At 56.6% G+C, this 57,671-nt stretch carries 42 protein-coding genes (1 of these 42 cut by a window edge); 14 read left to right on the forward strand and 28 right to left on the reverse strand.

Annotation, left to right across the window (positions count from 1 at the left end):
* Nucleotides 1–14,789: the 5' portion of a LamG-like jellyroll fold domain-containing protein gene (locus Poly51_RS00920; protein WP_146453474.1), read on the reverse strand. It extends 13,837 nt beyond the left edge of the window; only the first 14,789 of its 28,626 coding nucleotides appear in the window; the start codon lies at nt 14,787–14,789; its stop codon lies beyond the left edge, outside the window.
* A 400-nt stretch (nt 14,790–15,189) separates the two neighbouring features.
* On the opposite strand from Poly51_RS00920, the gene Poly51_RS00925 reads away from it, so the two are divergent.
* From Poly51_RS00925 to Poly51_RS00940, 4 genes are read left to right on the forward strand one after another with little or no spacing between them, the layout of a single operon-like run.
* Nucleotides 15,190–16,917, forward strand: coding sequence for a TolC family protein (locus tag Poly51_RS00925; protein ID WP_186775263.1), 1,728 nt, complete (start codon nt 15,190–15,192; stop codon nt 16,915–16,917).
* Between the two features lie 2 nt (nt 16,918–16,919).
* Nucleotides 16,920–17,858 carry an efflux RND transporter periplasmic adaptor subunit gene (locus Poly51_RS00930; protein WP_146453476.1) on the forward strand — a complete coding sequence of 313 codons (939 nt, stop codon included), beginning with the start codon at nt 16,920–16,922 and terminating at the stop codon, nt 17,856–17,858.
* A complete protein-coding gene (locus Poly51_RS00935) occupies nt 17,855–19,306 on the forward strand; it encodes an efflux RND transporter periplasmic adaptor subunit (protein WP_146453477.1) in 1,452 nt (483 codons plus the stop codon). Before Poly51_RS00930 ends, Poly51_RS00935 begins: the two co-directional genes overlap by 4 nt.
* Nucleotides 19,306–21,441, forward strand: a complete 2,136-nt coding sequence (locus Poly51_RS00940) for a site-2 protease family protein (protein ID WP_146453478.1) — start codon at nt 19,306–19,308, stop codon at nt 21,439–21,441. The genes Poly51_RS00935 and Poly51_RS00940 overlap by 1 nt, the downstream gene beginning before the upstream one ends.
* 73 nt (nt 21,442–21,514) lie before the next feature.
* Here Poly51_RS00940 and Poly51_RS00945 read toward each other — a convergent pair whose 3' ends face one another.
* From Poly51_RS00945 to Poly51_RS00955, 3 genes are all read right to left on the reverse strand, one after another.
* Nucleotides 21,515–22,366: a hypothetical protein gene (locus tag Poly51_RS00945; RefSeq protein WP_146453479.1), complete on the reverse strand. Its 852-nt coding sequence runs from the start codon at nt 22,364–22,366 to the stop codon at nt 21,515–21,517.
* 219 nt (nt 22,367–22,585) lie between these two features.
* Complete coding sequence (locus tag Poly51_RS00950; RefSeq protein ID WP_146453480.1) at nt 22,586–23,791, reverse strand: S1 family peptidase; 1,206 nt, start codon at nt 23,789–23,791, stop codon at nt 22,586–22,588.
* A gap of 69 nt (nt 23,792–23,860) precedes the next feature.
* A complete protein-coding gene (locus tag Poly51_RS00955) occupies nt 23,861–24,826 on the reverse strand; it encodes a hypothetical protein (RefSeq protein ID WP_146453481.1) in 966 nt (321 codons plus the stop codon).
* Between the two features lie 231 nt (nt 24,827–25,057).
* Between Poly51_RS00955 and Poly51_RS00960 the strand changes: the two genes are divergently transcribed.
* Both Poly51_RS00960 and Poly51_RS00965 read left to right on the forward strand, forming a co-directional pair.
* Nucleotides 25,058–25,468 (forward strand): hypothetical protein, encoded by a 411-nt coding sequence (locus tag Poly51_RS00960; RefSeq protein WP_146453482.1) that lies wholly within the window; start codon nt 25,058–25,060, stop codon nt 25,466–25,468.
* A 123-nt stretch (nt 25,469–25,591) separates the two neighbouring features.
* The gene (locus Poly51_RS00965) at nt 25,592–26,452 is read left to right on the forward strand and encodes a hypothetical protein (protein ID WP_146453483.1); all 861 of its coding nucleotides are present in this window, start codon (nt 25,592–25,594) and stop codon (nt 26,450–26,452) included.
* A gap of 110 nt (nt 26,453–26,562) precedes the next feature.
* Here the strand turns inward: Poly51_RS00965 and Poly51_RS00970 are convergent, their stop codons facing one another.
* Nucleotides 26,563–28,785 carry a serine/threonine protein kinase gene (locus Poly51_RS00970; protein ID WP_146453484.1) on the reverse strand — a complete coding sequence of 741 codons (2,223 nt, stop codon included), beginning with the start codon at nt 28,783–28,785 and terminating at the stop codon, nt 26,563–26,565.
* A 144-nt stretch (nt 28,786–28,929) separates the two neighbouring features.
* On the opposite strand from Poly51_RS00970, the gene Poly51_RS00975 reads away from it, so the two are divergent.
* The 5 genes from Poly51_RS00975 (at nt 28,930) to Poly51_RS00995 (ending at nt 35,358) form a co-directional block, all read left to right on the forward strand.
* A complete protein-coding gene (locus Poly51_RS00975) occupies nt 28,930–29,586 on the forward strand; it encodes an RNA polymerase sigma factor (RefSeq protein ID WP_146453485.1) in 657 nt (218 codons plus the stop codon).
* Between the two features lie 185 nt (nt 29,587–29,771).
* The gene (locus Poly51_RS00980; protein ID WP_146453486.1) at nt 29,772–30,533 is read left to right on the forward strand and encodes an ABC transporter ATP-binding protein; all 762 of its coding nucleotides are present in this window, start codon (nt 29,772–29,774) and stop codon (nt 30,531–30,533) included.
* 31 nt (nt 30,534–30,564) lie between these two features.
* Nucleotides 30,565–31,884, forward strand: a complete 1,320-nt coding sequence (locus Poly51_RS00985; RefSeq protein ID WP_146453487.1) for an ABC transporter permease — start codon at nt 30,565–30,567, stop codon at nt 31,882–31,884.
* A 289-nt stretch (nt 31,885–32,173) separates the two neighbouring features.
* Nucleotides 32,174–33,808 (forward strand): solute:sodium symporter family transporter, encoded by a 1,635-nt coding sequence (locus Poly51_RS00990; protein WP_146453488.1) that lies wholly within the window; start codon nt 32,174–32,176, stop codon nt 33,806–33,808.
* A 65-nt stretch (nt 33,809–33,873) separates the two neighbouring features.
* Entirely contained in the window at nt 33,874–35,358 is a 1,485-nt protein-coding gene (locus Poly51_RS00995) for a sulfatase (RefSeq protein WP_146453489.1), read from the forward strand.
* A gap of 38 nt (nt 35,359–35,396) precedes the next feature.
* Here the strand turns inward: Poly51_RS00995 and Poly51_RS01000 are convergent, their stop codons facing one another.
* A complete protein-coding gene (locus Poly51_RS01000) occupies nt 35,397–36,035 on the reverse strand; it encodes a hypothetical protein (protein ID WP_146453490.1) in 639 nt (212 codons plus the stop codon).
* Nucleotides 36,036–36,824: 789 nt separating this feature from the next.
* Between Poly51_RS01000 and Poly51_RS01005 the strand changes: the two genes are divergently transcribed.
* Nucleotides 36,825–37,145: a hypothetical protein gene (locus tag Poly51_RS01005; RefSeq protein ID WP_222435763.1), complete on the forward strand. Its 321-nt coding sequence runs from the start codon at nt 36,825–36,827 to the stop codon at nt 37,143–37,145.
* On the opposite strand, the gene Poly51_RS01010 is transcribed toward Poly51_RS01005, so the two are convergent.
* The 17 genes from Poly51_RS01010 to Poly51_RS01090 form a co-directional block, all read right to left on the reverse strand.
* Complete coding sequence (locus Poly51_RS01010) at nt 37,142–37,588, reverse strand: hypothetical protein (RefSeq protein ID WP_146453492.1); 447 nt, start codon at nt 37,586–37,588, stop codon at nt 37,142–37,144. The two genes, Poly51_RS01005 and Poly51_RS01010, sit on opposite strands and share 4 nt — an antisense overlap.
* Before the next feature lie 77 nt (nt 37,589–37,665).
* Nucleotides 37,666–37,911, reverse strand: coding sequence for a hypothetical protein (locus Poly51_RS01015; protein WP_146453493.1), 246 nt, complete (start codon nt 37,909–37,911; stop codon nt 37,666–37,668).
* The gene (locus Poly51_RS01020; RefSeq protein ID WP_246114192.1) at nt 37,911–38,879 is read right to left on the reverse strand and encodes a hypothetical protein; all 969 of its coding nucleotides are present in this window, start codon (nt 38,877–38,879) and stop codon (nt 37,911–37,913) included. Before Poly51_RS01020 ends, Poly51_RS01015 begins: the two co-directional genes overlap by 1 nt.
* Nucleotides 38,880–39,017: 138 nt before the next feature.
* Nucleotides 39,018–39,461, reverse strand: coding sequence for a membrane or secreted protein (locus Poly51_RS01025; RefSeq protein WP_146453494.1), 444 nt, complete (start codon nt 39,459–39,461; stop codon nt 39,018–39,020).
* Between the two features lie 281 nt (nt 39,462–39,742).
* On the reverse strand, nt 39,743–41,227 hold the full coding sequence (locus Poly51_RS01030; protein WP_146453495.1) for an AAA family ATPase: 1,485 nt from the start codon (nt 41,225–41,227) through the stop codon (nt 39,743–39,745).
* 59 nt (nt 41,228–41,286) lie between these two features.
* A complete protein-coding gene (locus tag Poly51_RS01035; protein ID WP_146453496.1) occupies nt 41,287–41,481 on the reverse strand; it encodes a DUF2997 domain-containing protein in 195 nt (64 codons plus the stop codon).
* Nucleotides 41,478–41,846, reverse strand: coding sequence for a hypothetical protein (locus Poly51_RS01040; protein WP_146453497.1), 369 nt, complete (start codon nt 41,844–41,846; stop codon nt 41,478–41,480). Before Poly51_RS01040 ends, Poly51_RS01035 begins: the two co-directional genes overlap by 4 nt.
* 1,117 nt (nt 41,847–42,963) lie before the next feature.
* Nucleotides 42,964–43,326 carry a DUF2513 domain-containing protein gene (locus tag Poly51_RS01045; protein WP_146453498.1) on the reverse strand — a complete coding sequence of 121 codons (363 nt, stop codon included), beginning with the start codon at nt 43,324–43,326 and terminating at the stop codon, nt 42,964–42,966.
* 138 nt (nt 43,327–43,464) lie between these two features.
* The gene (locus tag Poly51_RS01050; RefSeq protein WP_146453499.1) at nt 43,465–44,361 is read right to left on the reverse strand and encodes a hypothetical protein; all 897 of its coding nucleotides are present in this window, start codon (nt 44,359–44,361) and stop codon (nt 43,465–43,467) included.
* Nucleotides 44,362–44,547: 186 nt separating this feature from the next.
* Nucleotides 44,548–44,850 (reverse strand): hydrolase, encoded by a 303-nt coding sequence (locus Poly51_RS01055; protein ID WP_146453500.1) that lies wholly within the window; start codon nt 44,848–44,850, stop codon nt 44,548–44,550.
* A 140-nt stretch (nt 44,851–44,990) separates the two neighbouring features.
* Nucleotides 44,991–45,557, reverse strand: coding sequence for a hypothetical protein (locus Poly51_RS01060; protein ID WP_146453501.1), 567 nt, complete (start codon nt 45,555–45,557; stop codon nt 44,991–44,993).
* A gap of 129 nt (nt 45,558–45,686) precedes the next feature.
* Entirely contained in the window at nt 45,687–45,947 is a 261-nt protein-coding gene (locus tag Poly51_RS01065; protein WP_146453502.1) for a hypothetical protein, read from the reverse strand.
* A 766-nt stretch (nt 45,948–46,713) separates the two neighbouring features.
* Nucleotides 46,714–47,085, reverse strand: a complete 372-nt coding sequence (locus tag Poly51_RS01070) for a hypothetical protein (RefSeq protein ID WP_146453503.1) — start codon at nt 47,083–47,085, stop codon at nt 46,714–46,716.
* Between the two features lie 203 nt (nt 47,086–47,288).
* The gene (locus tag Poly51_RS01075; protein WP_146453504.1) at nt 47,289–47,762 is read right to left on the reverse strand and encodes a hypothetical protein; all 474 of its coding nucleotides are present in this window, start codon (nt 47,760–47,762) and stop codon (nt 47,289–47,291) included.
* A 503-nt stretch (nt 47,763–48,265) separates the two neighbouring features.
* Nucleotides 48,266–48,796, reverse strand: a complete 531-nt coding sequence (locus Poly51_RS01080) for a hypothetical protein (protein WP_146453505.1) — start codon at nt 48,794–48,796, stop codon at nt 48,266–48,268.
* Between the two features lie 844 nt (nt 48,797–49,640).
* Entirely contained in the window at nt 49,641–50,345 is a 705-nt protein-coding gene (locus Poly51_RS01085) for a hypothetical protein (RefSeq protein WP_146453506.1), read from the reverse strand.
* Nucleotides 50,346–50,451: 106 nt separating this feature from the next.
* Nucleotides 50,452–50,778 (reverse strand): cupin domain-containing protein, encoded by a 327-nt coding sequence (locus Poly51_RS01090; RefSeq protein WP_146453507.1) that lies wholly within the window; start codon nt 50,776–50,778, stop codon nt 50,452–50,454.
* A gap of 72 nt (nt 50,779–50,850) precedes the next feature.
* On the opposite strand from Poly51_RS01090, the gene Poly51_RS01095 reads away from it, so the two are divergent.
* Nucleotides 50,851–51,426 carry a hypothetical protein gene (locus Poly51_RS01095; RefSeq protein ID WP_146453508.1) on the forward strand — a complete coding sequence of 192 codons (576 nt, stop codon included), beginning with the start codon at nt 50,851–50,853 and terminating at the stop codon, nt 51,424–51,426.
* 78 nt (nt 51,427–51,504) lie between these two features.
* Here Poly51_RS01095 and Poly51_RS01100 read toward each other — a convergent pair whose 3' ends face one another.
* The 3 genes from Poly51_RS01100 to Poly51_RS01115 all read right to left on the reverse strand — a co-directional run bounded on the left by Poly51_RS01100 (nt 51,505) and on the right by Poly51_RS01115 (nt 54,456).
* A complete protein-coding gene (locus Poly51_RS01100; RefSeq protein WP_146453509.1) occupies nt 51,505–51,906 on the reverse strand; it encodes a hypothetical protein in 402 nt (133 codons plus the stop codon).
* Between the two features lie 150 nt (nt 51,907–52,056).
* Complete coding sequence (locus tag Poly51_RS01105; RefSeq protein ID WP_186775264.1) at nt 52,057–52,635, reverse strand: hypothetical protein; 579 nt, start codon at nt 52,633–52,635, stop codon at nt 52,057–52,059.
* Between the two features lie 1,287 nt (nt 52,636–53,922).
* Nucleotides 53,923–54,456 carry a hypothetical protein gene (locus Poly51_RS01115; protein ID WP_146453512.1) on the reverse strand — a complete coding sequence of 178 codons (534 nt, stop codon included), beginning with the start codon at nt 54,454–54,456 and terminating at the stop codon, nt 53,923–53,925.
* A gap of 135 nt (nt 54,457–54,591) precedes the next feature.
* Between Poly51_RS01115 and Poly51_RS01120 the strand changes: the two genes are divergently transcribed.
* Entirely contained in the window at nt 54,592–54,792 is a 201-nt protein-coding gene (locus Poly51_RS01120; RefSeq protein ID WP_146453513.1) for a hypothetical protein, read from the forward strand.
* A gap of 555 nt (nt 54,793–55,347) precedes the next feature.
* Here Poly51_RS01120 and Poly51_RS01125 read toward each other — a convergent pair.
* Together Poly51_RS01125 and Poly51_RS01130 are read right to left on the reverse strand one after the other, a co-directional pair.
* Nucleotides 55,348–55,824 (reverse strand): hypothetical protein, encoded by a 477-nt coding sequence (locus Poly51_RS01125; protein ID WP_146453514.1) that lies wholly within the window; start codon nt 55,822–55,824, stop codon nt 55,348–55,350.
* 53 nt (nt 55,825–55,877) lie between these two features.
* Entirely contained in the window at nt 55,878–56,438 is a 561-nt protein-coding gene (locus tag Poly51_RS01130; RefSeq protein ID WP_146453515.1) for a hypothetical protein, read from the reverse strand.
* Nucleotides 56,439–57,671 lie beyond the last annotated feature (1,233 nt).

The raw sequence follows: 57,671 nt of genomic DNA on the forward strand, positions 1-57,671 counted from the left end.
TAGCCCGCGCCGCTCGCTCCCGAAACTGGCTGAAACTTCAACCGGCTGCTATCGATCGTAGTCACCGAAACGTTGTGGCTGCCCGTAATCGCTTCCCCGGCGTCAATCACTCCGTCATTGTCGGCGTCAATGAAAAGCGTTCCCGCCGAAACGGCTCCGCTGAACAGCACGCTTGCCAGACTGTCACCATCGGTATCGCTGAATCCGAAATCTGCGGCTGTGAACGTATAGTTGGTATCGCGAAGGGTGGTCACCGTGTTGTCGGTGCCCGAAGGTGCGTCGTTGACGGCCGTGACCGTTTGATCGGCGGTCTCGGTTGCCGATGAGAATGCGGATGTTCCGCCATTGGTACTCGCGTCCTGCAACGAACCATTGGTGCCTATCGATCGATCCCAGGCTCGGAAGGTGATCGCATCGGTTACCGTGCCGTTAAAGTCCGCGTTGGATTGGAAGTAAACTCTCGTGGTGCTATTGGCGTTCAGGACTCTTGCCGAGGAATCGCTGACACTTCCTAGGGCGTTCCAGTTCGTGCCGCCATCGGTGGTGTACCACCAAGTCCCGTTGGTGGTATCGGCTGCGGTGATGGCGACGCCGGTTTGAGAGCTCGCATCGACATCCGTGACGTTTCCGCCCGTCTGCACCAATGCGGTGACAACGGTTCCCACGGCACCAACCGGCGCGCCAGCGTCTTCGGCCTGTGCAGTGAGCGTCAAATTGGCCGAGTTATCCAGCACCGGCGCATCATTGACATCCGTGGTTGCGATGGAAACAGTCTCGATCGCGATGCTGAACGCGGTGGATCCGCCGTTGGCAGATGTGTCAACCTTCGTGCCGAAGGTACCGCTGGTTTGGTCCCAAGCACGGAATTCGAATGTCCGATCGGTCGTGTTACCGTTTTGTCCATCGGGGGCGAAACGAACCAAGTCGGTCGAACGCAGCAGTAGAGCTGATGTTTCAGCCACAGTGCCAAAGCTACTCCAGTTGGTGCCGCCGTCGATCGAGTATTCCCAAAGACCACGACCATTGATTTTGGTTGTGATGGCGATGCCTTCGAGTGATCCCAAATCGACATCCGAAATCGGCGTCCCCCCATCGCTGGCGAGAATTTGGGCGACCGTTCGACCGCCGTTATTCACTTCGTCTTCGGTAATCGTTGGCAATCGCAGGTCATCGGCCGTATCCAACACGGGCGCGTCGTTGGCACCGTTGACCGTGATCGTGACGGTCGCAATCTCGGAATCATTCGTCCCATCGTTCGCTCGATACGTGAACGTGTCGGTTCCGCTGAAGTTGGCGTTGCCGGTGTAGTTGAACGAACCGTCGGCGTTGAGCGTAAAGCTGGACGCGTTCGACGGACCCGTCACCAAAACAGCGGTCAGCGAGTCGCCCTCGATGTCGCTATCGTTGGCAAGGACTCCGTTTGCCGCCGAGACAGTGAGCGTTGTGTCTTCATTGACGCTGTAGTCAGCGGGCGTGAAGTCGGCCAGGGCAGCGATTTCGCTGGTTGACAGTTCGCGTTGCAGGATCGCGACTTCGTCGATTCGGCCATCAAAGGTGCGAACCGTGTCGGGCGATGAGGTCGTCGCCGCACCGATCCAGACTTCTTGCGCGTTGGTATCGACGGCACCGCCGACGCTGTGGGTCGCTTGTCCGACGATGTTTCCGTCGAGGTAAAGCGTCATCAAGCCGGTGGCGGCGTCGTAAGTTGCTGCCGTGTGGTGCCAAGTTCCGGTTTGCAGATCTCCCGTTGTCGCAATCAACGTGTCGACGTGACCGCCAGCCGAAATGCGAAGACGCAGGTGCGATTGCCCGCCGTCGTCAAACGTGCTGAGCATCCACGTGTGTTCGCTCTCTTGAATCCCGGATGCCTTGCTGACGATCCGTCCTTCATCCAAGCTGTCGGCGTTCACCCATGCCGCGATGGTCAGCCCGGTTCCCGAGACATTCAGTCCGCCAAGATTGACGTAGCTATCGTTTCCGTTGAAATCGGCTGCCGTGCCGCTGCCGCCGGGAACGCCCGTTGCGCCCAAAGTGACGTTATTGTACGTGCCGTTGTTGCTTCCCGAAGAATCCGTTGCGGTTGTGCCGGACGATTCGCCCAGGGAATAAACGCCGATCGAGTCCGCATCCGCATCAAGGTCAATCGCGGAACCCGGATCGTCGGCCGCCACAGGCGCGTCGTTAACGGAGTTGATCGTAACCACGAAATTCGCGATCGCATCGCCGGCACCGTTTTCATCGCCATCGGTGAGGATCAGCCGAATCGGATCGGAACCGCGTTCCGTCCCCGAATGCGTGTAGGTGACGCGGCCGTTGTCGATGTCGTCTTGAGTGAACGTGTCCCCGCCATCGAGCGCCGTTCCGCTCAGATAGACACGTCCGTACTTGGGCGATGGACTGACTCGGTAGGTCAGCCCCGTGCCCGAATCGTCCGGATCGCCTTCGTTGAGCATCGCGTTGGTGAACGTGAACGATCCACCTTCATTGATGGTGATTCCGGTATTGGTCGCAAACGTTGGTGCGTCGTTGACTTCGGTGGTATTCAGATTCAGCACGGCCGTGTCAGAGCTGTATGCCGTGGATCCACCATTGGTCGTCACATCTGTCAGTGAACCGACGGTGCCGGTGGTTTGATCCCAACCGCGATAGTTGATCGAAAGCGTGCCGCCGTTTGTGGTGCTGGGGGTGAATCGCACTAGATCTGTCAAACGCAGCAGTCGTGCGTCCGTGTCACTGACGCCAACGAAGGAGTTCCAAGTGCTTCCCCCATTGATGCTGTACTCGAACGTTCCGCTGGTCGTGGTGTATCCGGTCACGGCAACGCCCAAAACGGTATTGTCGACGTCGGTCAATCCACCGCCGGGAATGGCTGAGATCGCCGTGATGACAACCGCATCGCCCTCGGTGTAGGTGACGTCCGTGGGTGTGGTACTGACCGTCGGCGCGTCGTTGACCGCGTGGACTTTCACCACCAGCGTCTCCGTCGCTGAATCGACATCGCCGTCGTTAACGACGAACGTGATCGTGCGATCGGTTGTGTCGGGATCTTGGTTGTCGCTGTCGAACGTGATCGTCGCGATCGCGTCTTTGTAGTCTTGCAGCGTGACGGAGTTCGCCGTGTCGCTGGTCAGCGTCAGCGTAATGCTGCCGTCGGCGGTCAGGTTGCCGGCAGGGATGCCGGTAACCGAGATGCCGAGTGCGTTGATCGCGGTTTCATTGACATTCAAAATGTCGCCGATGCGTCCATTGGTCAGCGTGATCGTGACTGACTCGGTATGCGTATCGTCCGGATCGCTGATCGCAAAGTCCGCGTCACTGATCGCGATCGGGCCGCCGTCTTCGATGAAGACGGTTGTTCCTTGCGATGCCTGAATCGTGAAGTCGCTGATGTTCAGTTGGTTGCTGGTGCTGGTGAAGTTCGCCAGCGTCAACGGCGAGATAAACGCGGTACCGTGTCGGAACAGTGTTTGGCTGGTCGCGCCCGAGTCCAGACCGCCGCCGAGCGTGGTTGTGAAAGTGCCGCCAGTTTCGTTGACCGTAATTCCGGAGCCCAACGGATACTGATACGTTCCGCCGGTGGGTGACATGTTGCGAACGGCGTCGCCAGCCAAGATGGTCGGCCCCGCCCAGGCGGTCCGCAATGTGATAACGTTACCGACGATCGCGTTCTGGTCCCACAGGTCAGTCTCCGTATTGCGAGTGTACGTGTAATCGTCGTAAGTTTCTCCCAGGCTGTTCGTGTATCCGTACCAAGCCAACGACCGATTCTGTGAGCTTGTTCCGTTGTGCCAGCCGGTTGCGTCATTCAAAACGATCTGCGTCGCACCGGCGACCAAGTCCACGGCCAGTGTCGTGTCAACGGCTCCGGCGACCTTGCCCGTGTGCTGCGAGGTGATCAGATTTCCGTCGATGTCATAGCTAAAGAAACCGAAGTAGTGGATCTCGCCGGGAACGTAATTTCCGCCCGCTCCATCCCCTGAAAATGCGGTGACCGAAATGTCATACGTTTGACTGGGGTCGATCGCGATCCGGTTGTCCGAAGCAATGGTCGCTTTACCGTTGACGACCAACGAGCTGGATCCACCAAAGTCGCCCACAAAATCATCAAAGCCGGTCGAGATTGTCGCGGCATCGTTCACCGCCGTGATATTGACCGTGGTGCTGCCGGTCGCTTGGAGAGCCGAGCCGCCTTGAGTTTGAACCGTGTCGCCGCCATCGTTGAACGTCCAGTCAATTTGTACGTTTGGGTCTGGATTGTCGCTGCTGTTGCTGTACGCAATCGACTGGAGCGTCGAGTTGACCAGTGCGTTGGATGCGTTGCTATTGAACGTCAATACCAACGTGCCGCCCGAGTTGGTCGTTACCGTCCCAATCGTCGTTCCGCCGTAGGTTAGGCTGCCAGCCTGACTGAGTGCCGCGAGCAAACCGGTCGCACTAAACACATCGTCTGAGTTGGCGGCCAAATTCCGAGCCAGCGTCAACGTGGCTCCGTCGAAGTTGTCGAATTCGGAAAGTTCCGCGTCAAAGATTTCAACATCGGCATCCAGTACAACCGCCGCACCGTCTTCGATGAACGTTGGATTACCGTCGAGGGAACTCGCGATCGCGCCAAACTGCTGGTTCAGCGACCCATCGCTGTTGTACTTAACCAAAGCGAAATCTTCATCGGTGCCGTTGTTACTCCGTCCCGCCACAACAATCGTGCCGTCACTCCCAACACTGACGCTGTAGGCTAAATCGTTGCCCGATCCGACGGGTGTCGTTACGATCCCGCCGGTGCCAAACGTGTTGTCAAGCGAGCCGTTCGCGTTGTAGCGAACCAACGCGAAGTCGTTATCGGTGCCGTTGGAGCTGTATCCAGCCACAAGGACCTTGCCGTCGTCCTGCACCGTGATGGATTCAGCTGTATCGCTGGTCGAGCCAACGGTTGTCGTTACCAATCCCGTGCCACCGAAGGTGCTGTCCAGCGTGCCATCGGCGTCGTATCGCAGAACTGCAAAGTGGTTTCTTGATCCATCAAAGCTGGCTCCCGCCAACAGAATCTGGCCATTGGCTTGCAAAGTGACACTGTTCCCAATTCCGGCAGCTGCGCCACTGGGCGTCTCCACAATTCCGTCGCCACCACCAAAGCTAGTGTCGAGCGAACCGTCGGTGTTATAGCGAACCAAAGCGAACGGTTGCCCGCCAGTTGAACCGCTACCGCCCAGTAGAAGTTTGCCGTCAGCCTGCATTGTGACGCTATAAGCTTGGTCTGTCCCAGACCCAAGTGGCGTCGTGACGATTCCGCTAGCGCCAAAAGTACTATCGACTGTCCCGTCTTCGTTGTAGCGAATCAGGGCGAAATCTTGATTCGTGCCGTTGAAGTAATGTCCGGCGACCACGAACTTTCCATCTAGCTGAGTCGTGACGCCCCAACCTTGATCTTGCCCCGCCCCGATTGGCGTGGAGACGATCCCGTCGCCGCCACCAAAGGCAGTATCAAGCGTTCCGTCGGCGTTGAAACGAGTGACGACGAAGTCATCTGTACTGCCGTCGTTGCTGTATCCAGCGATAAGAATCTTGCCGTCTGCTTGCACAGCGATGCTGTTTGCGACTTCGTTGTTCGCCAAGATGCCCGAAGTAGCAATCCCGTCACCGCCGCCAAAGGTCATGTCGAGCGATCCATCGGCGTTGTAGCGAGTCAACGCAAAATCAGCACCCGAGCCGCTGTTGGTCGTTCCTGCGACAAGAATCTTACCATCAGGCAAAACAATCGTGCCCGCGCCGGCATCATAATTCGAGCCAACCGCCGTCGTCACGATCCCATCACCCACATCAAACGTCGGAGTATCGTTCACCGCGTTGACCGTGATCGCCACGCTGTCGGTTGTTTCGGTTTGGTCCGTCGCCAACGCCGCAATCTCGTCGCTCGACAAGGCACGCGTGTAAACTCGAGCGTCGTCGATCAGGCCGTCAAACGCGTGGCCTGTTCCGTTTCCGTTCTGCCCGATTCGAGTGACGGTTCCCTGATTGTATTGGATCGACTCGGTTGCTGTGTCAGTCAGGACAAGTTCGCCGTTGATGTAGATCGCGACATCACCGGTCGCGTCATCTATCGTCGCGGCAACATGTGTCCAGCCCGCATCGGAGATGTTGACGTTCGTGCGGACTTCTTGCCAGCTCGATGTGCCGCGAATGATGAAAGTCAGACCGTTGGTTCCGTCGATCGAGCGTAGTGCCACATTGTCGCCAAGTGATATGATCTCACCGGAGTACGTACCCGAGTTCACGTTGACCCAAGCAGCCAGCGTCACGTCAGCCGGATTGCCGAACATGCCGGGGATTTCAACATACTCGCTGTTGTTCAGCGACAAGACATTGCCGCGTTCCAGATCGCTTACGAACAAACCCGTCGTCGTTGGCGTACCGTCGTCAGCGGTCCCAGCCGAAACATCGTCGGCGTTGCCTTCAAAGGTGTAGTGCCCATTCAGATCGGCGGCCAGTTCGGTCGTCACGTTAAGCGAGACGCTGCCGTTGAAATCCGCATCCGGCGTGAACGTCATTCCGTCCAACGCCGCGTTGATGTCGGACTCGGTGCCGTCGATGACGAGGCTACCGATGCCATTGGCTCCTTCAATGAAGGTCAGACCTGTCGTTTGCGACAGATTCAACACGCCACCGCCCACCGACAACGTGACTCGCATGCGTGAGTCGGTACCGCCAACTGTATCGGTCACGCTGACTTCGGTTGCCGTGCCGCTGGTGAAGGTCAACGTGGTGTCTTCGTCGATCGACTGAGCCGCCGGAACGGTTTGAGTCGCTTCGATGCCGTTATCGACTGCGATCGCCATCGTTTCGCTGTAGCTGTTGCCGGCCGCATCGGTGGTCTGCACACCAATGTTGTGAGTCGTCGCGGTTTCGTAGTCAATCAACGAACCATCGGCGACGGTGATCTTGCCCGTGTTGCTGTCGATCGCAAAGCGTCCACCCGCGTCGTCGGTCAGGCTGAACGTGAAGCTGGACAGAACTTCGCTGGCGTCCCATTCGATGATGAAATTGTGGGTTTCACCGGCTGCGCCATCGGCCCAACCATCGGTGGTGTGCGAGATAAAGCCGTAGTCTTGGTCAGCGATGTCGTTGGGTTGCCCCGAAATCCAGTTTACATAATTGCCGTTTTGGGCGGACCCGCCGATAGCACCCTGCCAGAACAGATCGCTCGCTTGGTCGCCTTCGTACCAATACCAGTCGCCCTCGACGCCCTGGTCAGAAGCTCCGATCCACGCCTGAGTCCCCGAGCCCGCGATCAAGCCGCGCGCGACTTGTTGTTCGTAATCGCTTTCTATCACGATCAACTGGCCGCCAACACCGTTGACCTGGGCCGCGATCGCCGTGGTTTGTGCGGCGGTCCAGCTCACGCTGTCTTCGACTAATCGATAGAATTTGCCCGTCGCCGCGTCGTAGGACAGCGTCGGGTCGTTGTTCAGAATGGTCGTCACAGCAGCGGGAATCTCGATGACGCGAACGTCACTGATCACAGCGGCGTAAGGGTCGTCGACTCCGGCGGCAAAACGCAACACGGTGCTGGTATCGTTAGCCGTAAACGTCATTGAACGCGGCTCATATCCGGTTCCTGTGCCAAACGTGTCCGTGACCTGGAAATCCATTGACTGCCCCGCCGCCGAGGCCGTCAAGTGCTTCACCGCGTCGCCGCCGGAGAAGTTACCAGTCATATTGAAGATCAACTGATATTGGCGACCGATTTCGGTCGTGAGCGTCTGCGTGATTGAGGACGGGAAATCGCCCATCTCGCCCTGCAGTTCCAGCCCGACGCCGCCATCAGGTGAATCGAACATCGAAGTATGCGTGACGACTCCCGACTCGACGGTCCAGTCACCGATTGTTTGACCTTGGGAATAATCAGTCCACGATCCATTGTCTCCTTGAAGAAATTTCCCATCGGTGACAATGTCCTGCGGCGCATCCGGATCACTCGGCACGACATAGCCAACACTGGCTCCACCCGCTGCATTTTCGCTGATGTGCAGGTCTTCGACTGGCGTGCTGGCAGTGAAGCCTGTGCCCGTGGCATGACCAACGCTCAGATTGTTTGCCGAGACCACATCGACGACTTCGTTGGAACCGTTAAAGCCGTCCATCTGCCAGTTGGCAACCAAGCCGCTGGGCAAACTGCCGCTATCGAACTTGTGTTGATGGTTGAGCGAGATTTCGGCCGCGCTGCGGACTTCGTTCCAGATACGAACGTCGTGCAGCGTCCCGCTAAAGGCAGAATCCGAGTCGAAGGCGTCGGTTGTCGATAGCCGGTCTTGCCCCAACACGAGTTTGGCACCGGTTGTTACCGTGTAACTGTTCCATGCGGCACCTGAAACTCGTTCGACGAACTCGCCGTCAATGTAGAGGCTGGCATCGCCTTGCGAACCGTCCGACGAAAAAGCCAACGAATGGAAGTCGCCGTCGAATAGATCGGTGTACGTTCCCGTCGTCGTCAGTCCAGCCCATTCGATGGTCCCGTCCTGATTGATCGCGATTCGTTCGTGATAATTACCAGCACTCCCTTGAAAGGAATAGAGCGTCGCACGGGTCGTCGGTGTTGAGAGGTCACTGAACGTAAATTCAAACGTCAGCTCATCCAATCCATGCAGATAGTTTTCAGGGGAGTCTTGAATTAAATACGCATCGTTCCCGCCGTCAGTATTCAGCTCGATGCCGCTGGAGAGATTCGTCGGTGCGTTGTTCGACTCGGCCAGATCATTCAGCGAGACGGTGAACGTTTCGTCGTAGGTGTTGAGATCAACGTCGGTCGTGCGGATTGTGATCGAGTGCGTCGCATTGGTTTCATAATCGAGCAGCGAACCGTCGGCGACGATGATTTTTCCCGTGTCGGCGTCGATGGCGAATGCACCAGCGACCGTTTGCGAATTGATCGAGTAAGTCAACGCATCGGTGGCGTCCAAGACTTCGTCGGCATCCCACTCGACGACATAGCCGTAAAAGTTGTGGTTGTCGTGATCGGCGTCTAGCCACTGACCGGTCGCTCCATCCAGTCTGGCGACATCTTCATTGTTGCCCGCATCATTGGGCTGTCCGGATTGGAAATTCTGATACGCACCGTTTGCGTTGTATCCATTTTCGTCACCATTCCAGAACAGGTCCGCCTCAGAGCCTCCGTCGACCCAACGCCACTCACCTTCCGCGTTTGAGTCTGTCGCGCCAATCCAAACGTCAAAACCGACGTCATTCGCCGCGATCTGACGAACGAATTCGTTCTCTCCGTACGAACGTATCGTGACTAGTTGGCCGTTGACGCCATTGAGCCCTGTGCTTTCCGCTGCGGTCTGAGCGGCACTCCAAAGACCTGTGGTATCAACACCTTTGTAGAACTTGCCCGTTTCGGCGCTGTAGCGCAATGTCGGATCGGCGGCGAGTAACTGCGTGATGCGGGCTTCGCGGTCAACGTCGGTGCCGTTGATGGTGCCAACGACTGTGCCATCGACTGCGTTTTCATCGAGCGACAGGATCAGTGAGGGATCACTGCCGTTGAAACCAGACTGGCTGGTGTGTTTGACCGTCAGGTTGTTGCCTGAAACGGACTCGGTGACGACGCCGTTGGTGGAAAGATTGTCAAAGTTCCACTGGGCGATCATGCCAGTTTCGTCATGCGGCAACTCACTGCGGTAGCTTGCCGCCATGGCGGCGTCGGACCGGATGCCCGAAAACAGCCGTGCGTTGGAAAGCGTTCCCTGAAACCACTGCGCGGTCGAAAAGCCGCCTTCGACCGAATCTTGCTCTTGGCCAAACAGCAACGTTCCACCCGCTTCCAGAGAATAGTTGCCCGCCAGCCCGGTCCCGCTGCCCATCGAGACGCCGTCGAGGAACATTTCCCATGCGCCCAGGTTCCCTGCGCGTCCGTCCCAGGTCAGCCCGATCGTGTGCTCGCTGCCATCGCGAAGCGTTCGGAAATCGAACGTTGTGGGTTCGATAGCCACGGAGCTCCCGCCGAGAAACACACGCAGGTCACCGGTCGAGCCGATGATCAAAGTGAGTTCGTTGGAGTCGTCTGCCGTCGCGTACGAAATCAACGTTGTGTCGCCGATGTTGCGAGTGGTTGCAAAACGAACTTCATAGGTCAACATGTTGCGTCCACCAAGCAGCGTCCCGCCATTATCGGCCAGCAGGTACGCATCATTGCCGCCATCGTTGTTGAGCTGCAATCCGCTTTGCGAGTTGGAAATGGTGGTGAGGTCGCCCGGCGCGGTGTTGCCGGCGCTGGACGTCGCGACGACGGCTTGTGAGAGCTCGGACGTATTGTTGCTGATCGTCGCAGTGGCGGTGATCACTTCGCCCGCTGCGACGGTACCGGAATAGCCGGTTAGCGTGACGTTGGTAAACGTTGCATTGCCGCTGGCATTGGTGTTGACTGTGGTTGAACCGAGATATTTTTTCGCGTCACGTCGAGCGTAGTTGCCCGTCGACGGTGTGGCGTAAAAATGTACGACCACGCCGGTAACGCTGGCGAGTGTATTGATCGAACCGCTGACAAGAACGGTTGTTCCGGCACCGTTGACTGTCGTTGTGGAAATGACGGGAAAGTTTTGCAGGCTATTCGGGCCACTGTCGGGATCGAGCGTATCATTGGCCGTGACACCTCCGCTACCCAGGTCGATTCCCAGCCCGCCGCCAGAATAACCGCTTTGATTGTAGATCGAGTTGCCAATGATGGCGTTTCCGGTCGACGCATCGGCGGCTACCCTGACGCCGTCGTAACCCAAATTCGTCATGTCATAGTTAGTGATGACGTTGCCTTGGCCGGAGGCTGTACCACCCAGGGTGTTGTTGGTGGCACCGGCTGAAAACACGATGCCGTGAAGATTGTTGCCGCCCAATAACGTTTGCGTTGCATCGGTACCGATGTAGTTGCCGTAGATGAGCGTGCCCGATGACGCGCCCGCGATCGAGATCCCGTCGTTATTGGATCCTACAATCACGTTACCCAAGCCGACGCCGCCAATCGTCGTGTTATCCGCACCGCCGGAGATGAAAATGCCGATAGCACCATTGCCGAGCACGGTCAGTCCATCGCTGCCCACGCCGATGTAGTTATTCTGAATGAAGTTCCCGTCGGTTGCTTCGCCATCAATTTGCACGCCGTCTTGGTTGTTACCGGCGATGATGTTGCGTCGCGCCGTTCCCGTGCCACCGATATAGTTTGCCGTGGCTCCGTTCTCGATGCGAACGCCGTCTGTCGTGTTCCCTCGGTCGAGCAAGCCGGTGGAATCGGTTCCGATGTAGTTTCCGTACACCATGGTCCCTGTCGAACCAGCATCTTGGATATAGATACCGTACGTGTTTCCGGACGATACGTTGCGTTCGTTGGCATCGTTGGATCCGTCGGCGTTGGTTCCGATCAGTGTATTGGTCGAACCGCTAGCGACTTGCACGCCGGTCCAGCCGTTGCCGACAAGTGTCGTTCCGTCGGATCCGAGACCCAGATAATTTCCCTGAATGCTCACTCCCGACGACGCATTACCTACAAAAACTCCCGAACCCGTGTTGCCGGAGAGAACGTTTCTTGCACCGGACATACCCCCGCCCACCAAATTTCCAGTCCCCGCGCCCCAGAAAGTGATGCCGCTGCTGGAATTGCCAATCGCATTCAAGCCCGTGAAATCGGTGCCAATCAAGTTGCCTTGGATAGTATTGCTGATCGTCGTCGCGCCCAGGATTTCGATTCCGTTCCAGTTGTTACCGGAGATCAGATTGCCGGTCCCAGCGGTGGTGCCACCGACCACAACACCAGACGAGCCATTCGTGATCGTAATGCCCGACTTGTTACTTTCCTGTGCGGTCCCATTGACGTCCGCGGTGCCTGCCGCGTTGGTGCCGATGTAGTTGCCTTGGACCGTCGTGTTGTCAGCGTTATCAAGATAGATCCCTTGGTTAGTATTGCCCGAAATCACATTTCGCGAGCCGGCGGTGCTGCCGCCGATGATATTGCCTGAGCCATTGGCAATGAAGATTCCGTAGGCGTTTGCCAGTGACGCGTTCCCGGTTGCATCAACACCGACATAGTTGCCCAGAATCGTGTTCCCGGTCGCGGCCGCTCCGGTGATAAAAACTCCACCCACGCTGTTGCCGCTTAGCACGTTGCGATCGGCGGCCAGTATGCCTCCGATGGTCGTACCCGATCCGGCGACGTAGATGCCCGACCCCGCGTTGGCTTCGGTGGTGCCCGCCGTGAGCCCCGTCGCCAGGAAGCTGCCCAAGTAGTTGCCAGCGATCGTGTGATCGTCCGAACCAGCAAGAACGTGGATGCCGTGTCCGGTGAAGTCGCGAATAACGAGGCCGCGAATTTCGCTGCCATCGGCGGTCGCCCCGAGGGTCAGTCCGCTGGCGGAAACGTTGTTGCCGTCCAAGATGATGGCGGGGCGACTGCTGTTGGTTGCATAGCTGTCGTCGGTCGTTGCGTCTAAAATGACGGCATCAGTGATGGTCGGCAATGCGGCGCCGACGTTGATGGTGTGAACGCCGGTTCCGACAATGTTGAAATTGATGGTGTCGAGTGTGCCGGCGGTGGCGTTGGCCTGTGTGATTGCCCATCGCAGACTGCCCACACTGCCGTCGTCCAACGTATTGGTGACGGTGAACGTCTGTGGCTCGAGGCCGTCGTAATTGTATAGTCCCGCGACATCGCTACTGGTTAGCGAGCGATTGTAGACGCGTCCATCATCGATGAAACCATCGAAGGCCCGCGTTAAGCTCGTCCCGTCGTACTTGTCGATGCCCCAGCCGCCAAAATCAAGGTCCGCGACATCATCGAAGAACGCATTGGTATTCGATGAGCCAGTCGCATACGTCACCGATTGTTCCACGCCATTGACGTACAACCGGTTTCCGCTGCTGTCGACCGTGAGCGCGACGTGCGTCCAAGTGTTCTGTGCGATCAGTCCAGCGGAGGTACCGCCATCGAGCAAAACAGTGGTGCCTTCACGAATGAAAACATCAAACGAGCCATCTGCATCGGAGAACAATGCCAAACGCGAATTGGGATCTCCGCTGTCGGACAATTCAAAGATGACATCGCGGCTGGCGACATCGTGGTAGATCCAGGCCGAAATCGTCCCCTCGGTCAATCCGTTGAAGTTGGCTGCGACGTGGGGGCTGAAGTCGACGTAGTCGTTGCTACCATCCAGGCTGAGCTTTCCGTCACCGATCTGATTGGTACCGGTGGTCGTGTTGATGGTCGCCCCATTGGTCAGGGTCCCGTCATAGTTGTTACCACTGCTATCGCTTGTGTCGGTAACGCCTGCCTCAGAATCAAACCTGTTGTGCAAGATCAAGCCCGTTGTGATGTCGACTGGAGCGGTCGCGTCATACAAATCCGCAGCTTCAGTAGCTGTGAATTGGCGTGCATAAAGTCGCACGTCGTCAATTTGCCCCTCGAAGTCATGGGTAGTTGCCGAACTGGCACCGATCAAGAGATCCGTGTTGGCGGTCAAGTCGAGTGCACCAGCCGAATTGCTGCCAACCAAGTTGCCGTCAAGGTACGTTGCGATCGCGCCACCACTGCGAGTCACGGTTGCCTGATGCCACGTGCCATCGGCAATCGCTCCGAGACTACCCGTGCTGCTGCTTCCACCGGACTTCTGATGGAATCGAAGCGAGCCGCCCGCGTCGACGTACATGCGATAGCCGTTGGTGCCTTGGTGGCTGAGCACAGTTTGCTCGCTACCGTTGGCCGCATCGAGCTTGACCCAAACCGAAATCGTGAAGTCGCTGGTCGCAAAATCGAAGCTGGCATCATCGGACACCGTGATAAAGTTGTTGTCGCCCGCAGAGTCACCACTAAAGTCAGCCGCCTGCGTACCAACGACCCCTGCTGTCAGCGACTCGCCGTTGTCGTAGGTGCCCGTGTTGCTGTTGCTGGAAGAATCGTTGGCAATGCTGAGGGCATCGCTATCAAATTCGTAGTGAGCCACCAGGTTACTGGTGATGTCCAAGGTTCCCCGCCATGAAGCCTGGGCCATGAATCCAAACGCCACATCCGTCGATACATCACCGACGGTGTATTCCAGAATCCAGTCGCCGCCTAAGTCGGCATGCCCCGTCACGTCATCGCTTGCCGCTACATCGCAGTCACATACGATCGCCAAAATATCGATCAGGTCGCGGCCTTCTTCGGTCGACGCCAAATCGCAACCGTAGATCAGAAGGTCGGCATCGCTGTCGAGTGAGTGGCCCCACGATGCGATGTCGCCCGCGTAGGCGGCGCTGGTTTCGAGATCCAGTCGCGCGTTGCCAAGCTGGACCCCTTCGCCATCGCCGTGCGAAAGAATGTGGATGGCGTCGACGCTTTGCAGTCGGGCAAGGGTTTCGGTGATGCGCTGGATGCCGTTTTCGTTTTCGCCGATTCGAACGATCAACCACTGGGATGCCGAACTGCTACGAAGATCGGCAAGCAGGGTGTCGGCATCTTCGACGCCCGCGTCGAAGAAAACGACTTCGATCGGCAGCGCAGGATCGAGCGTCGGTGCTTCGTCGAATTCGATCGACTCGGTCCCATCGTCGGCTGCGTCGGCATCGTCGCTGGACGGCCGGGAAACTTCGACCAGCGCCGGCGGAGTTTCCGCAGCGACCAAGGCGTGACCGTCCGCACTCAGTTCGGCCATCAACGCGTCCGAAAGATCCGCGGCATCGATGCCCGCGTCTTGGGCGTCGATGCCTTCCCCGCTGAGGAGAACGCGATCCTCGAGAGGATAGAAGTCGAAATTCCGTTTTGATTGAGACTTGGCCACTTCACTATCTTCCGTCGCAGAGTCATTTCCTTTTCAGCCGGCGCGGACCGCGCCTAGCTCACAGCTATGGAAAAAGTAGCCCGTAAATCGGCATCGAGTCGAATAATTGGCGAAGGTTTGCGGGTTGTTACGATCGAAACGACTGGGCGGCCGTTCCCGGCAAAGCCGGTTGGATCTAGGCAGTTTGGCTGAGCGCCGGTTTTAACGACGACGGAGCCAAGACCCGCGACGGGGAAGACCGATCCTAGGAAAGTGTGCTTCTGCATACACGCGCACTTTTTCCGCCAACGATAGAGCAAGGATGCTTTACCCGGGCCAAAAACGTACGATCGGCACCCGCTATGCGCGTGCTTCGATTGCTTTCACCTGCATAGCGTTCGCTATGTACGGGGATCGTTCATTGGCACAATCGGTCGAAGTCGCAACATCCGGTACGCCCTTTCAACTCGTCGAGTCCGACGGCGAATCGGGTAGCCGGTTGGCATGGTGGTCCGATGAAGTCAGCTCGCCGCTGCTGGATCGCCCGAATTGGGTGACATTTGATCTTCAAACGCTCTTGGCCGATGCACTCGCACACAGCCCGCGTATCCAAGGTGTATCCAAACGCACCAGCATCGCACTCGAAAAGATTGTCCAGCAAGATGCTGCCTTCGATCCGAACGTTCTGCTGGAAACCCGTGCCGGTCGTACCAATGATCCGGTCGGCAACTCGCTGACCACGGGCGGACCACCTCGTTTGAACGAAGAATCATTCACCGCCCGAGCCGGAATCACTCAAGCCGGACGACGGGGTACCGAACTGGATCTGTCTCAAGAATTGGGCCTCCTGGACAGCAACAGCCTGTTCTTTCAGCCCAACAATCAGGGCAATGCCCGGCTGAACCTATCACTGACGCAACCGCTGCTCGGTCGCGGCGGACAAGTTTATAACGAACGACTGCTGATGCAGGCCCGCATCGACAGCCGGACAAGCTGGCAAGCGATGCGCGGCGAAGTGGAACAGCAACTTGCCGACGTCGTGTCCGCTTATTGGATGCTCTACGAACTGCGTTGCCACCTGGTCCAAGCCAAAGGGCTATTTGAACAAGCTCGCGCGATTGAATCGATTCTAACGGCGCGCCGGCACTTCGACTGCGGCGAGATCGAACTGGCCAAGGCTCGCGGCCGCGTTGCCAAACGTAGCGACCGCGTTCTGCAATTGATGGCGGACATCCAAAAGCAGCAAGTCAGGTTGGCGCGGGCGGTCGGTGCCGAAGAACTTGTCGCCGGCGGTGCTCAGCTTGAAATGATTCCTCGGGCCGTCACTGATTTCCCGACGCTTGAGATCGATCTTGCACAAGCCGTAATCCAAGGGTTCGAGAACCGCGCCGAAGTCCGCGCCGCGGCGTTGGCGATGGAGTCGGCTGCATTGTCGATCCAGGTGACGCGGACGGAATTGATGCCCGAATTGGTCGCCGTCATGAACGGATATCTTGCCGGATTGAACGGAGACAGTGCGGCGTTCCGTTCGTTTGGCGATCAGTTCTCGACCGGCGGCCCCGGCTTTTCGGCCGGCCTTCGGTACGAACTGCCCTATGCACGCCGCGCGGCCCGAAGTCGACACCGTGAAGCCAATCACCGCTATCGCCAACGAAGCGAAGAATTGCGTGAAGCGATCCAGTTGACGCACGCGGAAATCGCAATCGCGCTGGTCAACTTGAACACCGCCATTGCACAGCAAGAAACCAAACGCAACGTGCTCATCACTGCGACACAGGAAGAAACCATTCTGACCGCCCGCTGGGAAATGATGGCCGGTGACGGTGGCAACGTCGGAACGGTCCTGGAATCACTTCTCGATTCGCAACAACGACGGGCCGACGCCGAAAGTGATTGGAGCTCAACAAAGAGCCAGTACCTAACAACTCTCGTGGAACTTCAACGCGCCATGGGAACCCTGCTTCGCTATGAACAGATCGATGTTGTCCAACAGACCTGCGACAACGTGATCGAATTCGTTCACAACAGCAACGCCCCTTTTGCTGATGCCCCACCCCAACCTTCGCTCGATACTGAACCACCCGTGATCAACGCATCACTGGGCATGTCGATTGGCGACATGATCGACGAGCAGGAGAGTCAGCGCTAACCATGATTTGCCCCAATCATATCCGAATACTGCTAACCGCTTCGGTCGTCGCCCTCGCGTCGTTTGCCCCGAGCGTCGCATTCGCCCAAATGCAGAGTGTCCTCGATCGCACACCATCGCGAGTGGTGTACGAAGGCTTGACCGAGCCGCGCCATACCATCATGGTCGCCGCCAGTGAAATCGGTCGACTCGATTCGGTTAGCGTAAAAGTCGGTGACCAAGTCGTTGCCGGCCAGGTCGTTGCGACCTTGGACGAAACACTGCAGCAGTCGGCCGTACGCATCGCCACGATGCAGTCGCTGATGACGGGTGAACGTGACGCCGCGATGGCGGAAGCCGAACTGCACCAATCTCGGGTCGAGAACCTGCGTGAGTTGGCGAAAAACGGCATGGCTCGTCCGGACGAACTGGCTCGCGCGGAAATGGAATTGCGTGTTTCTTTGGCACGGTACGCGACTGCCGAAGAACAGTTCCAACTGCGTCAGCTTGAATTGCAACGCTACCAAATTCAGCTCGATCGACGCAAAGTCCGCGCTTCGATGAGCGGCGTGATTTCCAAAATCTTACGCAAGCCGGGTGAATACGTTTCGCCCAGTGATCCGTCCGTCGTTCAGTTGCTAGTCGTGGATAAGTTGATTGCGGTGTTCAACGTACCGGTGGAAGAAACGCCATCGGTTCGCGTGGGCTCGGGTGCGAGAATCTTTTTGCGCAGTTCGTCGACGACGATTGATGCCACCATTACATCGATCGCACCCGATATCGAAGGCGAAAGCGGCACGCTGCAAATTCGCGTTGAATTGGACAACGCAGATGGCCGCTTGATGGCGGGCGACCGTTGTACGTTGCAGTTTTTCATGGGCGGTACATCCACCGCCATGCGTCGCCCCGATAGCACCTTGCGGATGACCAACCACGCGAACCCTCAAGGTGCCCAAAGATGACCTTGACCGGGGCAAACACAACAGCACCAACTTCGGCGACACGAGTCTCCCTGGCGGGACCCACCGCCGATGCGATGTCGGCTGCGCTGGACGATGCGGTTGCCAAGTTGGCGGCGGTCGCCGAATGCCCCGTGTCGTCGCCTCCTTCGCAGTTGGACGAGTCCACCCTGTTGTCGATGCGATTGCTCGAAGCGATGGCGATCGCGCCCAGCCGATCCGAGTCGCTGCGGTGTCTGGTCGCCACGTTGGCGTCTTTGTGTCCTGATGCCACTGTCCGTGGCGGGCTAGGTAATGCCCGATTGACTCGTTTTGTTGATTCGCGATTGGGCTGGCTCGGCCCCGAAAGCACCTTGCAGCAAAAAGCTGCGGCGATGTGGGACGGTTCACCGCATCGACGAGCAACCGACAAAAGCAACGAAGACCAAGACCAAGCCGCCGAACAAACCGGGCTGCAACGCGCTTCGGTCGTGCGGCGCGATCATACGATCGAAATTCGTTTGCCGGCTGCCGAAGGCAATGGACGGTGCGTGGTGTGGATCGACGGCACCCTTGGCAGAATCGAATGGCTGCCCGCCACCGTGAATGCGATCAACGCCGTGTTGTGGGGGCGACCTTCGCGATCGCTGCCAACGATGGCGATCAACGTTGCGAAACGTTCCACCGCATTGTTGAGCATCTGCGCCGTGCTGTTGGCGCTGGCGACGCTGTGGCCGGTTCCTTATCGCGTCGCATGCACGGCGCGAGTCGAGACGGCCGGCGGACGTTTTGTTGCGACGCCGTTCGAAGCAACGCTATTAGCGGCGCACGCACGGCCGGGCGACGCGGTGAGCGCCGGGCAAGTTTTGTTGGAATTGGACGGCCGACCGCTGCGATTGGAACGCGAAGCCTTATCTGCTGAGATCGGTCAAGTGTCCAAAGAATATGACGTCGCGCTGGCCACACGCCGAATCGCGGAAGCCCAACAAGCCGAACTTCGGAAAAAGCAACTCAACCGGCAACTCGAATTGATCACCGATCGATTGGGGCGTTTGGAAGTGATCAGCCCCATCGATGGAATCATTGTTAGCGGCGATTTGGACAAGCATATCGGTTCGCCGCTGGAGCAGGGGCAAACTTTGATCGAAGTCGCGCCGTTGGATCAAATGCGGCTGGAAATTGATGTCCCCGAACATGAAATTGCTTTCGTGAAAGTCGGCAATCCGGCGCGCGTCAAGATCAACGCGACCGGCGGCCCATCCATTCGAATGCCGCTACAAACGCTGCATCCTCAATCGGAACTGAGGGATGAAGTGAATGTCTTCGTCGGCTCGATCGACCTCGAAAACACCGACGGCAACCTGCGTCCGGGAATGCAAGGGGATGCCATCGTCTATGGTCCGCTGCGGCCATGGATTTGGTCGTGGGTCCGAGGCGGTTTCGAACGCATTTTGTGGTGGGCGGGATACTGATGGAAACGACGCCACCGCCTGAAGCCGCGATGATGATCCAATTCGATCCCGACATCGAATTTTCGCATCGCGACGTTGGCTCGCGAACACAGGTGATCGCACACCATGCCGCGACCGGAAAGTTCTTTCAACTGGGCACCGAAGAGTATCGCATCGCCAGCCTGCTGGACGGCCGGCGCACGATCAGCGACGTGATGGAACAATTGGCGATCGACGGCGTCGATTGGGATCCGAACGACGTTGCCGAACTGATCAAACGATTCGTCACAACGGGTGTGGCGAGAAACATTTCGCCGGGCGCCGGTCCCCAGCCTCCACAGCCGATTCCGAAGCCAACGGCATCACAAATTTTCCAGCGTTGGCTTCCGCAATCCTTGTCGATGGTGATCAGCCAACGGATCCCGTTGCTGCAGGGCGAAGGGATCGCGAGTTGGCTTGAGCGACGTGTCGGCGCCGTGTTTTCGGTCAACGGCATGTGCGTTTGGTGCGTTCTGGTGGCCAGCGGATTGCTGGTTGTGTCAAAGCATCACCGAGAGTTCGGCATCGAATTGCGTCGGATGTTTGACCCCGGCATGTGGATGATCCTGTTTGCGATGTGGGCGATCGCCAAGACCCTCCACGAACTCGGTCACGCCGTGGCGGCAAAATATCACGGTGTCCGCGTCGGCAAAATCGGGATCATGTTTTTTTTGTTCGCACCGCTCGCCTATGTGGACGTGACCGACGCGTGGAAGTTGCGAAGTCGGTGGAGCCGCGTCCAGATTGCGCTCGGCGGCGTGTACGTCGAACTTGCGTTTGCCGCCGTGGCCGCGTGGACGTGGTGGTTCTTGCCGCCGGGAATCGCCAAACACTTGGCCGCACAGTTCTTTCTGGTTGCCGGTCCGGCAACGATCTTGGTGAATGCCAATCCGTTGTTGCGATTGGACGGCTACTACGTGATCGCCGACTTGACGGAAATCCCGAACCTTCGCATGCACGGCCGCAGCCAGTGTGGAGCGTGGATCGAGAAATGGCTGGTCAACATTCCCTCGCCGCGGCCACTGTTGAGCGGATGGCGACGATCATTCGCAACCGTGCATGCGGTGTCCAGCGTGGTGTTCCAATTGGTATGGATGAGCGGTTTGGTGATCGGCGTTTCGATTTGGGCGAAAGGCCTTGGCGTGGCGCTGGCGATTGTTGCAGTCTTGCTGTGGGCGGCCCTGCCACTGGCGAAGTGGATATGGAAGGTATGGAATTACCAATCAAGTGAAAAACGGCTGTTCACCAGCCAACGGTATCGATTGGTCATGCTCGGATTTCTTGTGTTCACAGCGTTCCCATCGATCAGCTATTTTCACTCGCCGTTCCAACGCCGCGTCCCAGTGGTCGTGCAGTTCCGCGACGAACAAATCGCGCGTGCCGCGGTCGGCGCGTTTGTCAAACGGGTCTATGTATCGCCTGGTCAACGTGTCGATCGAGGGATGATCTTGATCAAGCTCGAAAATCCCGACCTTCGGGTTCAACGTGACCAGAAGGCGGATGACTTGAAGCTCGCCGAATTGCGTGCGATCCAATTTCGTCGCCAAGAATCCTTGTCGCGCGCGGCGAGCGAAATCGAAAATGCCGACAGCCTGCGTCGCCAATTGATCGAACTTGATGAACAGATCGATGCCCTGACAACCTACGCGCTGCGCGACGGCTTTGTGATCGGCCGCGGCATCGAACGGCTGCCGGGTCGTTTCGTCGAACAAGGCGAAGAGTTGCTTCGCGTTGCCGATCCGCAGGAAAAGGAACTGTTGGCATCGATCGGCCCGAGCGATGTCGAAGCGTACCGACAAGCCATCGAGGTCAGGCATGCAACAGAAGTCCGACTTCGCGGCGGACTGTCGTTTTCGACCACCCCCGCCCATCTGCGTCCGCGGGCGAGCGTTTCACTTCCTCATCCCGCACTGGCGGCGACGGTGGGTGGTCCGTTGGCTGTCGAACCTTCACCGAATGAAGGTGAGCCTTGGCGTGTTGCGTCGCCACAAATGCAAAGCATCACCCATCTGGACCCGATCACAAGTCTTGACATCCAAGCTGGCCAGATCGGCACCATGACGATTCAAGACAACCACACAATCGCGTCGCGAATCTTTGAAGCACTATCGCATTGACCGCCCCGCGATCGAGGAAGTTTCCAAGATCACGACGCGGCCAATGAGTGCGAACTTTGCCGGGCTCCATCATCTAGCGGGTGAATGCCAGGCCGCCCGTGGTTGCTCCGTCCAGCTTGAAGGTGAATCCGTTTTCGCTGGCCGTCCAGGTGCCTCGCATCTGTTGTTGATCGTTGGCACGCACCAACGTCAACTGCGTGCCAGCGATTTGATAGGTGCCGGCGAACTGGCTGGTCGCACCGGACTTGGTCGCCGTCCACGAGAACTGTCCATCGTCTTGCAAAACCAATTCGACGGATTGGTTGCCGGGCAACGCAACCTTCCACGTGCCAACGTTGATGGACACGACCGAAGACGGTGCCGACGTGAATTCGGGAATGCTTGACGCCGCCGAAACAGCATCGGTTTGGGCGGGTGACTCCGTCGTCAACGACGCCAACATTTGCAGTGCCGATTGGGCTGGCGGATTGTCGGTCGCGGCAGTCCGAGCGGGTGCCGGCGCCGCGGCCGCAGCAGTGCTTGGTGACACGGCAGCTTGAGACGGGGGAATCGTTGACGCGATCGCCGGCGCGGGTGCGGGCTGCGACAAGGTCGGCAGTGCGTGAACAGGCTGTGCGTGGTTGGGCTGGGCGTAGACGGGTTGCGAATACGTTGGTTGCGAATAGGTGGGCTGCGAGTAAGCCGGTTGCGAATAGGTCGGCTGGCTGTAGGTGGGGCGGCGGTAGACCGACGGACTTGCGATCGGCGCCCGGACGATGCCTCGCACGCCGCCACCACCGAAGCCGATGCCGATGCCGATCCCACCGCGGAATCCGCCACGGCTGCCGCCACCACCACTGCCGCCGCAAGCGGACGCCGGAAGGGTTTGGGCGGCGCTGATGGCGATGGTGGCCGCGATCACGATTCGCTTGAAGTTCTTGGTCATGGCTTGGGTTCCTTGGATCGATGGTTTTGTGTGTTTCAGGTTTCGGTGGGTAGCGGACGACTGCCCGCTAAGAGTCCAAGCGTGACCACCGACACCGTGTTACAAAACTTTTTCGAAAAACGAAAAAAGGGACGCGATCCGCTCGAGTTTCCTCGTGCTTCACGCGTCCCTCTTCCGAGCGAACCCCATCGCCTCACACCGTCTTTTTCCGACCCCAACCTATTGAGCCAACCATGAAGCCAGCGTTTCGGCGGCGGATTTTTCGTCAGCTTTCGGCTTCAATTCTTTTGCCATCGCGGCCGCAATGCGAGCGACGTATTCGATGGTGCCTTTGACCGCTTCGTCAGGTGCCGTCGCGTCCAACTTGGCGACATAGATCACCAAATGTTCACCTGCGTTGTTCTTCTCGATCGCCCAGGCACCGATTTTGGTCGCGGAACTTTGGCGAAGCAGTCGGTTCATCAACTCGGCCGTTGGCTCTTCCTTGCTGACCTGGACCAGCGACCAAATCTTTCGGACATCGGCCCGTTCGAAGTACTCGGTGTCCTTGGCGACGAATACCGCTTGCGTCGTTTCGTTGGCCAGCTTGTGGTCGACTTGGTAGTGACCGGCCGAGCTGACGGTGTGTTCGATGTCGGCGTCCTCGAGCAGCTTTTTGCTGGCAATCGGAGCCTGTTTCCAGCTGCTCGACAACAGCGACCGGATCTCGGTGATGTCGACACAGAAGCTGATCAGCGGATTGTCGGGCGAGAAGGATTGGGCCAGAGCAACCAACTTTCCTTCGCCGTCGACGATCGGGCCACCGCTATCGCCGGGCTGGATCGGGCTTTGCGTTTCGACGGCTCGGAAGTTGTGTTCGCCGTGGTTGGATTTGAATTTCTTGTCGTAGACGGCTCGCACCGATCCGGACGTTGAAACCCACATCACATCGCTATTTCCGGGGTTTCCGACCAATTCGATGGTGGATCCCGGCTTGATGCTCTTTTCTGCCAACTCGATCGCTTTGACGTCGCCAGGAAGTTTCGGCAACTGAATCAGCGCCAAGTCCAGCCGCCGATCGACGGCGACCACTTTGCCGGGTTGGGCCAGCTTCAAAACGTTGTCCAGGTAATGTTTCCGCTTGACGTTCGGAATGCCGTCGTTGATGTCAGCGAAGAAAACCACCACCGTGCGGCTGTCGCCGACAACGTGTGCATTGGTCAGCACGATTCGCTTTTCGGCGTCGACAAGGACGCCCGTGCCGGTGGCTGTTTCGTTGTCGGCATCGCTGGTCACGATCCAGGCGGTCGACTGAACGACGCGAGCATAAGTCTCGGCGTCGCCGCGAGCCGTTACGGCAACCATCGCGACAACTGCGACAATCAAATAGCGACTCAGAAACGCGGCGGCGGGTGTGAAAGGGGATATCGGTTGCTTGGCAGACATGGCGGAAGTCCTCGGAAAGTGTGAATCGGGTGGGGTGATGTTGAAATAAGCGAATACCGGGCGAGGATGTTACGGATTTGCTTTCAAGAATTTGATCGAAAGGCCTGATTTGCCGGACGAATCGACGATACGTAGCTGCATTTCGATCGACGTCACCGACACGATCTGAAACTTCACATCGGCCTTTCCGGATTCCGAAAGCGTCAATTGATCGGCGTTCTTGACCAAGGTGCCCGACGAGATGGCCGCCTTTTTCCCGACCAGATGAACCATCTTGAAGGTCCCGCTGGCACCGAATTCCACGGCGATGGACGCGTCCGACGGCAAACTGCCGGCCCACTTGCCGAAGATCGAAGCCTGGCCAGCCGGCGTGGATGCCGCCGTGGATGTGCCTCTGGTTTCGGCCGTCGTCGGCGAGTCCGACGATGGCGTCGATTTCGTTTTCAACTGGATCCAGGTATCGGAATGAGCGATCGCGACGTTCGCCAGATTTGACAGCTGGCGTTTCAATTCTTTTGTAGTGACGTTTCGGTTGGTGAAAGCGGTCTGCAGCCGGATCATCTTTTCATCGCCATCGAACACGAATGACGCGTCTTTAACATCTTTGTTGACCGCCATTAGCGCCAGGACCATTTCGCTGCTGACACTGCCTGGGTCGATTTTCACCAAGGACATACGGCACTCGATACGGTCGGCTTCGACGTCGATCGTCATCGAAACCGGAAACTTCCATCCAGCGTTTTCGACTTTGATCGAGATGCGTTCCTTGTTCTGCTTGGTGATAAAGCCGGCCGATTCCAAGGCGGTGGTCAACGAGCTTGGCCCGGTAATGCGGTCGAATCCGGACGCTTCGGTTCGCGTGGCAACGTCCGACGAGGCAACCGCAGCCGTGGTGAAAACCGAATCCATCGCAATCTCTGAGAACAACGGATCGTCACCCAGAGCTACGTTGGAAAGCAGAGCTACATCCGAGAGCAGATGACTGGTGAACAAGTGAAAGGCGACAAGCATCAAGCAAGAAAATCGGTTTCTCATCGTAAAACTCACATGAAAGGAAGAAGCGAAAGGGGTTCGCCTTTTCCAAGCGTGAAAGATGTCACTTTGTTACCTATGAGAAATCGATTCGAAAAGTTTTCAAACTTTCTCGTAACACATCCTCGCTGCCGTCGCTTGGTCGGTTAGTCAAGTGACGCCCAGCGACGACGAGACACGGCAGACTCACGATCGCTTCCTCAACTATCTCTGCCAAGTTTGGAGAACTTCACGATGTTCAAGAAAACCCTGTTCGCAATCGCTCCCATGATGTTGCTCGCTTGCTCGGTCCAGGCCAACGACGATCTGCTGACCGCCATCGCCAAGATGGACACCGCAACCGAAAAGGTTGCACAGGTCGAAATCGACGACGATCAGCTGGGCCAAGCCGACGTCGATGCCTTGCTGGGCGACGATGAAGAAAACAGCAGCGACGCGATCGCCGCCTGCTTCCGTCGCTTCGGTGGATACGGTCGCAGTTACGGCAGCTACGGCGGATACAGCAGCTACCGCAGCCACGGTTATCGATCGTGCTACACGAATTGGTACAACCCGTGCTACACCAGCTACAACCGCTGCTACACACCTGTGTACACCTACTCGTGCTACACACCTTGCTACACCAGCTACTGGGGTTGCTACTAGTCGAACGACTGCGGCGTACCGCAGCAAATGAATCACTCCATGCCTGGCAACTCTTTCGATGGGGTTGCCAGGCTTTTTTTGTAACGAAACAACCCAATCAAAAGTTCACTCAAAGGCTTTCCCATGATCACCATCCGATTCTTTCGATACACCATGGTCGCTTGCGTCACGACCACCATCGCGATCTGCTTCGCCGCGATCGCACAAAGCCAGACGATCGATACGGCGCAGGTGCTTCACGGCAACCCGCGTTGCGACCACGTCATCGCTCAAGTCATGCGACACGGTGTCAACCAAAGCATCGATCGCTCCGCGGCCGTCGGCAACATCGCTGGATCAACGCCGTTCGGTTTCGCGTCGATACCATCCGATCAGATCGGCGACCTGCAAATCGTGTCGGTGCATCGCTGTGGCGATTTGCAAAACCCGGTCGGACCTCGATTCAAGATCGTCGTCATGAATCAAAGCCAGCATCGCGTGGACGGCGTCGATGTATCGCTGGTTGCCCTCTTGGGCGCGATCCAACCGCACTGTCCCAATGCGACCGTCCGCACATGTGCCATCGAGCCTTGCACGGCGGCGGAAGTCGAAATCACGCTGCCGATCGAAGCGATATCGATGGGTAACAATCACGGCGTGGTGATCGGATTCCAACGCTTGGTTGTCGCGATCGACAGTCACGACGAATGGATGGAGATCGACGAAGCCAACAACATTCAAGCAATGGCGGTGGCAACGATTCCGGTCATTGCCCCCGTCATCACGCAAGTCAGCACCGAAGTTTCGCAGCCGGAATTCGCCCCTAGCGAATCGGCACCCAGTGTTCCAGCGTCCAGTGTTCCAGCGTCCAACGCTTCGGCACAAGCCGCGATCCAGGCAATCGCTCCGGCGGTGACAACGGACACGGTCAACGTGGACGAATTGCGAATGGCGGTCGAGAAGCTGGGTGCCAGCACGGCGGAAGTCGACGGGACAACGCGGTAGATAATCGCGTCACGATCGAAATAGCGAAAGTCATTTGCTCTGGAACCGGACCAAATGGCTTTCGCATTTGTGGACAGCAACACCGGCACGAACTTCAACGCGACGTCTGCTCACTCCGGCATCGTCGTTCCCTTCGTGGATAGCACTTGTCCCATTTGTGACCAAGCCTTCACCACACGGTGGTGGATGAACCACGCGACCAACAACCCCAGCATGCCAGCGATCACCGCGGCCAGCATGAACCACCGCGATGATGAGGGGATCACGATCATCAGCACGCTACCGATCAACGGCACGAACGCCGCGATCAAGGTATAGACCAAGCTGCGGTTGACCATCCGTTCCGCTCGCGTGTCAAAGTCCGTGTCCTGCATCGTGCTTCGCAAACAATGCGGATAGAAAACGAACGTGGCCAACCATGCCATCCCAAAGTACGGATACGCCATCCCGATGCCGCCGCAGATCAACGACGATAGAAACAACTGCAGCGATGCCATCACATGAAAATCGGGACTGAGGTAATGGAAGATGATCGGGAACAAAATTCCCGACGAAATCCACATCGAACCGCCGATGATCGCCGCGCGATGCCCCAGTTCCAACATGTTTCCCAAGTCGCGGCTATCGACCCGTTGATCGTGACGCGAACAATCAACGGCGCGCACCATGCTGCGTGTTTGCAGGATCGCGAATACGGTCGCCAGCGGAAAATAGGTCAGATTCACGATCCACGAAATCCATCGAAGCGTTTCCTTTAGCGACTCGGTCTGCATGACTTCGTTCATGTTGTATTGATAATTCAAACCGCCGGCGATCGCGTGAGGGATCAATAGCACCAAACAAGCCATCACCCACGGTGACTGACGCGACAACCAGGCTCGCCAAGACGACTCGGGTGGATCGAACAACGTCGCCGCTTGAGGAAACAACGACAAACGCAAACGTCCCGCCATTTCGGCGCCGTCGCCAAACCGATCGGCCGGTTCGACCGACAACGCGCGGCGTAGCGTTTTCTCTAGCACACGTTCCGCCGCTGCGTGCGGCGCAGTTTCATCGCAATGCGGAACGGCAATCGCACAATCTCGCGACGCCAATTGGTCCTCGGCCGCATCGCTCCACGACAATGGCATCGCACTGGTTTGAAACGGTCGCCGACTCTGCCACAACTCCCACAACAGCACGGCCAACGAATAGATATCTGCCGGCTCACGAATCGTGTCTTGGTCGGCATGGTCTTTGTCGATGATCGCACGCAGATGCTCGGGCGACATATAGCCCAACGAACCGCCCAACGACGCGACTTTGCCAGCGTGTTCTTCCGAATCCGAAAAGCTGACATTGAAATCAGCAAGTTTTGGAATTCCCTCGGCCGACAACAACACGTTGGCCGGCTTGACGTCGCGGTGCAAGATCTGTTGCGAATGGGCTTCGTGGAGGGCGCGACAAAGATGGACTCCGACCCAGGCTACCACCTGGGGCCACGGCGATGCGGCAATCCACTGGCGCGTCGATGATTGATCGGGCACAACTTGCGCGGCTTCGAGTAATTGTTCATCCACCGACCGCAACAGCAACCATCCGCCCACGCCCGCCCGACCTTCCGCGGCGACGAACGATCGAAGCGTTTTCACGACGTCGGCAAGCGTGCCGCCCGGAACGAACTGCATGTACAAAAGGTGCACCGAAGAATCGCCGAGCATGCGTTGGTCGAACACGCGAACGATGTTGGGGTGATCGAATTGGGCCAACGATTCAGACTCGCCCCCCTTGCCGAACGACACCTTCAGCGCGACGAGCCGTCGCATCGAAATCTGCTGAGCCAAATAGACCTGGGCAAAAGCACCCTGACCGAGTTTTTGCAAGATCCGGAAGTCGTCAATCTGTTCGTCGATGCCGATCTCCGGCGGCACTTCCGCCATAGCCGCGGACGAGATAGCGGCGATGGATTGCTCCAGCGGCAACAACAGCGCCGCCAACTTTGGGAAACGACTTTGGTACTCGGCCACATCCGGCGACTCGCCCAACTCCTTTCGCAACTGCATTTCCTCCATCACCAAATCCAGCGGCAAATGGTCGGGCGACAGCAAGCTTGGATCGATGGACAGGTAGGCATCGATGCGTCGAAGACGCCCGGTTTCCGCGGACATCGCCATGTCGAGCTTGATCAATTCCACCAGCAAGATGCGACGCGTGTCGGTGTCAATCGCCGGCAAATACGAACCGAGTTCGGCCGGATCATCGACACACCCGTTGTCGGCAAGCCGTCCCAAGCACTCGCCCAACCAATCGTCTGCGTCCATCGGCGCGGCATCAGAAGCGATTGTTGTGTTCACTGGTTTTCACTCGGATGGTCTTGGTCGGTCACGGATTCGCTATTCTATAGGTTTGCTTTTCTGATGGGAGACCGTTCCTCCCCCAACATAGTCGGTCGAGTGTCGACCCTTGCAGCAATGCGTTTCCAATCGAGAACATCCAAGATGACTGTGAACGAATCGATCCACGATGGCGATGCCCCCGACGATGCGATCGACCAATCGCTGATCGATCGCATCAAACAACACGATGCCGATTCGCTGGGCCGGTACATCGAACGGCATCGATCGGGTTTGACGGGTTTTCTAAGATCCATCACAACGGCGCGTCTGTTGAGCGCGGTGGAACTGGACGATCTGCTTCAGGAAGTCGCTACGACCGCCGTCGCTAGCTTGGACACCGCGCCGCTGGACCAATACGAACCGATGCAGTGGTTGCAGCAAGTCGCGCGTCGCCGCGTCGTCGATGCCCATCGCTTTCACTTCGGTGCCCAGCGACGTGATTCGCGTCGTCAACAATCGTTGCACGCACCGGCGGGCGGTGGCGATCAAGAAATGGGGCTGGAACAGATGCTGGCCGCAAGCATGACGTCCCCCAGTGCAGCGTTCAGCCAAGACGTTCGGCTGAACCGAATGCAACAAGCCATCGCAAGTCTGGGTGAAGAACAACGAACAGTCATTCGCATGCGTTATGTCGACGGATTGGCAACGAAACAGATCGCCGAACAATTAGAAAAAACCGACGTCGCGATCCGCGTTCTGCTTTCACGAAGCATGCGGCAACTGGAAAAGCTGCTCGAAGACGTCAAGCCGACGCGATAACTGCGCCGCGATTACATGCCCTCCCTTTCCGATCGCTCAAGGGCCTGACTATCCGGACCGAGTCATTCGATCGCCTTCTTCGATGGAAGCTTTCGTTTTTGATTCACTGATTTTGCGCGCCTTTGCATCCGTGGACTCGTGCCCAGCGATGGTCCACCCAACTTTGCATTTTGTTGACGACCACCATGAATCAAACGTCTACGCCGCTCCTTGAACTGAACCATTTGAGTTACCACTACGGAAAACAGGTCGCGGTCGATTCCTTGGACCTGCAGGTTGCCGAAGGATCGTTCTTTGGACTTCTTGGCCCCAACGGTGCGGGGAAGACGACATCGATTCAGTGCATCGCGGGCCTGCTATCACAGTGGTCGGGCAAGATGATGTTTCGCGGCGAACCGTTCCAACCTGCCGAAAATGTCGAACATCGCAAACGGATCGGCTTTGTTCCTCAGGACCTAGCGATCTACGACGATCTTACCGCGATGGAGAATCTTGACTTCTTCGGCCGATTGGCGGGACTTGCGGGTGCCGAGCTAACGGCACAGGTCGATCGCGCCCTCGAGTTGGCGGGACTGGAAAGCCGCGCCAAAGATCGCACGGGCGCGTTTAGCGGTGGTATGAAACGACGATTGAACCTGGCGATCGGACAACTTCACCAACCCGAACTGCTGTTGCTTGACGAACCAACCGCGGGCGTCGATCCGCAAAGCCGCGCGCACCTGTTCGATGCGCTCACGCGTTTGAACGAATCAGGAATGACGATCGTGTATACGACTCATTACATGGAAGAAGCGGAAAGGTTGTGCGATCCGATCGCGATCATGAACGCCGGCAAGGTGATTGGATTGGGATCTGCGAAACAACTCGCGGAAGACGTTGGCGATCCCAACGCCGACTTGGAAACTGTCTTTTTAAGCCTGACCGGGCGTTCGCTTCGCGACGAATGACCTTCGCGATCAATCAACTACGGACTCCTTCATGAACTGGCTTCGAACCACTTGGCTGATCGCACGGAAAGACCTTCGGCTGTATTTTCGCGACCGCATGGCGTTGCTGCTCGGCTTTCTATTGCCGATCTCGCTGGTCACGGTATTCGGATTCGTATTCGGCCAGGGCAACGGCAGCGATGTCATGCCCAGGGTTTCGTTGTGGATCGCCGACAAGGATCAAACCGACGCGAGCGCCAACCTGATCGAATCGTTGCGGTCGTCCGAGATGCTGCGTGTGATGCCCAACGTGGACCAAAAAATCGATGTCGATGGGATCACTTGCAAAGTTGCCGACGGCGATGCCAGTCATGTGTTGGTGATCGAATCAGGCTTTGAAGCATCCGTTGCCGAAGGTGGTGAACAGGGCCTCCGGTTGATTCGAGACCCCGGTCGCGAGATGGAAGATCGATTGATTCAGTTGGGAATCACTCAGGCCATGTTTTCGGTTCGCGGAGGTGACTATTGGTCAACGGCGCTGCGACAACAGTTTGCCGATGCGGGGATGCCCGACGATCAACTGGACCGTTTCTCGGATCAAGCCGATCGGATGACTCAGATCATCGACGGCTGGGTCAGCAGCAGTGAAACCAATCCGCTGGCCGAAACCGACGCGGCCCAGTGGGGATTCTTCGGCGAATCGGACTCCATCAAGACCGAGGACGTGGCGCCGCCGAGTCGCCCCAAACGAGTGACGTACCAGCTTGCCCAAAGCGTTGCCGGCGTTTCGGTCATGATGCTGATGTTCGGAATGGCGAGTTGCGGAACGACGCTGTTGACCGAAAGGGACGAAGGAACGCTGTCGCGACTGCTGTCATCCAGCGTCCCGCGAGGAACGATTCTTGGGGGGAAAGTCACGTTCACGTTCATCATCGGCATGTTGCAAATGCTGGTCATGTTGCTGTACGGCGAACTCGTGTTCCGCGTGGGCGTGTTTCGTGATCCGATCACGCTGCTGGTGATTTCGGCCGTTTGGACGTTGGCCGCAACGAGTCTGGGCATGCTGATCGCGTCGTTTTCGCGGACACGAAAGCAAGCCGAATCGATGACCCCGATCATCTCGCTGACGCTGGCGTCGTTGGGCGGATGCATGTTTCCGCTTCAATTGCTTGACCTACCCGCTCCCGTCGAAATGCTGACCAAGAGCATGGTGACCTATTGGTCGATGTCGGCGTTCCAAGGGTACTTTTGGGATGCAATGAGTCTTGCGAATTCCAAGATGCTGTTCGCGGTTGCGGTTCAGTTGGCATTCGCGACTGTGATGATGTCGGTTGCCAGTTTGCTGTTTCGACGCAACTTCCTTCGCGGCTAGGAACGCCGCATGGAACGAAAACCCAAGCAAACGCGGAACACCACACCCGCGATTCGGGCATCCCGGTCGAGATTGTAAAAAGCAGCGATTTTTCAGGGCGGAATCACGGCTCTGCGTCTCATCCGATGGCGGCCGGTACGATAAGCTAGCGATCTCGTGATCCGCGTTCGTCGGGTCCATAAACGACAGTGAGGCGATTCCTCATCGCCGATGACCTTCGGTGCCCGATCATCGAACGACGTCACGAGAGCCACCGATTCAATTCATGAAAGACTCATAGGTCCGAAGTATGCTCTCCGTCACGCTGATCTCCTTTCTATTCTTCACCGGCTTGGTTGCCGTACTGACGTGGTATTTCACGCGAAACGATGATCACGAAAGCAGCAGCGGCTACTTTCTTGGTGGCCGCTCCCTGACCTTTCCGCTGATCGCCGGATCCTTGTTGCTGACCAACTTGTCGACCGAACAAATGGTCGGGCTCAATGGCGCCGCCTTCACAGACGGCTTGTGTGTCATGGTGTGGGAAGTCGTGGCCGTCATCGCGTTGGTGTTGATGGCTTGGTTTTTCCTGCCACGGTTTCTCAAAAGCGGCGTATCGACGCTTCCCGAGTACTTGGAAATTCGCTTCGATCACCAAACCCAAGTCATCACGAACTTGATTTTCTTGTTGGCTTACGTTGGCATCCTATTGCCGATCATTCTGTACACCGGCGCAACGGGGATGATGGGCATCTTGGATGTGCCGTCGATGCTGGGTGGCCTTGCCGAATCGATAGACCTTGATCCTAAGACACTATCACTGTGGGTGATCGTCTGGGGCGTCGGCATCATCGGCTCAATCTACGCGTTGTTCGGCGGATTGCGAACGGTCGCCGTCTCTGACACGCTCAACGGAATCGGCCTGCTGGTCGGCGGACTCATGATCACCATCTTTGCACTTTCGATGTTGGGTGGCGACGGTGGAATGTCGGCCGGTGCGACGCAACTGTTCGAGGAACAGAAAGAGCGATTCAATTCGGTCGGTGGCGAGAAGTCGTCGGTCCCCTTCGGCGCCATTTTCTCTGGCATCTTCCTGCTGAACCTTTTCTACTGGACGACCAACCAACAGATCATCCAACGAACCTTCGGTGCCAGCAGTTTGGCCGAAGGTCAAAAAGGCGTGTTATTGACCGGGGCCCTGAAGTTACTCGGCCCGATGTATCTGGTCGTGCCCGGCATGATCGCGTATAGCATTTTCGCAGGCGACGATATCAAACCGGACCAAGCCTACGGGTTGCTGGTCAACAAAGTGCTTCCGCCGTATCTGACCGGCTTTTTTGCTGCCGCCATGATCGGCGCGATCCTGTCCAGCTTCAACTCGGCACTGAACAGTTCGTGCACGCTGTTCAGTCTGGGCCTCTACAAGAATGTGTTCAACAAAAACGCCGACGAAGCCTCGGTCGTGCGAAGCGGCAAAGTATTCGGATGGATCGTCGCCATCGTTGCGATGGCGATCGCGCCGCTGCTTGCCAACACGACCAGCATCTTCGGCTACCTGCAAAAGATGAACGGGATGTACTTCATTCCGATCTTTGCCGTCGTGCTTGTCGGAATGGTCACCAAACGGGTTCCGGCGTTCGCCGCAAAACTGGCGCTGCTGATGGGATTCATCGTGATCGCGACCGGCTATTTCGTACCACCGTTCGACAAGATCGTTGCCTCACTTCACGAGTTCCATTTCCTCGGACTCGTATTCAGTTGGCTGGTGATCATGCAGTTGGTCATTGGCGAAATTTGGCCACGCGAGACCGAGTTTGTCCAACAAGATGTCGGCGCGGTGAACATGACACCATGGCGTTACGCAATTCCGGTCGGTCTGGTCTTGATCGTGATCGTGATCTCCATCTACGCCACATTCGCCGACTTCACGGTGCTCGATCTCTAGACGATCGGTGTATCCCCAGTCACCTACCTGTTCATGCGAAGCAAATAACTCTCCCAGGACCAAAGATGCGAAAGCGACTAATCCTCTCGGTGACACTTTTTTTCGCGATTGCGGTGCAGGCAATTGCCACGGTCGAAGGTGCGGAAAAGCCGAACATCATACTGTTCTTCGTCGACGACTTTGGCGCCCGCGATCTCTCCTGTTACGGCAGCTCGTTTTATGACACGCCGAACATGGACCGACTCGCCGCCGAAGGGATGCGATTCTCCGATGCTTACTCCGCCTATCCGCGATGCGTTCCTTCGCGACAGGGATTGTTGTCCGGAAAATATCCCTGCCGAATTGAAAACGAATCGATCCAATCGGGCCGACACGAACATCACCTCCCACTGGGCGACGTCACTTTCGGCGAGGCATTGAAGGACTTTGGTTACCAAACGTGCTACATCGGCAAGTGGCACCTGGGGCACGAAGGCGGTGATCCGGGAAAACAAGGATTCGACACGATCGTTCACTCCGGATCGGCGGGCGCAACCGGAAGCTTCTTTCATCCCTTTTCGGTGGAAAAAGGGCACTCCGTCGAGAATCCGATCGACAGCAGTGACGGCGATTATCTGGTCGATCGGATGACCGACAAGGCGGTCGAATATGTCCAGGCGAATAAGGGCGATCCGTTCCTGATGGTTATGGCGCACTATGCCGTTCATACGCCGATCGAAGCCCCCGACGACGTCACGCAAAAGTACAGCAAGAAGCTGCGAAAGGCCGGCGTCGCGGTGGGCGGAAAGCGAGACGACGCCGACTTTGTCATCGATCGACAAGGCATGACCAAGACGATCCAAAACAATCCGACCTACGCGGCGATGATTGAGAAGACGGACGATTCGTTGGGCCGAATCATGCGTGCGGTCACCGTCGCAGGCATCGAAGACAACACGATCATCATCCTGACATCGGATCACGGCGGACTGTCGACACGCGGTCTCGAAAATCGTCGTGGCGTTGCCACAACCAACGCACCCTTGCGACAAGGCAAGGGATCAATCTTTGAAGGCGGAACGCGGGTTCCGTTGATCGTGAAGTGGCCCGGCAATGTTGCCGTCGGGACAACGTCTTCCGTTCAAGTCACCGGCACCGACCACTATCCCACCATGCTTGAAATGGCCGGCGCACCGCTGCGCCCCGAGCAACATGTTGACGGTCGCAGCTACCTTCGAGCCCTTCATGGCGAAACCTACCAGCGTGATGCAATGTTCTGGTACAAGTGGCAGGCTCGCCCCGACAGCACCGGCGACACGCGTGCACTTTCGCTAGTCGAAGGCAACTTCAAACTGATTCATTGGATCGACGAAGACTTCACCGAGTTGTTCGACCTAAGCAGCGACATCGGCGAGCAAACCAACTTGGCAGGCAACATGCCCGAGCGCGCCGATGCCATGCTGAAGCGACTGCTCGCGACCGAACAATCGATCGGCGACCTGAGAGAAAAAGGCCGCAAAGAGCTGCAGCGCAGACTTGGCAAACGCAAAACGGATCCCGTCGGCAACTAGAAAAACCGATCGCCGCGTTACGGACCGAGGATTCGTTCTTATGCGGTTCGCTTGCGCCGCGAAAATCGCCAACCCGCCGCGACGCTCAAATATGCGAACATGGCCACAGAACTTGGCTCGGGAACCGGAGAGACGGTGAAGCTTAGATTGTTGTTGGCAGAAATGAGGCCCCCAACACTGCTGAGAAACGATCCGTCAGGACTCACCAGTTCGATCGCATAGGTCCCGTCCGCCAAGCCCGTCGTATCCAAGTCCAGCACGAACCATCGCGCCGACGAACCCACTTCCGGCAACACTTGCGCCGCGTTGGTGAATTCTTGGTTGATCAGAAACTGCGACGAGGAAGAGAAGTTGATCGTTGAAGTACTGAGGTTCCCAGACCCGAAAAAGGGATCCGCTGCCGTACCGCTGATCGAACCGACTTGTCCCGGCGGATCAACAATCAAACCACCGGCAAGGATGAAATCGGCAACGGCACCGGCCACAAGGTCACTCGACGCAGCATCCTGACCAATGAAAAAGTCGATCTGCTTGCCGGCACCTGCCGGCCCGAGATCAACATTGGTCGATCTCGCCGCCCCCACCGAAATCACGATGGCCGCAGACGAGTCCATCGCACCGGCGAAGACCGCAAGAACGGCAAACGAAACACGTAAATTTCGAAAGATACAGGACATAAAAGCACTCAAGGAGTTGTGTTCCAAAGCGGATCTAAACGCGGCAGATCAGACTAATCACTGCACCGGACAAATCCACCCAAATAGCAACATTCGCCACGAGATGACCGTCTAGGTTGCCTGGAACTTCAAAGGCAATGGAACGCCAGAGGCAGGGCGGTCGCGACACGCCTCCAAAGTAACACAGGCGTGGACGCAACAACGCCAGAAGCCTTAAACGCGGTCAACCGCTGACAGTGTTTGGCTACTCAATCGGCTGGCTTTAAGTTGAGTTTGTTGGTAACCGCAACAAGCCTTAGCGCATTACGGGCGTCATCGCCATCGAGGCTCCGCCTGCGGTTGGGGAATGCCTTATTTGATTGCAATCGACAACAAGCCATGGGAATTTAGAGCTAGCTGGTGCGTCTAAAGGCATCAACGCCCCTAAACGTGTCCCCCGGCAGCTGATTGGCTTACCCGTTGTTGGTTCCTAGCCAGTCGCGAAACGCAGTCCCCTGTTTTTCAAAGCGGAAAACACCCTCTCTGATGATGGCTACAAGCCTGCCTCCCAGAGCGAGTAGGGATCCGGCGAGTCGGCGGGCAAGCGACAACGTCTATTTTGGGCGTAGATGAGTTGTGAAAATCGCTCCGAAACTATGTCCTGCGTTCAGTTGCCCTTACAAAATAAGAGCGCAGGTTGCAGAGCTACCGTCCAGACACGAAAAAACCCCGCAAAACGCTCGGTTTCACGGGGTTTTTGGGGATGGACGATACAGAACTCGAATCTGTGACCTCCACGATGTCAACGTTATGGCACCTGGCGAAAACAGCGTGAATTGCGGCGTGAATCGTGATGCTGGCGAGTCGTTGCACCACTGGTTGCACCAGATTGCCGAATCGGGCGAACGGTCGGTCGTTTCGGGTTTGGCCGGTGCGATTGCTGAAACGTTGGGGCCGCAAGCTGTTAGACAGCTTATTGCTGACTTGCAGCGAACGGTGAAGGTTCAGGACGAAGGTGACGTTCTAGTCAAGCGGTGCACGTCTAATGGCAAGATCAACAAACGCTGGGGGCTAAAAAAGATCGCGGTGCCGGTGAGGGCACTGCGATCGGTTGAATGGCGGCTTGGTTAGACGGCCGCTTCGGTTTCTTTCATTGCGTCGATCAGGGAACTGGCCTGGCCGATCGACAGTTGATCCGGTGAGGCGACTTGGAATCGGGCCTGCAATTCACTGGCCAACATGATGCCCTGCTTGCCGGCGATCGTGTGAATGGCTCGGACCTGTTTGTCGGTGGCCGGACGGTGGCCACGTGGCCGGTCGGCTTTCGGTGGTGGCGTGGCACTTCGGTTGGGGGCTGTACCGCTAGGAGTCGTCGGCGTGAGCGTTCGGAGCTCGTCGTCGATGCTGCGGCGACACCGGGCGAATGCTTGACGGACTCGTTGTTCGATCGCGTCGCCATCCCCGGATTCGAACTGGTCGAGTTGGACTTCGACGACGCAGCTGGCACCGATGCTACCGAAATTCGGTTGGCCGATCTTTTGTTGCAGACCGACGGTGATCTTGGGAACTTTCATGAGTAATCCATTTGGAAGTGGGTGTAAATGAACCCGCCGGTGTACAGCCACCGACGGGTTGGTTGTGAAGCTCGCGTCTATGGCGAAAGCCAATGACGACTGAGCCAATCGATCTCGGCATCAAGTGCCAATGATCGAATCGGGAACGGTCCGAGAACCGGACCATCGACGGGCGACAGATCGGCCGTCCAGCTGCCCTCCACCGTCGGTTCCACATGGGAACCGCGGCGAATGGTGGGTTGGCCTAGCGAATGCGGATCAATCTCTTCCTGGTAGATCATCCGTACGTCGCCGCTTGCATTGATGACAACGTCCAACGCCATCACCGTGAGCGACGCAGGATGCTGCGACGCGGGCGATCCGTCATCCAACCATCCAGCGATGCTTCGACCCGTGTCAGTTCGCCGGCGATGTGCTGGCGGATGCTTGGTCGCTCTCGCAGTTCCTGTGGCATCGTCCCTGCCACGACGGCACGGGCATCCGCCACCAAGCGATCGAGTCCCGCATCACTGCGGATGTTCAGCCGCTGGAACCGTTCAAAGAACTCAAGCAAGTTCGTCACCGCCGAATCCCGGAACACCTTGGGTGAGCCGTCACTCTCGCCGTTCAACCGTTCGGCCAAATGGCTGACCAATTGTCCAAGCTCGTCGGCGAACGCTTGCTCGGCCAACTGAACCGCTTCGTCGAACCGAGTCTGTACCCGGGCACACTCGCTGTAATACAACTGCGGACTGACCCGCAGCAAGTACTCCGGTGGATCGCAACTGGGATAGTCCCACTCGATGCCGAACTGCTCGCGAAGGTTGCCCGCGTAGTCGCCCGGATCGAACAGATCGCCCAGCCGCTGGCGTGCTTGGTCAATCATCTCGTCGTAGTGGCGTTCCAATTGCTCGACCGCTTCGGCCAACTCGGCACGCACCGTCGTCATGTGGACATCGAAGGCAGCCACGTCGCGACGCCGAATCAGCCTCATGCCGGGTTCGACGTAGGGCAGCGTGTGGTTCTTCCAGTAGTCGGCCGCCTGTTTGCGAACCGTGGACGCGGCCCGAAAAGCGGGATGTCCCGTGTCGAGTAACTTCTTCGACGCCGACACCGATTTGATGTCGGCATCGAACGTGCCGGCCGCTTGCCGGGTTTGGTCCTGGCTAAGCGTCTTGCGGACACCAGGCCAATGGATCTTCAGTCGTACGGCCGTGGTTTCGTCCTGCAGTCGCTGGCCTACCGAAACGCTGGCCGATGGAGTGGTGGTTTCAGCGGCCTGAATCGGCATGGTCAAAGTATCGAGGGTCATGGTTCTGTTTTCCTGTGAGTGAAGTAAACGAAAAACGCCCCGCTGGCGAACTGCCGGCGGGGCGTTGTGGTTGTCAAAACGTCTGGCAAAGAAAACTCGCGGTTGCCCGGAGTCGCTATTGGGCTGGCGACCTAGTCGCTAGTCGCGTGAACCGAGCTTGGGTGTTACACCGGTGCTCTCGATCCGCCGTCCATCGGCTGTTGCGGCTTGTTGCACAACTTCATCGAGCAACACGTCGCAGACGGCTTCGCTGCTCGACGGTGACGGTCTGGGCCAAAGCAGAATCGCGACCACCAGCAGTGGCAGTCCGCACGCCAGCAACAGGCCGCCTGATGCGATCACGGCCGCCAAGATGGCATCGCTCCGTTCACGCTGGTCCCACTCGCGGCGATCCGTTTCGAGTTGGTCCCGCTGTTGACCAACCTCGGCTCTTTCTTGCTGCATGTCATTCTGCATTTCGAGCCACTGTTGGTCGCTCAGGTCTCGGCCGCTGGGGCCACAACCGATCACGATCAGGCTACCGATCGCGATCAATATCCCACCGTTGATCGGTCTCGCAGTCGTGGGCGTCCTCGTCGTCACGGTGGAACTCCTTCCGTATGAGTTTCTGGATGAGCGTTTGCAAACCACGTCGCTGTCGCCGCAGCTGCCACACCATCAGTGCGGCAGCCGTAAGCGAAAACGAAAGCGTCATGCAAACAAAAAGTAGGGGTGTCAAAGTAGGTGTCTCCATTCACAAAGTGAGCCCGGCAGCTGTGAAAGCGACCGGGCTGAGGGGATGGGATCAATGAAGCAATTGCGTACGCCGCAGAAGCTCAGGCACAGACCTAGGATGTTGGCGTCAACAACGATCGACTAAGTCGTCAGTTGATCGATGGTTTCGCCGAAACGCTGCGGCGGCGAGTCACTTTTGCCACCGATCGGTACACGCCTGGCTGCTCGGCCGATAAGCACCGGCCGTCCGCCCACTGTCGCAGGCGTTCGACCGACTCGGATGAAGTCACGGCAACCGGCACGACGTTCTCGGCAGCCTGAACCAACGAGACATCCAGCAGTGACGCCAATCGGCAACACGACTTGATCTCGGCACCGGTCCACTGGTCGTCACTCGGCTTGGGATCACTTGCATCCAAACCGAAGCGTTCGACATACAGACGCCAGATCTCATCCTTCTGCGTCCGGCCCGGTAAGTCGACAAAGAACACACCGTCGAACCGTTCGGCCCGGCTGAACTCAGGCGGTAACTTCGCCACGTCATTGGCCGTGCAGACCACGAACACGTCCGAGTCGTGATCGTTGAGCCACGACAGGAACGTGCCGAACATCCGTGATGACACGCCGCTGTCGTTGCCGCCGCCGCTGGCACCCGCAAACGCCTTCTCGACTTCATCGATCATCAGCACACAGGGTGCCATGGCATCGACGATGGCGAGTGCTTGACGAGTCCGCTCTTCGGATTGACCAACGAGCGAACCCATCAAGCTGCCGACGTCCAGAATCAATACTGGACGGCCGACTTCAACGCCCACGCATTTGCAGAACTCGCTCTTGCCGCAACCGGGCGGTGACAGCAACATCACTCCGCGGGGGCGAGGCTGAGTGCCGGATCGGCCGCGGTGGACGAGTGCTCGCCGCGTGAACGCTTTGAGTGTATCAAGGCCACCGATGGCACCGAAGTTTTGACCACCACGGTGCAGGCTCAGCAGTCCCGACTTCTTCACCGCTTGGGTCTTCAGCTCCCAGATCGAATCAGGGGTCAGACGACCGTCACGAACCAGTGACAAACTAAACGCACCTTCGGCTTCATAGCGGGACAGTCCCGCTGCTGCGTCCAGGACGTCGTCTAGTTCGCGGCCCTCCGGCATCTCATTCGCTTCCGTTGCGATCCCCGCAGCGATTTGGGATAGCTGTTCTCGGTCGGGCATTGGGTGCTCGATCACGATGAACAGCTTTTCAAGTTCCACCGGTACCTGAATCACCGGACTCAGGATCACGACAAACGTGCGATGCTGTTTGCCCTCATTCACTGCTCGACTGATCGCTTGCACGATCTCGGCCGAACCGATGAAGCGGTGGAAGTTGGGCAGCACTAGCAACGACGGTGTATCGTCCGATGCCATCGACGACACCGCACGGACCGCCGCCAACGGATCGGCGACCTCGACATCGATGGCCGATCCGTTGGGATGCCGCAAACCCTGGTCGATGTCCCAAACCGCCAACCGCCAGTCTTCGTCACGGCACATTGATGACAGTTCGGCGATGGCATCGAGATGTTCGTGCGACTCGATCCAGATGCCGGCGAAGCAGGCTCGGATCAATTCATTCATTCGTTGTGTTAGTTTCATTGTGTGTGTCCTCCTCGGACAAAGTGTGCTGAACCCAAAAGAAAAGCCCGGTCAGCGTGCTAAGACGACTGCTGGGCTTGTTGTTGATCGCGGACTTCGGTTTTGTAGAAGTCCGCCTTAAGTCGTTCGTTCTGGGACAGCCCGAGGGCCTGCTCCAGGAACGCACTCGCTTGCCGGCATTGATCGCCGGTGAATCCATTCGTCTCAACGCGGGTAGCACCAACGGGCGAGACGACCACGTCGATGGTCTTCAAGACGCACCTCCGACGGTCAACGATACTTTGATGGAGCCATCGGCAAGGCGATGTTCGGCGACCGAATAGCCTTTGCGACGAGCTTCGATCTTGGTCTTTTCGACCGCGTAGGCCTGTAGGAACTCGTCCAATCGACCCTGTCGGCCCCATCGGCCCTGGTAGTTGTCGTACTTGGACTCACCCGTCGTGAGGTCAAACACAACCGGATACCGCCAATCACGCAGCTGAACGCCAAGCCCGCGGACGGTCTCGCTAAACAGCTTCAATTCGCCCTCGACCGGCTCATCAAGCCCCAGGCGAAAGCACCCGGCCCGAACCGCCGCAGCGTCGCGAACCTGAGTCTTAATCTGCACCACGTGCGACATAAACATCTCCAAAGAGTTGGAAGAAAGGTAACGTCGGTGGCTACAGTGCCACCGTCACCTACATGTAGCGCGAGATGGTGCGAAATTTAGGCCGTCCAGCGACGCCGTCTGAAGCATCAGGGTGTTCTTGAGCAAGCGACACAATTGGAAACAGCCGTGGCTCCTGAGCTACGTGTTTGGACGCAAAAAATGCGAATGGAAGCCGCTGCGAAGAAGCGGTCAGCTTGCGACGCACCAATGAATTACACCCGAATAGCAGTAGAGAGGTCTCGACCGACTGAGAGTCAAGCTAGGTCGCCATTAGAAACGGTCAGCCCGCCATCACCCCACGGCGTTCACCCGGGTGGAGGCGATTGACGTGACTTCAAGAACGCGTGACCACCGCCCCAACAACGCCAAAGCCAATCTCAAGCCTCGAATGATCCAGTGAAACCAAACGATTCACTCTCTCCGGTGCAATCACTTGCACCTCATCGAGGTCAAACGGACGCGGCGTGCCGGCGATCTTTGCTGCGCCCCTGAAGCAAATCCCAAAGCCATCCACCGGGCTTCTTGAACCGAGTCCTTGAACATCGGCTCGCTTGCCGCCAATCGTCACTGCCGCTTGACAAGCAAGCGTAAAGCGATGGCATGGTTATCGGCATTTATGGACGGGCGTTGATCGAACATCGGGAAGTGGCAACAACGCTGCCACAGCTTAACGGGCATTGGTTCGGGCGGCAAGCAATTTGGCGTTGACCGGGTCGGCAAGTAAACGGGCATTGTCGTCCGACGGCGTTTGCAGACGTTGAACGAAGATTGGAAAACGTGGTCGATGGAAAAGCAAACGACAACATCGAGGACTGCGAGCGGCGTGGGTTGTGGCAATCGCCAACGGAGGATCAAGACGTCCGAATCGGCGAGTTGCTAACGCAAATGCCGAACGACGCACCGATGACCAAGCGTTGCAGCAATCGTTTGTGCAAGCGAATACGCGGAACATCTGCGGAGTCAGTCCGATAACGGTTGCGATCAGCGGGCCGGGAAGGTTGATTTTCCATTCGTGAAACCATGCAAGACCGGCTTCGTTGCATCGCATGGTTCGCCGCCATTTTGGCTGTGGAAAGAACGTTTCTAGTCAGTTCTCGATCCCCGCCGCTTTGGTCGCGTAGTGGATAGCAACTTGGTTCAAGAGTCCAATGTAAGCTGCAATTGTAGCGTCACCGAGTGCAGCTTTCACTTTGTTCCACCGAGTTGGTTCGCGCGCAGCGTCGATGAACTCATGTCCCGACCAAGTCAATCGTGTTTGCCCGCTCTCTTGAATCACAATTTCGCCACTGTTTGAACTCAGCACTGCAGCGTGAATTAGATCCGCTTCATCGAGAAGCCTGATATGGTACGAGATCGCTCGTTGGTCATAGCCATCAACTGCGACACTGATGTCGTCATTCTCTTCGATGTAGAAAAGTATCTTACGGATGAGGTCCATGTCGCGTTTCATGTTTTTCGGCTTGACCTGATGTGTTGGTAGGTTTTGATTCAGTCGGCGAACGACGGTCGTCACCGAGGACCGCCAAAGTGGTTTCCATGTGTAAAAGCGCGACGCGGTCCTTCGGTGCACGACTTGGTTCTGCCAATCTCACCATTCTTCAGAAAGTATCGCTGGAAGTTGTGATTCGAGCCGAGATAATTCATCGCAAAAGTCGTCTACCTGAGGCAATTCACCAAACTCAATTGTAAAGCTCAATTGAGAGTCTGCATTAGGATCAACATCGCAAATGCTCTGTAGGATCTCAAAAAGTTGATGCGTTGCGTCTCTGACTGGCTCAGACCATCCCTGTTGAAGTTCATGGAGGCGTTCACAACGCTCCGGCGGCAAAAGAGATCGAGAGGCTCTCTCGAACGCAACAGCCTCAGCGTAGACTCGCTGAATCGCAACGCAAACATCAAGAATGAGTTTCGGGTCCGCGGCTTTCTCTTCTGTCGACTGGATGGCTCGCGGAAAGTCTTGAACGAGAAGTCTCTTCGCAACCTCCACCATTTCGATCAAGTTAGTCGGACGGGAACTCAACCATGCGTGATATGCCCGAAAGTTCTGTGGAGACTCGGCGGGGACGAAAACCTTTCCATCGGCGAGATCGCGTGCCTCACGATCAATCGGTCCCAATAGCACCGCGAGCAGTGATTTTGCAAAATGAAACTCCCACATCGACCGTTGAAGGTGTGCGATACGGTACGAATTCGCTGGTAAAGATTCTAAGCCTTCTGGACATTCCCGCAGGTAGTGGTAAACACGCCAGCCAACTGCCGCCATAACTGACACAAAAAGAAATGCGACGTACGGAATCAAGCGATTAGGACTGGGAGAGAGTGTGGAAGCATAGCCCTCAAACACTGTCCATAGCGAACCAAAAGTCGCGAATGCGAACCCGACAATTCCGTTCGGTTCAGAAAACACACCCTGGATGTGGTCCCAATACGTTTTGTACGAGAACCGAAACGTACCGCTGCTTGAAGTGAGGTCTGGATCATCCATGTTAGTGGGGTTTCCTTTCGGCAGAACGATTGCGATGACCGGGCCGCGGCGAACGATCATCCATTTGGAGAAAACTCGGCTCCGCGGCTCCGTGTCCATCGCCTGGTTCGCCGCATTCCCAAGACGATGTATTGTGCAAGTCGGTCACCGAGCTACCGGCAATCTTACCATCCGCGAGACCACGTGTCAGTGATTCGATGCATTTGCTGGAAGGATGAACTCGCAGTAGTCCAAGAGGTCTGCACCACGGTCGTCTAGCACGACGTCGGGTTTGGGGAGAAACGCAAGGAAGCAGTCTGCTATTTCAAGAGAGTCTGCAACGCCACGAGAGTACTCCGCGCCACCACGACTCCAGCAATACAGCAGGTGTCCATCGGCGTGCATTCTGCGGACGTATTCCACACATGACGTCATCGGTATCTGCTTCGTGCCAAAAGTTCGAATCAGCGTGTCGTCGACATCGATATAGATGATGCGTTTGCGTTCCAAATCTAGTACGTCCGTGTTAAGCGTCAATCAACATCTGTCGGCGAACGTCACGCGTCACCCGGTACGCGTGAAAGATTTTCCACTTGAAATCCGCCCGACTCGCGTGCTCGGGTGCACGCGATTGTTCCCCGCATCCTGCATTACGTGTCGGCGTCCGAGCCTTCGTCGAAGTACGGTTCACCGTGGGACACGCCAAATTCGATCCAAAACCCAGTCCCTGAGTGGAACATTCGGTTGTCATAGTCCGTTAACGAATCCGGTTCGTCAAGCATTAGGCCGTAGAATGCATCCGCGATTCGTGAACGCAGCCCCAGTGGTGGTTCGTCGTCGCTGCTGAACATCAATGAAGTACGTCCGTAGTGATCGGAGCAGTCGAATGGAACGGCGAGATTTGACGCATCACTTAATATGGCAACGAACGAAACGTCGAAGCACGTTTTCTCCATTCGTTCATCTTCAGCGACGTTTTCGGTGTTGAACAAGTAAATCAGTCGTCCAAGAAACCAAGCGGCGTTTTCGTCGCCACGAACAATCGCAGGGAGTTTGCGTTGTTGTTCGCGAGCCCAATCGATCAAGTTGAATTGTGCGGAAAAGCTGGTGCCAGTAAGTCGTGTAGACGCAGGCACGAAGGTCACGTCCTCAAATCGTACGGGCGATCCAATCACGTCGATCAGCTCGCCGTGGCGAATGTCAAAGGAATGTGCCATGTGATTTCAGTCGGGGAACGTTGGCCATCACCGGGCGGCGGAGAACAGTCAACCACTCGAAAAAACGCAACCACCGCCGCTCCGGTGCATGGCATTGTTATCCGCAGTATAGGGAGAATCACAAGCAATTCATCCTGTATAAGATCGCACAATGTACCATTCCATCGCCCGCGGAGCAACAAAATCACGAACAAGTAGAATCGCAAAGTAACCAAGAAGCAAAAGAAGTAGAGCGATCACCCAATGTCCCCGGAGTGCACGTCGCGAACCAAAAACAGCAGCAAAGATTGCGAAAAGAGAAGCGGCGTTATTTAACGCGGTCAACAGCAGGAATGCATTGCGCATGACTTCATCGCCACTGGTCATTGTTGCGTAAGCCATGTCAAGCAAGACGAGTTCGATCGTGAACCACGCGACGGCAACAAGACAGAGTCCAGCGGGAAGGTAAAGCCATCGTGTAGATCGCGGTTCTTGGACGCACGAGGGTGCAGCCTGTTTTTCGTAGGGATTAATCAAGTGTGCCGAGCCGATACTACGCTAACGCGCAAAGTAGAAATGTGTGTTGGATTTCAATTTGAGTCGGATAACGTCACCCGTCACCGGGCCGGGAGAGTAAAGTCAACCATTTCAAAACCGGCCGCAAGCCCGGCTCCGGTGCACGGGATGGTTACCCGCCAGTATCGTCGCCTGAGATGGGTACTTCGTACGTCTTGGAAATCGAAGGACGGCTTCTTCGTATTGCAAAAGCGTACCGAACTGCGAAGCTGCTCGCAAACGATGTAACGCTCGACAAGACGTAACATGCTATCGATGCAAATCCGAATTTGTCGAGAATCATGATGGCGAGTAAAAACGGTGCCATCGCGACGCACATCAGAAGAAACAGGATCGGAGGAATAGCGTCGCGCAAGCACGCGTACGTTGCGAAAAGAGCAATGCAGGTCGCGGTATACACTGCACCAGCGAACGCAGAACGCGCGATGTTGCTTGCCCGCGTGACATTAGCGGCAGTGTCGCAAGTTATTGGAGTGAGGTAGGGATTCGACATTAAGTATGGGCAGTCGTTTCAGTCGGGTAACGATACGCGTCACCGGGTACGCGCGAAGGATTTTCCATTTCAAGTCGGCTGGCTCGCGTACTCCGGTGCACGCGATGGTTACCCGCGTTTCGGCAGGAACTCGGACGCGAAGGCAAACGCGGCCCAATGTGCAGCCCCAGTGTCGAGCCCGAGCAACGCCAGCATCAGTATACCAGCCAGCGTGTTCGGCGGCAAAGTCATAATTGCAGCGAGTAAGAAGAGTGAATGAACGATCGGAATACCCGAGACATGTTTGTATTCGCCTTTGTCTCGTCGGGTGTGCAGCCACGGACGAACCACAGACAGGTAGAAATTGAAGAGGGCCGCAAGTCCGTAGATGGCAAGGCACGCCCAACCGACGAACGCGTGAGATGAAGTGGTATCGACGTTGGCTTGAAACAGATGTCGGCCAACAATCGCGAGAGGGAGAAACGCGGCGAGTGCAAACACGCTGAGAACGCAGCCTAAATCGTTGAGCGTCCATGAGCTTCGCATGTTGTGTGCAGTTCATCTCTCCGCGCGGGTAACGGCGGCGTTGACCGAGCCGGGACGGTCCACGCATCCACTTGAGAAAACCTTGCAAGCCCGGCTTCGGTCCAACGCATGGTTCTGGCTGTTGTTGACGCAGCTAAACGCACGACAATCAACCGTCGTCATCGTAGCATCCGGCGAAATACCAATCCAGTTGTGAGTGATGTCACAAGCGAAACCGCAGCGATTAGCGAGAGCAAAGCGAGCGCACCCGTGTAGTTTGGACCTCCAACCAACAATGGCATGGCGACGAATAGTCCCAACGCAACGGCGATGAAGTACGCCGGAATGTTGCCAGCGATATAGCGGCAGGTTAGGTATGAACCAGCGGTGCCGAATATGACAGCGAGGCCAACAAAGAACACGATGACGTCGCGACGGTCCTCTGTAGAGTCATCCGATTGCAGGTTTGCGAAGGCAATGATCGTCCCGGTCGCAATTGCGATGCCCAATACGATCAGCCACGTAATTGATTGAAGGCGGCGCACGGAGCGTCTGTTGGACGAAACCGGAACCGATGCGGGTGGATCGTATGGATTTGATATTTCAGTCACGAACACGATACCAAGTCGCTCGATCGCCAGAACGTCGTGCATCACCGGGTACGGAGTTTTGATTGACCACTTCGCAAAACTCGCTAGCCGTACTCCGGTGCATGCAATTGTTACCCGCCGTCCGGAATCAGGCGTTGGGCTATGGGTCAGTTGAGTCAGCAGCGTACCGCATCCAGTTCAGCGGGGCAAGTTTTGGAAGTGAACGTTCACGGTCATGCAGTCAGCGGAGCAAATTGGTTGGTGCGGGTGTTGGATGCGAGGCGCTTTGCAGTATGCAGGCGTCGGATGTTCAACAGACGCCGGTTATCAACAGGCGTTGGGTATTTGCAGGCGTCGGTTGTCTACAGACGTCGGTGTTCTACAGGCGTCGGATGCCCGGCTAGCCTACGGGCGCTTGGGTTGCGATTGTTGCGTCGCACCTGCAGGCGTGATTCGTCCGCGCAGTCCACGCGGGTAGTGCGGGTAACGACACGCGTCACCGGGTACGCGCGAGAGATTTTCCATTTTAAAACCGGCTGGCTCGCGTACTCCGGTGCACGCGATTGTTACCCGCCGCGAATCTTTCGGTCAGCGTACCAGTCCCACATGAGTCTCCACGCGGCACGGTGAAGTGTGACACGCAAGTCGTCAACGGAGAGTCGGGCGCAGTATACAGTATCAAGCTCCTTTGGGTCGTGATGCGATTCGCGCCAAAACGAAAACGGCATGTGTGCGGTACCATCAACGCGAAATAAGTGCATTGAGACATTGTCGGCGGTTGGCCCCCAATCCATAAATCGGTGAAACAGATGAAGGTCGTTGTCGTCAATGGCAAGTTGTAGCATCTCTCGATGATTCTCAACGGGCGACCGTTCCGGGAACGGTGGTGTATCGCGTTTGTCACCTACTGGGGTCATGGCCCAATCCAAGTCGTCGTTGAGGGAGCCGATGAATTGCGGCAAGTAAACCACGTTGTCGTCGCAGGTTAGCCAACGCCCATCGGCGTAGACGTCGACGGTTCTCAAGTCTGGTGATGCGTCATTGGATTTGCCAAGTTCGATTGCAAAAGTCGAACGATCGCCAAAGCGTTGCTTCAATGAGTTCTCGATTCAGTCGGGTAACGTCCGCGATCACCGGGCGACGGAGAACCGCGTTCTTGTACAAAAGGAAAACCGAACCACCGTCGCTCCGTGTGAATCGCATGGTTATCGGTGCCTTTGATGGATTCGGTGATCGCTTATCAATGGAAGTGAACTATCAGCGTAACGGTCCCCATATCGGTCGGCAAGTAAATCGAGCGTTGGATCAGTCGGCAAGTTAGCCGGGTGTTGCGTTCCGCTGCGGGTAACCCGCCGCATTCTTTCGCGATGTGCATCCGCGACAAGTCCGGGAGTTGGACGAGTGTTGATCAGCCATGTGTCACGCGTAACGTCGGCCACAATTCACATGTGGTAGTCCGATAACGGCTCGGATCACCGGGTACGAACGAACGATTGACCATCGGGGCAGATGCTTTTGAGTACTCCGGTGCATCCGATGGTTACCGGCGTTGTTTGTCATCCGCAATCGGTTTGGCACGCCACAGCAGCGTTGCCGTCAGTTTATCGCCCAGCAAAGGACCGAGCAACCAATCTCGGAGGACTCTATTCGGGCATTGTTTCGCCGGCGTTGATTCGCACCACCGTGCGACGTGAACCGTTAACGAAGAACGTCCCGTTGTCGGCCCCCAAGAGCGTCCAACGGGACCGGAGTGGAGCGCGAAGCGAAATTCAGCAAACGATCCGAGGTTGAGTTTTGAACGAAGGACGACCGGGAATGATCAATGTCAGCGCAATCTTTCATCGCTGCTAAGTGCCGGTAACGTTACGCGTCACCGGGAACGCGCGAAAAGGTTTCTAATGGCCAAATCGCTCGACTCGCGTTCTCCGGTGCACGCGATTGTTACCCGCCGTCTTGCGTGAACGTGACAGCGTAAACGGCAGTCACATTCTTGCGATCGACGGCAGCATCGTGTCGATATCCCGCGGACAGACCGTAGGTTCCATCACGCGTGCCATCGTCAAAAGTGATACCGGCCACATATGCATCGCGATCAATTATGAGCTGTTGGTGTGCCTCTTCGATCGTTTTGAACGTGTGAGGAAAGTCGCCATCGTACAGATCAGTCTCGAAGTCATAAATGTTGCGGTAATCTTCGTCGTCATCCGGGTCGATGTCTTCCGGTGGCATAGGAAATCCGGCACCATCGGTAACAAACTCCAGTCGTTGCTTGCCGTTGACCCAGAGACGAACGTAAGCAATATCGTCGCGGTGTCCAGTTCGCAAAACCTCGCCGTCAAAATCGCTTGCGATTCGGTCGCAATCCCTGTTGTACATCCAGATATCAGCGAACGAGCACCAGTCTTGGTGCTTGTGAACGACCAATAGCGACCAACCCATCCCATTCGGCGGCATCCATGTGCCGTCGTAAACGGAATCGGTGACGTCTTCGATTGACGCGACACAGTGGCACTTGCCAAGCGAGGCGACTAAGTCGCCAACGTTAGTACGCACGAGGCACGCGGACCAGTCGGCACCGGGGAAGGTCGAGAACGCCCCGCGTCGCTTTGCGATGCCGAGTTTCGCAATTCGGGTTTCGTGTTTCATGAATCAGAGTTGAATGATTTCAGTCGGGTAACGGTAGACATCACGGGGAACGGGCGAACGACTTGAAAGCAGACGAGAAAACGGACCACCCGTTCTCCCGTGCATGTCATGGTTCGCCGAGAGCACCACGCTCCATCAACAGCAGTAGAACTGGTTGCTGAACAATCGCCTTGTGTGCATTCGACTGACCAGCAGGGATGAGGATGCCATCGCCAGCTTGTAGTATTTCGACGCGATCGCCGAATTGTATCGAGAATTGGCCATCAAGCACATATCCACAATGCCCTTTGACGCACCAATCATCTTCAATGAATGGTGGTGAGAATTCGACGAGACGCAGTACGCCCTCACTATGGGCGACTCGCTTTTCTCTGGCTCCGGGTGCCAAGTCGACCCAGGGCAACAATTGAAAGTTGATTCGTGCTGCGTTCATGGTGTTGCAGTCGCAGCGATGTGCAATCCCATCGGCGAACGCTTGGGTTATCCGAGCGGCGAGAGAAAAACTATGAACAAATCAAACGACGTTGACGCCGCTTCGGATCAACCCATTGTTATGCGTTTCTGCTATGCCGATCCGCCGTACCTTGGGTGCGGGAAGAAGCTATACGGCGACATGCACCCCGATGCAGCGGATTACGACGACCCAGAGACGCACCGCCAATTGATCGAGCGATTGTGTGACGAGTTCCCCGATGGTTGGGCGATGTCGCTGCACAGTCCAAGCCTGCGAACGATCTTGCCGATGTGTCCAGAGGATTGCCGCGTTGGATCATGGGTCAAGCCGTTCGCGGTGTTCAAGGCAAACGTGACGGTCGCCTACGCATGGGAGCCGGTCATCTTCCGTGGCGGTCGGAAACGACCGCGAACGATGCCAACGGTTCGCGATTGGGTGAGTGAGTGCATCACGCTGAAGAAAGGTTGCCCCGGTGCGAAACCGAAAGGTTTCAGCATGTGGGTGTTCGACGTGTTGAACATGCAAGCACAAGACGAGTTCGTAGATTTGTTCCCCGGCAGCGGGAGCGTACAGAAGGCGTGGGACGAGTTTTGCCGCACGCCGATGTTGCCACTGGAATACGCATAACGGTACGCATCAGCGGGCCGGGAAGGTTGATGTTCCATTTGTAAAATCCCGCAAGCCCGGCTCCGTTGCATGCGATGGTTACCGGCCGTCTGGGATTTGGTCGGCGTATAGATGATGAACCCAATAGTTTAGGTTAAACGACAGCTCGCCACCACGGAGTGCAATCGTTTCATCACGCCATTTGCTAACATCTTCGTGACTCTTCGCGTCGACATTTGCGAGCAGCTCCTCGATCCGTGCACCTAGGACCGTGTTGCCAGTGCTCCATGCAGTGAAATCGCCGACAAGTTGATAGAGGCAATGAACGAAGAACTCGCGTTGAATGCAAGACGGATCATTGGCGTACGCTAGGATTAGATCATCGTTGAGCCCATTGCACACGTACATGTCCCAGTCTTGGTCTGGCCAGGGAGTCGGTATCCCGAGCTGAACCCAGGCTGCTACGTCACTCGGTGATGGATCGTAAACGTTCATCTTCACGGCGGTGATTGCGGGTTGCTCATTTGTCGCAGCCTGCGCACGAATTCAGTCCGGTAACGCCTGCCGTAACCGGGCACGAACGAGGGGCTTTGATTTCAGTTGCAGCGTGAATGAGTGCTCCGGTTCGCGGCTTTGTTATCGGACGTCGTATTAATCTGTGCACCGAGCCCGCAAATCACCAAGTGTACCATCGAGGTCAGCATACCAATCTAGCGGAGTAGTAAGACCAGCCTCCCCGAATATTTCCCAAAGGTCATCGAGATCTTGAAGCGTGTTGGAGGTGTAGTCCTGCCACCATGCATCACACCAATCCTCCGCTTCGCTCAAAATGGCATCGCCGTGGGTCGTAGCTGCCATGCCACGCCCCGATTGGTAGGTCTTATGCGAATCGCCGTTTGGATGGTCCATAATTTCCTGAAGGTTGACCGCATCGGTGAACATCAGGCGTTCGTGAACCGGCTTCTTCTTTCCGTAGGTTGATACGTCGTAGCCAACATCTACCGCTTCAACGTCAGCGTCCCGTGACAGGAATACATCGTAGTCAATCGTACGCAGCAGCATGCAATCAAGAAACCCGTAAAGAGAACGCCTTGCCTCTTCGATGAATATTGAATTGTCCACGATTAAACCTACGATTTCGTTTACCCAGTCCGATAACGGCCGCGATAACCGAGTCGCGGCGATTGATTTTCCATTGTCAGAAACGACGATTCCGCGACTTCGGTTCATCGCATGGTTCGCCGCCATTCTCACGTCGCAGCATCGGAATGTCTATAGATCCTACATCGACCATGGCCATACCGTATTCATATGGCCGCATTCCGGGCACTCCCCGCCGCGCTGCGGATTCTTTGATACACCACGACAGTCAATCCATGAAGCGAGCAAGGCAAACGGAGCGATTGCACAAACCGCACCGCAAAGGAATAGCGGAATCCACCAACCCAGATAGTAAAACGGAACGGCAAGGATTAATGCTCCTACGATCAACCAAAAGAATACGGCAGGCGGTGACGAACCTCCTGGTGCAGGCTGGTATCTGTCGACACCAAATCGATTATTGCATTTGGCGCAACGCATAGGTTAAGTCGGCGAACGGCGGTCGTCACCGGGCACGGAGAGACAACTTTCCACTCGTGAAATCGCGCAAGCCGTGCTCCGTGTGCACGACATTGTTATCGGTCGTCCGGGAAGGGCGTTGGATCGGCCAGAAAGTACGCGTGACGTCGAGGTCAGCATACCGAGCGTTGGGTCGTCCAGCAAGCAAATCGTAACGTGTCCATCAGCGAGTCACCCGGCGTCGGTGTGTCCGACATTGTTGTTGGTCGCGATGCATCACGCGGGCATGTCAAGCACGCCTTGTGTTCGATCGATTCGCCGTACGTGCCGTGAAGCTATTCGGAACAGTACTGTTGCAGCGTATTCGATACACCATCAACTCCACGAACGTCGCCGTCACAATCCAAGGCATAGTACCGATAACGACCGGCGTCACCGGGCGGGGAGAGTAAAGGTGTCCATTTCAAATCCGGCCGCAAGCCCCGCTCCGTGTGCACGCCATGGTTCTGCTCCAACTTAGTACGGAAACGAAGGTGGGTACGGAGAGTAAATAGTGATCGGGTTGATCGTTCGATAGAGCATATTGCCCACTCCGAGCGCGATCAAGCAGTACGCAACGAGGGCGGCGAAGAATACGATCATCACGACAGGTAGTCCACCGCGCGCCCATCCAATCCTCGGACCGAGAGGGAAGTTTGCCCAGGCTGACGCCAATGCGGAGACAACAAGGAGAGCCAGGAGGAAAAATGGCTCTGGCATCGTCGAACGCGTTAAGGCGAATAGAACCGTAACCAGCGAGTAGGCGCTCGTTATCACAGCGAGGCATTTGAAATTGCGCAACCGCGTTGACGGGGGACTGTGGGCGGCGTCAAGTGAGCCACCTGTGGATTCCGGCGGGCTATATGGGTTGGGAGTCGTCATGCAATCGGGCGCGCTTCAATAGCAGAACGGCACGCATCAGCGGGCCGGGACGGTTGATGCTCCATTTGTGAAAACTCGCAAGCCCGGCTCCGTTGCATGCGATGGTTCTGCTTTCTGTTCCTGTCGGAATCCGCGTTTATTGAGAAAGCCTTCGATACGCCGTCGAATTTCCGACGCGTCCTGTGCGGGCGGGCCATTGACGGACAAAGTAACATCGCTCGGGTTCGTGACCGATTCGCCGCTAGAAAATAGTGACGAAAAGGATTCAATAATGTTTGGTTGGGGCGGATTAAAATCAGGCTCAATTACCTCAGCGTAGTATTCCATTCGGCGTTCCATTTCAGCCTTCGCTTCTGGCGACATCGCTCGGTAACGATCTACGAATTTCTTCCGGCCTTGAATGGTGCCAAGTTCTGGAACGAAGAATCCACCGGAGTCTTCAGCAATCTCCTCTGCGGCAAAGTAAACGTCTCGCTTGTAGTTAAGACCACGCACCCACCATCCAAGTGCGAACATCGCGGGCAAAGCAAGCAACGAAAGCAGTCCGAATCGAGGAAGTCGTTGTTTCATTCAGGCATCACAGCAAGAGTCTGGATTACGTCTATAGCAGAACGCTACCAATCACCGAGTCGCGACGGTTGATTTACCATTGGAAATCTGCATGTTCGCGACTTCGGTGCATTGTTTTGTTCGTCGAGGAATCAAATGGAAATCACCTTGAGTTTGTACAATGTGGCGTTTTGGGCGGCGATTTTCTTCACCGGATTCGGCGCGTTGCTGGGGTTAATGGGCGTCTGGATCAATGAATTTTGGAGGTCAGAAACGTGCATCAAACTACTGTTGACCGATGCGATTTTCGCAGGAACGTCGATCCTCGTCGCAGCCATGACTAAGTGGCTCGGTTGATCCTTCGACGAACGATCGCGGTCACCGAGCCGCGGCGAAAGAGTTGAAACTAAAACCCAAAAACGCGACCTCCGCGGCTTCGGTGGACCGCTTGGTTCCGCGTCTCCGTGGAGCGATGATGGCCATCGATTTTGAATTATGGTACCCGATTGGAATCGCCGTGGGGATATTTTGCAGTCGAGTCGTCAGGCGTTGGACAATAGCAGGCGTCGGATTGCTGGAAGCACGCTGGTCGCAATCGGCATCAGCCGCCAAGAGAGTTTGAATCACTATGTCCGAAATGTCAGCCAAGTCGACCGCACAACTGAGCTCCTACCATCACGAATCAATAAAACGCGGAGTGGCGGAGAAACGCGGAGAGATGAGCGAAATCAATTCGACAGGCGTCGGACGTCAGGCGCTGGTTCTATAAGCTTGGGCGTCACCAGTTCAACAACCTTCGATCCGACAAACGCAATTTGCTTTGGTCCGCGGAACGTCTAAAATCACCCGGTCGCGACGAGCGATTCTCCATTGTCAAAACGCCCGACTTCGCGACTCGGGTGCATTTTTTGGTTATTGGCCGTCTGTGGATGGGACGTTGACGCCGGCACCACCGCCGGCATTGATGCAGTCGGGTGGAGACAGGCCGAGGAAGTCGGCGAATTGAGTGGCGATCGGCAGAACGTAGTCGGAGGAATCTTCGTCGAATGGAGCCGGAATGATGTACGGCATATCTTCAGGTGCAATGGAATAGTTGTACAGTGTTTTGGCAATGATTTCCTCTAGCAGGTATTGATGCGTCAAACGCTCGTCACCTCGCCGCTCTGCGCGTAAAGTTTTGTGACGAATAGCCTGGAACAAAGCGTAGCACTTTCGCCAGTATTGAGGCATGACGGCGTACCGTCGTAGTTTTCGGTACGTTGAAAACCGTTTGTCACACAGTTCAGCAAAATGGTCCAAGACGGCGACGATCTGGTCAGGTGTTGGCTTCACGGTTGCTAGGTGCCAATAACGTCCGCCGTCACCGGGTACGGCAGGTTGATTTTCCATTTGTAAACGCGCGATGCCGTACTCCGGTGCACGGCATGGTTACCACCGCGTTTTTAGTCCGTGTCAGTGACGCAGATGATCCACCATCGACGGACGGGAGGGTCTAGGACCAACAGCGTAACGTCCCATGCGACACCGCAAAACCAAGGCGCCCAATCGTCGTAAGTTCGGTATGCAATCAGATGTTCGTTTGGCCCGTCGGACAGAGCATTGACGAAGTCACGCGACATTGCACGAGCATCAATCGGATTGACATTCGAGTCATGGTAAGCGCCGCTAGAACGAATGAGGTGCGTGATCTCGCCCTCAAGCGTGTATCCACCGAGCCGAGCAAATGTAAGGGAGTCAGCGTCAATCGAGATTTGCAGTTCCGGATCGAGGTTACGCAGGATTGGGTGTGACAACATGGAGCGAGCAGGTTGCCATTCGCCGCGAAGATCGTCAGACATCGCCCCGTCAAATTCGTGTGCCAAACGTGGCGTAAAGCACCCGACGAGCACGCCCCCATTCATGTGTGTGCGAGAAACCGCATCCACCACAGCATCAATGCGTGAGTCATTGACATCGACGACTCGATATTGAACTGCGTCCCACGTTTGCATTTCAGATGTCATTCAGTGGGGTAACGGCGGCGTTGACCGGGCGACGCCAATGTGGTGACCATTTGTAATCGCCGCATGCGTCGCTCCGTGTCCAACGCATGGTTCGTTGGTATTTGGAGTTGGACAGGGCGACCATCGCCCTCGTCGTTCCTTAAAGTCTAGCGAGGTGTTTGACCCGCAGCAAATCCGGTCGGTCTCAACCGGTCGGCCAACACCCGCTGGGCAACAGAAAATGCTACGACCTGGGCGTGATGTGGTCAAGTTCACGCTTGCACCCGGCAACAGTATGCGACAGCGAGACAATCGATCCATCAAATCAAGCACCAGCAAAACAAACGTCTTGATCGATCTTCCGCACCATCGAGGCGCCGCGTTCAAAACAGTTCGAGTTGGTTAGCTCAATTCAACGAACGTCTCACATCACCGGGTGGCGGCGATTGACGTGATTCCAAAGAAACGTGACCACCGCCACTCCGGTGCATGTGTTGGTTATCGGCATTTATGGACGGGCGTTGATCGAGTGCCGGGCAGTGACGACCACGCCGCCACAGTTTAGCGGGCGCTGGTTCACGCGGCAAGCAATCGGGCATTGACCGGGTCGGCAAGTAAACGGGCATTGTCATACGACGGCGTTTACAGACGGTAAACGAAGAATCAATAACGTTGTCGTTGGATCAGCAAACGACAGCAGCGAATACGGTCAAGGAATGTTGGCGGCGTGGGTTGTGGCAATCGTCAACGGAGGATCAAGACGTTTGAATCGCCGAATTGCTAACACAAGAGCCGAACGACAATCGTACGACCGAGCGTTGCAGCAATCGCCTGTGCAACCAAACGCGTTTAACATACGAGGAGTCAGTCCGATAACGTCTCACATCACCGGGTGGCGGCGATTGACGTGATTTTAAAGAAACGTGACCACCGCCACTCCGGTGCATGTGTTTGTTATCGGCATTTATGAACGGGCATTGGTCGAGCATCGGGCAGCGGTTGCCACGCCGCCACAGTTTAGCGGTACGTGGTTCACGCGGCAAGCAATTGGGCGTTGATCGGGTCGGCAAGTAAACGGGCATTGTCTTTCGACGGCGCTTGTTAACGGTAAGCGAAGGATCGAAAACGTTGTCGTTGGATCAGCAAACGACAACAGCAAACACGATCAAGGACTGCGAGCGGCGCGGGGTGTAGCAGTCGCGAACGGAGGATTAAGGCGTTTGGATTGCAAATTCGCTAACGCAAATGCAGAAC

Source organism: Rubripirellula tenax, assembly GCF_007860125.1.
GTDB lineage: Bacteria > Planctomycetota > Planctomycetia > Pirellulales > Pirellulaceae > Rubripirellula > Rubripirellula tenax.

Coding starts and splice junctions, on each gene's coding strand:
- Poly51_RS00930 (WP_146453476.1), top strand. CDS start 16,920: ATGATTTGCCCCAATCATATCCGAATACTGCTAACCGCTTCGGTCGTC.
- Poly51_RS00935 (WP_146453477.1), top strand. CDS start 17,855: ATGACCTTGACCGGGGCAAACACAACAGCACCAACTTCGGCGACACGA.
- Poly51_RS00940 (WP_146453478.1), top strand. CDS start 19,306: ATGGAAACGACGCCACCGCCTGAAGCCGCGATGATGATCCAATTCGAT.
- Poly51_RS00945 (WP_146453479.1), bottom strand. CDS start 22,366: ATGACCAAGAACTTCAAGCGAATCGTGATCGCGGCCACCATCGCCATC.
- Poly51_RS00950 (WP_146453480.1), bottom strand. CDS start 23,791: ATGTCTGCCAAGCAACCGATATCCCCTTTCACACCCGCCGCCGCGTTT.
- Poly51_RS00955 (WP_146453481.1), bottom strand. CDS start 24,826: ATGAGAAACCGATTTTCTTGCTTGATGCTTGTCGCCTTTCACTTGTTC.
- Poly51_RS00960 (WP_146453482.1), top strand. CDS start 25,058: ATGTTCAAGAAAACCCTGTTCGCAATCGCTCCCATGATGTTGCTCGCT.
- Poly51_RS00965 (WP_146453483.1), top strand. CDS start 25,592: ATGATCACCATCCGATTCTTTCGATACACCATGGTCGCTTGCGTCACG.
- Poly51_RS00975 (WP_146453485.1), top strand. CDS start 28,930: ATGACTGTGAACGAATCGATCCACGATGGCGATGCCCCCGACGATGCG.
- Poly51_RS00980 (WP_146453486.1), top strand. CDS start 29,772: ATGAATCAAACGTCTACGCCGCTCCTTGAACTGAACCATTTGAGTTAC.
- Poly51_RS00985 (WP_146453487.1), top strand. CDS start 30,565: ATGAACTGGCTTCGAACCACTTGGCTGATCGCACGGAAAGACCTTCGG.
- Poly51_RS00990 (WP_146453488.1), top strand. CDS start 32,174: ATGCTCTCCGTCACGCTGATCTCCTTTCTATTCTTCACCGGCTTGGTT.
- Poly51_RS00995 (WP_146453489.1), top strand. CDS start 33,874: ATGCGAAAGCGACTAATCCTCTCGGTGACACTTTTTTTCGCGATTGCG.
- Poly51_RS01000 (WP_146453490.1), bottom strand. CDS start 36,035: ATGTCCTGTATCTTTCGAAATTTACGTGTTTCGTTTGCCGTTCTTGCG.
- Poly51_RS01005 (WP_222435763.1), top strand. CDS start 36,825: ATGGCACCTGGCGAAAACAGCGTGAATTGCGGCGTGAATCGTGATGCT.
- Poly51_RS01010 (WP_146453492.1), bottom strand. CDS start 37,588: ATGAAAGTTCCCAAGATCACCGTCGGTCTGCAACAAAAGATCGGCCAA.
- Poly51_RS01015 (WP_146453493.1), bottom strand. CDS start 37,911: ATGGCGTTGGACGTTGTCATCAATGCAAGCGGCGACGTACGGATGATC.
- Poly51_RS01020 (WP_246114192.1), bottom strand. CDS start 38,879: ATGACCCTCGATACTTTGACCATGCCGATTCAGGCCGCTGAAACCACC.
- Poly51_RS01030 (WP_146453495.1), bottom strand. CDS start 41,227: ATGAAACTAACACAACGAATGAATGAATTGATCCGAGCCTGCTTCGCC.
- Poly51_RS01040 (WP_146453497.1), bottom strand. CDS start 41,846: ATGTCGCACGTGGTGCAGATTAAGACTCAGGTTCGCGACGCTGCGGCG.
- Poly51_RS01045 (WP_146453498.1), bottom strand. CDS start 43,326: ATGAAACGCGACATGGACCTCATCCGTAAGATACTTTTCTACATCGAA.
- Poly51_RS01050 (WP_146453499.1), bottom strand. CDS start 44,361: ATGGATGATCCAGACCTCACTTCAAGCAGCGGTACGTTTCGGTTCTCG.
- Poly51_RS01060 (WP_146453501.1), bottom strand. CDS start 45,557: ATGGCACATTCCTTTGACATTCGCCACGGCGAGCTGATCGACGTGATT.
- Poly51_RS01075 (WP_146453504.1), bottom strand. CDS start 47,762: ATGCACGACGTTCTGGCGATCGAGCGACTTGGTATCGTGTTCGTGACT.
- Poly51_RS01085 (WP_146453506.1), bottom strand. CDS start 50,345: ATGAAACACGAAACCCGAATTGCGAAACTCGGCATCGCAAAGCGACGC.
- Poly51_RS01090 (WP_146453507.1), bottom strand. CDS start 50,778: ATGAACGCAGCACGAATCAACTTTCAATTGTTGCCCTGGGTCGACTTG.
- Poly51_RS01095 (WP_146453508.1), top strand. CDS start 50,851: ATGAACAAATCAAACGACGTTGACGCCGCTTCGGATCAACCCATTGTT.
- Poly51_RS01105 (WP_186775264.1), bottom strand. CDS start 52,635: ATGAACCGAAGTCGCGGAATCGTCGTTTCTGACAATGGAAAATCAATC.
- Poly51_RS01115 (WP_146453512.1), bottom strand. CDS start 54,456: ATGAAACAACGACTTCCTCGATTCGGACTGCTTTCGTTGCTTGCTTTG.
- Poly51_RS01120 (WP_146453513.1), top strand. CDS start 54,592: ATGGAAATCACCTTGAGTTTGTACAATGTGGCGTTTTGGGCGGCGATT.
- Poly51_RS01125 (WP_146453514.1), bottom strand. CDS start 55,824: ATGGAAAATCAACCTGCCGTACCCGGTGACGGCGGACGTTATTGGCAC.
- Poly51_RS01130 (WP_146453515.1), bottom strand. CDS start 56,438: ATGACATCTGAAATGCAAACGTGGGACGCAGTTCAATATCGAGTCGTC.